The 51,202-nt window shown below is 61.2% G+C and carries 32 protein-coding genes and 8 pseudogenes; 10 read left to right on the forward strand and 30 right to left on the reverse strand.

Annotation, left to right across the window (positions count from 1 at the left end; all coding sequences use genetic code 11):
• Nucleotides 1-100 precede the first annotated feature (100 nt).
• Nucleotides 101-1,153: a phospholipase effector Tle1 domain-containing protein gene (locus QO034_RS19315; protein WP_284487177.1), complete on the reverse strand. Its 1,053-nt coding sequence runs from the start codon at nucleotides 1,151-1,153 to the stop codon at nucleotides 101-103.
• On the opposite strand from QO034_RS19315, the gene QO034_RS19320 reads away from it, so the two are divergent.
• The gene (locus QO034_RS19320) at nucleotides 1,088-1,978 is read left to right on the forward strand and encodes a L,D-transpeptidase family protein (protein ID WP_284487178.1); all 891 of its coding nucleotides are present in this window, start codon (nucleotides 1,088-1,090) and stop codon (nucleotides 1,976-1,978) included. The two genes, QO034_RS19315 and QO034_RS19320, sit on opposite strands and share 66 nt — an antisense overlap.
• 34 nt (nucleotides 1,979-2,012) lie before the next feature.
• Here the strand turns inward: QO034_RS19320 and QO034_RS19325 are convergent.
• Nucleotides 2,013-2,716, reverse strand: a pseudogene (locus QO034_RS19325) (IS6 family transposase).
• A 400-nt stretch (nucleotides 2,717-3,116) separates the two neighbouring features.
• On the opposite strand from QO034_RS19325, the gene QO034_RS19330 reads away from it, so the two are divergent.
• The gene (locus QO034_RS19330) at nucleotides 3,117-5,615 is read left to right on the forward strand and encodes a zinc-dependent metalloprotease (RefSeq protein WP_284487179.1); all 2,499 of its coding nucleotides are present in this window, start codon (nucleotides 3,117-3,119) and stop codon (nucleotides 5,613-5,615) included.
• Between the two features lie 136 nt (nucleotides 5,616-5,751).
• Here the strand turns inward: QO034_RS19330 and QO034_RS19335 are convergent.
• The 8 genes and pseudogenes from QO034_RS19335 to QO034_RS19370 form a co-directional block, all read right to left on the reverse strand.
• Nucleotides 5,752-6,351 (reverse strand): annotated as a pseudogene (locus QO034_RS19335) (IS6 family transposase).
• A gap of 218 nt (nucleotides 6,352-6,569) precedes the next feature.
• Nucleotides 6,570-8,075, reverse strand: a complete 1,506-nt coding sequence (locus tag QO034_RS19340) for a M81 family metallopeptidase (protein WP_284487180.1) — start codon at nucleotides 8,073-8,075, stop codon at nucleotides 6,570-6,572.
• 10 nt (nucleotides 8,076-8,085) lie between these two features.
• Complete coding sequence (locus QO034_RS19345) at nucleotides 8,086-9,030, reverse strand: ABC transporter ATP-binding protein (RefSeq protein ID WP_284487181.1); 945 nt, start codon at nucleotides 9,028-9,030, stop codon at nucleotides 8,086-8,088.
• A complete protein-coding gene (locus QO034_RS19350) occupies nucleotides 9,023-9,988 on the reverse strand; it encodes an ABC transporter ATP-binding protein (protein WP_284487182.1) in 966 nt (321 codons plus the stop codon). Before QO034_RS19350 ends, QO034_RS19345 begins: the two co-directional genes overlap by 8 nt.
• On the reverse strand, nucleotides 9,988-10,851 hold the full coding sequence (locus tag QO034_RS19355) for an ABC transporter permease (RefSeq protein ID WP_284487183.1): 864 nt from the start codon (nucleotides 10,849-10,851) through the stop codon (nucleotides 9,988-9,990). The genes QO034_RS19350 and QO034_RS19355 overlap by 1 nt, the downstream gene beginning before the upstream one ends.
• Complete coding sequence (locus QO034_RS19360; RefSeq protein ID WP_284487184.1) at nucleotides 10,848-11,774, reverse strand: ABC transporter permease; 927 nt, start codon at nucleotides 11,772-11,774, stop codon at nucleotides 10,848-10,850. Before QO034_RS19360 ends, QO034_RS19355 begins: the two co-directional genes overlap by 4 nt.
• 25 nt (nucleotides 11,775-11,799) lie before the next feature.
• Entirely contained in the window at nucleotides 11,800-13,380 is a 1,581-nt protein-coding gene (locus tag QO034_RS19365; protein WP_284487185.1) for an ABC transporter substrate-binding protein, read from the reverse strand.
• A gap of 35 nt (nucleotides 13,381-13,415) precedes the next feature.
• Nucleotides 13,416-14,315, reverse strand: coding sequence for a MurR/RpiR family transcriptional regulator (locus tag QO034_RS19370; RefSeq protein WP_284487186.1), 900 nt, complete (start codon nucleotides 14,313-14,315; stop codon nucleotides 13,416-13,418).
• Nucleotides 14,316-14,442: 127 nt separating this feature from the next.
• On the opposite strand from QO034_RS19370, the gene menC reads away from it, so the two are divergent.
• Complete coding sequence (gene menC, locus QO034_RS19375; RefSeq protein WP_284487187.1) at nucleotides 14,443-15,579, forward strand: o-succinylbenzoate synthase; 1,137 nt, start codon at nucleotides 14,443-14,445, stop codon at nucleotides 15,577-15,579.
• Nucleotides 15,576-16,331: a GNAT family N-acetyltransferase gene (locus tag QO034_RS19380; protein WP_284487188.1), complete on the forward strand. Its 756-nt coding sequence runs from the start codon at nucleotides 15,576-15,578 to the stop codon at nucleotides 16,329-16,331. The genes menC and QO034_RS19380 overlap by 4 nt, the downstream gene beginning before the upstream one ends.
• Nucleotides 16,332-16,441: 110 nt before the next feature.
• Here QO034_RS19380 and tnpA read toward each other — a convergent pair.
• From tnpA to QO034_RS19440, 11 genes and pseudogenes are all read right to left on the reverse strand, one after another.
• Nucleotides 16,442-16,830: pseudogene (tnpA, locus tag QO034_RS19385) on the reverse strand (IS200/IS605 family transposase); the annotation flags it as partial.
• Between the two features lie 75 nt (nucleotides 16,831-16,905).
• Complete coding sequence (locus QO034_RS19395; RefSeq protein WP_284487190.1) at nucleotides 16,906-20,097, reverse strand: efflux RND transporter permease subunit; 3,192 nt, start codon at nucleotides 20,095-20,097, stop codon at nucleotides 16,906-16,908.
• 5 nt (nucleotides 20,098-20,102) lie between these two features.
• Entirely contained in the window at nucleotides 20,103-21,245 is a 1,143-nt protein-coding gene (locus QO034_RS19400; protein WP_284487191.1) for an efflux RND transporter periplasmic adaptor subunit, read from the reverse strand.
• Between the two features lie 701 nt (nucleotides 21,246-21,946).
• Nucleotides 21,947-25,756: an Ig-like domain-containing protein gene (locus QO034_RS19405; protein ID WP_284487192.1), complete on the reverse strand. Its 3,810-nt coding sequence runs from the start codon at nucleotides 25,754-25,756 to the stop codon at nucleotides 21,947-21,949.
• A 127-nt stretch (nucleotides 25,757-25,883) separates the two neighbouring features.
• Nucleotides 25,884-26,435, reverse strand: coding sequence for a hypothetical protein (locus QO034_RS19410; protein WP_284487193.1), 552 nt, complete (start codon nucleotides 26,433-26,435; stop codon nucleotides 25,884-25,886).
• Between the two features lie 21 nt (nucleotides 26,436-26,456).
• On the reverse strand, nucleotides 26,457-27,287 hold the full coding sequence (locus QO034_RS19415) for an SH3 domain-containing protein (protein ID WP_284487194.1): 831 nt from the start codon (nucleotides 27,285-27,287) through the stop codon (nucleotides 26,457-26,459).
• Nucleotides 27,288-27,463: 176 nt separating this feature from the next.
• A complete protein-coding gene (locus QO034_RS19420) occupies nucleotides 27,464-28,438 on the reverse strand; it encodes a hypothetical protein (protein WP_284487195.1) in 975 nt (324 codons plus the stop codon).
• A gap of 107 nt (nucleotides 28,439-28,545) precedes the next feature.
• A complete protein-coding gene (locus tag QO034_RS19425) occupies nucleotides 28,546-29,496 on the reverse strand; it encodes a helix-turn-helix transcriptional regulator (RefSeq protein WP_284487196.1) in 951 nt (316 codons plus the stop codon).
• A gap of 316 nt (nucleotides 29,497-29,812) precedes the next feature.
• Nucleotides 29,813-29,966: pseudogene (locus QO034_RS19430) on the reverse strand (IS6 family transposase); the annotation flags it as partial.
• Nucleotides 29,967-30,039: 73 nt separating this feature from the next.
• Nucleotides 30,040-31,143 carry a phosphatase PAP2 family protein gene (locus QO034_RS19435; protein WP_284487197.1) on the reverse strand — a complete coding sequence of 368 codons (1,104 nt, stop codon included), beginning with the start codon at nucleotides 31,141-31,143 and terminating at the stop codon, nucleotides 30,040-30,042.
• Nucleotides 31,144-31,188: 45 nt separating this feature from the next.
• The gene (locus QO034_RS19440) at nucleotides 31,189-32,739 is read right to left on the reverse strand and encodes a tetratricopeptide repeat protein (RefSeq protein ID WP_284487198.1); all 1,551 of its coding nucleotides are present in this window, start codon (nucleotides 32,737-32,739) and stop codon (nucleotides 31,189-31,191) included.
• Between the two features lie 476 nt (nucleotides 32,740-33,215).
• Here QO034_RS19440 and QO034_RS19445 point away from each other — a divergent pair, with 476 nt between their 5' ends.
• Both QO034_RS19445 and QO034_RS19450 read left to right on the forward strand, forming a co-directional pair.
• Entirely contained in the window at nucleotides 33,216-34,598 is a 1,383-nt protein-coding gene (locus tag QO034_RS19445; RefSeq protein ID WP_284487199.1) for a S8 family serine peptidase, read from the forward strand.
• Nucleotides 34,599-34,941: 343 nt separating this feature from the next.
• Nucleotides 34,942-35,435, forward strand: a pseudogene (locus QO034_RS19450) (IS21 family transposase); the annotation flags it as partial.
• A 129-nt stretch (nucleotides 35,436-35,564) separates the two neighbouring features.
• On the opposite strand, the gene QO034_RS19455 reads toward QO034_RS19450, so the two are convergent.
• A complete protein-coding gene (locus QO034_RS19455) occupies nucleotides 35,565-37,136 on the reverse strand; it encodes a winged helix-turn-helix domain-containing protein (RefSeq protein WP_284487200.1) in 1,572 nt (523 codons plus the stop codon).
• 148 nt (nucleotides 37,137-37,284) lie between these two features.
• Between QO034_RS19455 and QO034_RS19460 the strand changes: the two genes are divergently transcribed.
• The 3 genes and pseudogenes from QO034_RS19460 to QO034_RS19470 form a co-directional block, all read left to right on the forward strand.
• The gene (locus QO034_RS19460) at nucleotides 37,285-38,103 is read left to right on the forward strand and encodes a class I SAM-dependent methyltransferase (protein ID WP_284487201.1); all 819 of its coding nucleotides are present in this window, start codon (nucleotides 37,285-37,287) and stop codon (nucleotides 38,101-38,103) included.
• A 27-nt stretch (nucleotides 38,104-38,130) separates the two neighbouring features.
• Complete coding sequence (locus QO034_RS19465; RefSeq protein ID WP_284487209.1) at nucleotides 38,131-38,412, forward strand: hypothetical protein; 282 nt, start codon at nucleotides 38,131-38,133, stop codon at nucleotides 38,410-38,412.
• Between the two features lie 537 nt (nucleotides 38,413-38,949).
• A pseudogene (locus tag QO034_RS19470) lies at nucleotides 38,950-39,213 on the forward strand (transposase domain-containing protein); the annotation flags it as partial.
• Between the two features lie 188 nt (nucleotides 39,214-39,401).
• On the opposite strand, the pseudogene QO034_RS19475 reads toward QO034_RS19470, so the two are convergent.
• From QO034_RS19475 to QO034_RS19500, 6 genes and pseudogenes are all read right to left on the reverse strand, one after another.
• Nucleotides 39,402-39,614: pseudogene (locus QO034_RS19475) on the reverse strand (transposase); the annotation flags it as partial.
• 68 nt (nucleotides 39,615-39,682) lie between these two features.
• Nucleotides 39,683-39,766, reverse strand: a pseudogene (locus QO034_RS19480) (IS6 family transposase); the annotation flags it as partial.
• Nucleotides 39,767-39,843: 77 nt separating this feature from the next.
• Nucleotides 39,844-40,293 carry a hypothetical protein gene (locus QO034_RS19485; protein WP_284487202.1) on the reverse strand — a complete coding sequence of 150 codons (450 nt, stop codon included), beginning with the start codon at nucleotides 40,291-40,293 and terminating at the stop codon, nucleotides 39,844-39,846.
• Nucleotides 40,294-40,331: 38 nt separating this feature from the next.
• Complete coding sequence (locus QO034_RS19490) at nucleotides 40,332-44,225, reverse strand: hypothetical protein (protein ID WP_284487203.1); 3,894 nt, start codon at nucleotides 44,223-44,225, stop codon at nucleotides 40,332-40,334.
• A 66-nt stretch (nucleotides 44,226-44,291) separates the two neighbouring features.
• Nucleotides 44,292-44,771: a hypothetical protein gene (locus QO034_RS19495; RefSeq protein WP_284487204.1), complete on the reverse strand. Its 480-nt coding sequence runs from the start codon at nucleotides 44,769-44,771 to the stop codon at nucleotides 44,292-44,294.
• 379 nt (nucleotides 44,772-45,150) lie between these two features.
• Entirely contained in the window at nucleotides 45,151-45,387 is a 237-nt protein-coding gene (locus tag QO034_RS19500; protein WP_284487210.1) for a hypothetical protein, read from the reverse strand.
• Nucleotides 45,388-45,521: 134 nt separating this feature from the next.
• On the opposite strand from QO034_RS19500, the gene QO034_RS19505 reads away from it, so the two are divergent.
• Nucleotides 45,522-46,016: a hypothetical protein gene (locus QO034_RS19505; RefSeq protein ID WP_284487205.1), complete on the forward strand. Its 495-nt coding sequence runs from the start codon at nucleotides 45,522-45,524 to the stop codon at nucleotides 46,014-46,016.
• On the opposite strand, the gene QO034_RS19510 is transcribed toward QO034_RS19505, so the two are convergent.
• Together QO034_RS19510 and QO034_RS19515 are read right to left on the reverse strand one after the other, a co-directional pair.
• Complete coding sequence (locus QO034_RS19510) at nucleotides 46,013-48,733, reverse strand: AsmA family protein (RefSeq protein ID WP_284487206.1); 2,721 nt, start codon at nucleotides 48,731-48,733, stop codon at nucleotides 46,013-46,015. The genes QO034_RS19505 and QO034_RS19510 overlap by 4 nt on opposite strands.
• 551 nt (nucleotides 48,734-49,284) lie before the next feature.
• Entirely contained in the window at nucleotides 49,285-50,673 is a 1,389-nt protein-coding gene (locus QO034_RS19515; protein ID WP_284487207.1) for an IS6 family transposase, read from the reverse strand.
• Nucleotides 50,674-51,202: the final 529 nt, after the last annotated feature.

Genomic DNA, 51,202 nt, shown 5'->3' on the forward strand with positions numbered 1-51,202 from the left:
GGCGCGATGATCGCCCACTGCCTGTCCGTCAATGTCCGCCGGCCCAAGATCGCCTCCCGTTTTCGATCTCGAATCAAACCGGAGGCGATTTGGGAATCCCTTAAATGCAGACGCCGCCTAGTGGAAAGGGCACCAATCGCGGGCTTCGCCGCCGCCGCCCGACATCCGTGAGCCCGAGGAGCCAGCAAATGTCGCCGAGATCCGTACCGCGCCAATCTGTTCCGCTGTGCATGTCCTCCAAAAACCAGCCATTCAATTCCATGCCCGCATTTACCGCGGCTTCGACAATCCAGACGAATGGCGGTGCCGAGAGACGGCTCAGGCCGTTTCCTCCCCCGATATCCGTGTGTACGCCCGCGAACCAGCGCTCTTCAAAGGTATTGTCGCCTTCACCGAAGGCCTCCCGCAAATTCTTGAGGTTGTCAAATGTCGAGGGAGGAAACAGTCGACGGGTCTCATCGATCGCGAGGGCATGTCGAAGTGACCGGATCATGCTGGAGGCATGGTGATCGTGAAAATCAATCGAACCCTGTCCGACGAGACGCCGCAGCGTCGGAAGGGCCTTTGGAATACCCATGGCGCTGACGCAGTCCCAGAGCCCGACATACCGGATCGTCAGCAATTCGGCCTCGGGCAGCTTGTTTTCCATTCGCCATTGCTGCTCGAACGGACTCGTGACGCAACGCCGTGAATGCCTGGCGCGAAAGCCCAGGTTCTCCGTGCTGTCCGGGAAGGTTCTCTGGCCTCTCCAGCGAAGGGAAAGGCCATTGTTCACCGCAAGTTTGATTTCATGCAGCTTGTCCCTTTCGACGAGACCCGACGCTCTGAGAACGTCGACCATCCGACGCGCAATGTATGCGCCGCGCGACCAGCCAAAGAAGAAGATTTCACATCCAGCAGAGTAGTTCAGGACGAGATGGCGGTAGGCCTCTTCGACGATATTCTGCATTCCGCTGCCGAGCCCACCGCCAAGGTAGCGATCAATCAAGCGCGCAGTGCGGCCGGTTCCATAGCCCGAACCTACGCCGGGATGATAAAAGACGATCTGGGAGCCGCTGATCCGCGTTCCCGAGCAGAGGCGTAGCACATGACTCGGTTCAGGCGCGTCCGATCCACGCCAGGTTCCGTCGAAGAAGAAAAGAAGTCGTTTCAATATCGCGCGGCCCTCGTCGATGCGTCGGAGATAAGCTCTGAACCGGTCGATTCGACACGTCCCTACTTCAATTTTGGTCCAAGTATGGGCAGGCAATCGGAGCAGAAAGTCATGGGAAATCGTACAGGCAATTGCCGGGGATGGAACCGGCGTCAGACCCTTGCAGGATTGGCCGGCGCAGGCATTGTTGCAGGCCTGCCGCTTGTCGCGACCGAGCACGACAGGATCCTATACGACATCAACAACATGCTGCCGGGGGACTTCACTTGGCACCCCGATCGGTCGCCGGCCGGTGCGGTGGCCATCATAGTCTCGCTGCCGGAGCAACTGGTGCATGTCTACCGGAACGGGATACGTATCGCGGTTTCCACCTGCTCGACTGGGAAGTCGGGGCACGGAACGCCGACGGGGGTCTTCACGATTCTGCAGAAGGACAAGCATCACCGATCCTCCACCTACAACAATGCGCCGATGCCGAACATGAACCGGCTGACCTGGGACGGCGTGGCGCTGCATGCCGGCAACCTGCCGGGATTCCCGGCAAGCGATGGCTGCGTCCGGCTGCCGCTCGAATTTTCCGAGAAGCTCTTCACCGTCACCCATATAGGCACGCCGGTGATTATTGCCGGCGCAAAGAGCGACCCGTGGGAGCTGACCCATCCGGGGCTGGTGCTTGGTGGAAGCGCGGAATCCGAGATGTCCGCCGCGGTGCAGGCGCTCAGCGCCCGGTCGCATCCGTCGGACTGGGACGGTGTGGCCGACTACGCAAGACACCAACCTCTCCGGCCTGCGCCAGGACGCCCGACGGTGTTGTCAGACCGATGAGAACGAGTCTCACGAAAGGCAGGATCGCTGTTCCTTATGCCGCACCAAGCTGACGCCACTCGGCGAGGGCGGCGGCGCGGTTGAGCTTGAAATTCTGTCGGGAGTAGAGGTGGCGTTCCTGGTTGAAATAGTTCGATACGGACGAGTGGACGGCGGCGAACTCTGCAAACTCCGCATCCGCCGGAAGCGTTGCATTGCCCGTTCCCGTCGTCGGAACGGCAGGTGTGAATTCTCTGCGCGATTGTTTGCACAGCGACCGGTTTCCTGCCGGCCCGCGGCACCGATTTCCCTCAGAGCGGCACCATATGAGCGGAGCAAATCGGTCACGAACACATGCGGCCTGCCGTGCAGCTTCATCGTTTTCTTGAGAAATTTCAATGCGGCTTTCTTGTCCCGTGTCTTCGTGACGAAGCTTTCCAGAACCTCGCCCTCGTGATCAACGGCCCGCCAGAGATAGTGCCGTTCGCCATTTACCTTCACGAACATCTCGTCGAGGTGCCATCTCCATCGGCTGGATTGCAGCCTTTCGATCCGGCGCTTGCGGATCTCGGACGCGAACATCGGGCCGAAACGGTGCCACCAGAACCGGACGGTCTCGTGGCTGATTTCGACGCCGCGCTCGTGCAGCAGATCCTCGACGTTGCGTAGCGACAACGGGAACCGAACGTACATCATCACCGCCAGGCGAATGATTTCGGGGCTGCTGTGAAAGCACTTGAACGGGTCAGGTTTTGTCATGAGTGAAAGCTACGAAACCACCCTGCCCGCCTCAACTCAAATCCTTCTGACAAGGCCCTACATTACAATGCGGGAGATTTCGGGGGGCAGGTCACTGCCCCTGACGGCCGGCTTCGAGGGGCCTACCGTCATCTTTCGTGCAGCCCGGCACCCGCATCAATTGCTGGAGCCTCGCGGCGCACTCTCGTCGAGGCGCCGGCGCCAGCGGCTGGATTTCATGCCTGCAATTCTGCGTGTTCGAATCCCAGCGCGGGCATTCGGGCACATCAGTTGCGATGCACCGCCAAGGTTGCAGCTTTGATCCGAATTGTGTTTGATGATTTCATTGCCGACTACTGCCAAGTCTGGAGGGGCTTTTATGTATTCAAGTAAACTTGCAGTATTTCTCGTTGGTTTGTTCTTGAGTGTCACCGTTGCCGTCTCTGCCACCGCCCAGCAACCCGACACCGATACAGCGCCCGTCACCATCGAAAGCTCGCTCGCGGATGCCGAACTCATCGGGGAAGGCGCGGTTTCCGCCTATTCGAAGGCCGGCAAGACCCTGCTGATCTTGCCGAAGGACGCGTTTGAACGGATGTTCCTGTGGTACTCCGAAACCGTCACGGTACCGACGGGCGTCGACAGCCACCTTTGGCTCGGCGGTTCGGTGGTGCGGTTCGAACAGCACGGCGCCTCGGTCTTCATTCGGAACCTGACGGCAAGCCTCGCTAATCGCATCGGCGATCGACAGGCGCCGGAGCCGGGGCAGGAGTCCGGGGCTGAAATCAGCCCGATCGCGATCTCGGTGCGCCGCTCGAACGAGCCGCCTGTCGCCGCCATCCTTCCCGTCATCGCCACCGCGCAGGACGGCCGTGTGCTGGTCGACGTGACCGCGCTCTTCTCGGGCGACATCGATTTCGCGTCGGCCCGGTCGCAGGTTGCCGCGGCGGGGCTCGTGCCAGTGCAGGTTCTGCCGGACGCGTCCTACATCACCAGCGTCCGGGTCTTTCCCGAGAACTTCAACGTCCGGACGCACCTGACATTCGTCGCCAAGGCGAACGACCCGATCGCCCCGCCGCGCAACATCTCAATGCGCATCAGCCATTCGCTCGTCATGCTGCCCGACGAGCCGATGGAGGCGCGCCAGTTCGATCCCAGGGTCGGTTTCTTCCGCACCGGCGCCGGCGTGACCGAAGCAGATTCAGAATTCACCGTTTACGAAGAGTCGGGGCGCCTCGCCCAGGCCCAAAGCCTGATCATGCGCTACCGGCTGGAAAAGAAGGAGCCCGGCGCGGCAGTCAGCGATCCTGTCAAACCGATCGTCTTCTACATCGGCCGCGAGGTGCCCGACCGCTGGCGGCCCTATCTCAAGGCGGCCGTGGAAAGCTGGCAGCCGGTCTTTGAGGCCGCCGGCTTTTCCAACGCCATCGTCGCCCGCGACGCGCCGTCCTTCGCCGACGACCCGGACTGGACACCCGAGGATGTGCGCTACAGCACTGTTCGCTGGCTCGCCCGGCCGACGGAGAACGCCACAGGTCCGCATACTGTCGACCCACGTTCGGGCGAAATCCTGTCGTCGCATGTCGAGGTCTGGCCGGGGGTCATCACGATCTTCAGCCGCTACTACTATGGCGTTCATGCATCGCTCGACAGCAATGTCACGTCGCTCCCGCTCAGCGAGGATTATCAGGGACGCCTGCTTCAATACGCCGTCGCTCACGAAGTGGGCCATGCCATCGGTCTGAGGCATAACCACCTTGCCTCGACTGTCTACTCGGTGGATCAGCTGCGCGACCCGGCATTCGCCAATGCGCTTTCCGGTGCCACGACCTCGCTGATGTCTTACGGGCGTTGGAACCAGGCCGCGCAACCTGGTGACGGGATAACGAAGTTCATGCCAGATCCGGGCCCCTATGATTTCTTTGCCGTCAAATGGGGTTACGGCGAATTCGCCGGCCCCGACGCGCTTGCGGCCTTCACCGACGAAGCGCAGAAGGACCGCCGGCTGCTCTGGGCTGCGGGGGAACTCGGCGGCGAGCTTGAACTCTGGAGTGCCGATCCCCGTGTCCTGATGGAAAGCACGGGTTCGGACCGCGTTGAGGCGACCCGCCTCGGCGTGGCCAATTTCATCCGCTCCGTCGAACGGCTGTCCGATGCGACGAGGGACGACGATGCCGATCTGGCGGGCGCCTACAGCGCGATCCAGAACTTCCACATGCGGTTCCTGAGATCGGTGACGAAGCTCATCGGCGGTGTCGAAGCCTATCCCTGGGCCACGGAAGGACCGCACAAGAAACTCGTCCCCGCCGATCAGCAGCGCGCGGCCATTCAGTATCTCATGGGCGAAGGCGCGCGAAGCCTGAACGTCTACCTGACGCCCGAGCTTGTCGACCGGGTCGCCGTATTCGGCGGCACCGAGGCCATCGCGGACCTGCAGGCATCGCTGGTGGACGAGCTGTTCGAAGTGCTGCCGAACTCGAAATTTCCCGCGGGCATCAAGAAGCTGCCCCTGCTGCAGAACCAGAAGGCCGCCGATCCCGATGCCTACGGACCTCTCGATTTCGCCAGCGACAGCTACGATGCCATATGGGGCGATCTCGAAACGGCTCCGAACTGGCGGCGCAGCCTGCAGCGCGCCTATCTCGACCGCTTGGCCGCGATCCTCGCGGAGGAGAAGGCGATGGACCGGGCCCAAAGGATGAAGCTCCGGCGGGAGTTGGCCGGCGGCTCCGGCCTGAGCTATCCTTTCGCCGCCAGCCTCACCGCGTCGAACGGCGAGACCGTGTTCCCCGCCTGGGCACGCGAGATGCTGCCCAAACTTGCCGAGCGGCTCGACGTCGCGGCAGCCCGCGCGGTCAGCTCGGACGACCGGTATCACTTCCTGTCCATGGCGACCCGCGCACGGCAAGTGGTTCAGTGAAGGCTGGCGGCAACAGCATGGAACGAGCGACCGATTTCGATGGAGGTGTCAGACGAATCCGAACCCGTCTCCGAATGGACAGTGAGCCTGTCCCTTACTCCGCACCTAGCTGACGCCGCTCGGCGAGAGCAGCGGTTCAGTTCTTCTTGAAATTCTGTCGTGAGCAGAGATGGCGTTCCAGGTTGAAGTGGTTCGATACGCATGACTGGACGGCGGCGAACATCTGCAAACTCCGCATGCCCCGGAAGCGCCGCATCGCCCGCTCCCGTCGTCGGAACGGCGGGTGCGAATTCTCTGCGCGATTGTTTGCACAGCGACCGGTTTCCTGCAGGTCTGTTGCACCAATTTCGCTCAGAGCGGCGCCGTAGGATCGAAGCAAGTCGGTAGTGATCGCCTCGGGACGGCCGTAGCCCCGCATCGTTTTCTTCAGGAATTTCAATGCGGTTTTCTTGTCCTGCGTCTTCGTCACGAAGCTTCCCAAGACCCCGCCCTCATGATCCACGGCCCGTCAGAAGTAGCGCCGTTCGCCGTTGATCTTCACGAACATCTCGTCGAGATGCCAGCACCATCGGCTGGATTTCATCCCTTCTATCCGGCGCTTTCGGATTTCGGCGGCGAACATCGGCCCGAACCTGTGCCACCAAAATCGAACGGCTTCATGGCTCACATCGATGCTGCGCTCGTGCAGCAGATCTTCCACGTACCGAAGCGACAGCGGGAACCGGATATACAGCATGACCGCCAGTCCGATGATCTCCGGGCTGGTCTTGAAATAGCGAAACCGGGATCATTTGGTCATGCCGAGAGGCTACGAAACCACCCTGCCCGCCTCACGCTGGTTTCCTTTGACAGTGCCGTCGCGCTTCCTCATGCCAGGACGTTATCCAGCCCCCTGCCCCGCCGCAAGCCGGACTGCTCTGACATTGCCGTCTGGAGCGGTCCCTCCAAGAAACGTCATGGCTGGACATCGGCGTCCAGTGGCCAGATCGGGCGCCTCACGTTCACATAGGGCCGCTTGCTCATCTGCGGTGTGGACAATGCACCGCTGTCGCAGACGATCACCTCTCCGGCGATCGGTTCGAATGCCGCGCGGAAGTGCTGCATCGATTTCAGCGCCACCGTGGATTTCCGCTCCGGTTCGATGCCGAAAGCCTTGAACTGCTGGAGGTCCAGCATCTGGCCACGCTCGGTAACGACCAGGATGTCGATCCCCCGCACCCGCAGGACCGCCGTCGGACCAAAGCTGAAGGGCAGCCCGCCCAGCATCGGCCCGTCGCCGGTCAACCGCCCATCCGAGATGTGCCGGATCTCTCCGGTCACCTCGATCGGGCCGCCGCCGAAGTCCGGGTCGTTCTTGCCTCCCAGGGCAAGCCTCACCTCATCGCCGACCTGGCCGCTACACAGCGCCGCGGCGGCCTCCGGGTCGATCATCGGGGCAAAGGTGGCATTCTCCAGCCCGGCCTTCAGCATCGCGGCCAGCAGGTTCGTGGCATCGCCATAGGCCCCCGAGCCGGGATTGTCGGCATAATCCGCAATCACCAGCGGCCCCTTGTCCGACCGGTAGCTCAGCGCGTGGCGGCAGGCGTCATCCACACTCAGGAAATCGTTGGCCAGGCTGTCACGGGCGTGCCAGATGCCATCGGCCAGCCTCTCGGCGATCTCACGGGCGCGGCCCTCGGCGCCATCGGTGCCGGTATCATATGTCACGAGAACGGTCGGTCCCATGTGAAAGATATCCGCATCGCTGAAGCCCGCATTCAGCGAGACTGCATGAATGCCCGGTTCGGACTCATGTGCCAGCGCATCGGCATAGAGCGGCACCAGCGGGCCGGTATCGGTGCGGCCCCCGTTGGGGTCGTCCAGCATCGGCCGATGCGCGCGCAGGGTCTTGGGGCGGGTTTCGCCCGCCATCGCCGCCTCCAGCAGCTGCCCGGCCTGCACCCCCCGCTCACGCAGGTCGATATGCGGATAGGTCTTGTAGGAAACGATGATATCGGCCAGCTCCGCCATCTGCGGCGTGACGTTGGCGTGCAGGTCCAGCGTCATCGCGACAGGGATGTCCGGCCCGACCACGTCCCGCAGGCGTCGCAGCAATTCGCCCTCGCCGTCCTCGCAGAATTCGGTGACCATGGCACCGTGCAGCGCCAGGAGGATCCCGTCGAGGTTGTCTTTCTGCGCCAGAGCCGCGGCGCAGATCTTGCCTGCGACATGATCGAACGCCTGCCGCGACACCTTCGAGCCCGGCTCGGCATAGGCCGAAATCACATGCCGCATGTCCCAGCCGGCCTCCTCTGCGACATCGGCAAAACCGGAAATGCCGGTATTGCTGTTGCACAGGGTCTTCAACGCCACCTCGCCCTCCAGCAGAACGTCGATCTCGAAGGCGTGAAGATCGGTCACCCCCTTCTTGAAGGTATTGCTTTCATGGATGAACTCGGCGGTGAGAACGCGGTGGGGCATGGGTGTTCCTTCACAGGGGGTAAAAACAGGCGACGGGATGCTCTCCGTCGGACAATTGCGGCACCGTCACGCGGCACCGTTCGGTGACTTTGGGGCAGCGGCCAGCAAAGGCGCAGCCCTTCGGAAGATCGAAGGCGCTGGGCACCTCGTCGGTCAGCTCGGAGAGCTGCTTGCGTTCTGCCGGGTCGGGCGCGAAGGTGCTGGCCAGCAGGGTCGCGGTATAGGGATGGCGCGGCGCCGCCTGCGGATCGGGCAATTCCTCGACCACCGCACCCAGGTACATGACGACGATCCGGGTGCAGAAATACCGCACCAGCCCCAGGTCGTGACTTATGAACAGATAGGTCAGGCCCAGGTCGGCCTGCAAACCCTGGATCAGCGCGATAATCTGCGCCTGGATGGAGACGTCGAGCGAAGCGGTGGGCTCGTCCAGGACGACGAAATCGGGGTTCAGCGCCAGCGCCCGCGCGATTCCCACCCTCTGACGCTGGCCGCCCGACAACTGATGTGGATAGCTGTCGGCCATGGACGCGGGAAGCCCGACCTTGGACAGAAGTTCCGCGATCCGGCCGGCGGGCACGGGAAGCCCCTGCACCGCGAAGGGCTCGGCCACGGCGTCCGCAATGCGGTAGCGCGGATCGAGCGAGGAATAGGGATCCTGAAACACCATCGTCATCCGCTGCCGCATCCGGCGCAGCTCGCGGGCCCGCAAACCGGTCAGGTCGGCCCCGTCAAAAGAGACCGAGCCGCCGGAAGGTTCCAGCAGGCAGAGCGCAAGACGGGCCAGCGTGGACTTGCCGCAACCGCTTTCCCCGACCACGCCGACGACCTCGCCGCGCGCAATCGACAGCGACACGTCCCGCACCGCCAACATGCTGCGCGGCTTTTTCAGAAACCCGTTCGGCGTTTCGAACCGCTTCGAGAGGTTTTGCAGTCTGAGCAGCGGATCAGGCATTTTCGATCCCAGGCAATGGATAATGGCAGGCCACCGCGCCGCCCGCATCCAGCGATCGCAGCTCCGGTACGATATCAGAGCAACCGGCACCGGCATTGGTGCAGCGCGGATGAAATCTACAGCCGGTCGGATAGGAGGCCACCGAGGGCACCGCGCCGGGAATGCCGACCAGCGAACCCGGGGCCATGCCCTCGCGCGGGATACAGCCGATCAGCGCCGCGCTGTACGGATGCGCCGGCCGACCGAACAGCGCGTTCACCTGCCGCTGCTCGGCCAGCCGGCCGGCATACAGCACCACGACCTTGTCGCAGGCCTGCGCCACCACGCCCATGTCATGCGTAATCAGGACCAGCGCCAGACCGCGTTCGCGCACCAGCGTCGTCAGGATCTGGATGATCTGCGCCTGCACGGTGACATCCAGCGCGGTCGTGGGTTCATCCGCGATGATCAGTTCGGGATCGCCCGACAGGGCCATCGCGATCACGATGCGCTGTTTCATGCCCCCAGACAGCTGATGCGGATAGGCATTGCAGATCGTGTCGGCCTGCGGGATCCGCAATTGCGTCAATAGCTCGACCGTGCGCGCCCGCGCTGCCTTGCGGCCCAGCCCCAGGTGGGTGCGCGACACGAAATCGACCTGATCCCCGATGCGCTGCACCGGATCGAGCGCGGTCATCGGGTTCTGCGTGACAAAGGCGATCTTCCTTCCGCGCAACGCGCGCAGCTGCGACCTTGACATCGGCACCATGTCGGCGCCGTCAAAGAGCAGGCGGCCGGTCGGTATCCGCCCGCCGATCAGCGGCAGCAGCCCGGCCAGCGCCAGCGCCGTCAGCGATTTGCCCGACCCGCTTTCCCCGACCAGCCCCAGGATCTCGCCCTTATCGAGATCGAAGTTCACGCCTTCGAGGGGAGTGATCGACCCGATTTGCACCGACAGGTTTTCGACGCGCAGCAGCATCACGCCTCCCGCAATCCGGCGCGGACATCCAGGGCCCGGACCAGGGCATCGCCAAAAAGGTTGATTGCAAAGACGGTCACCGCAACCGCGACACCGGGCAGGATGATGATCCAGGGCGCCTTGAACAGTTGCGCCGTGCCCGAAGACATCAGCGCACCCCAACTGGGCGTCGGCGGCTGCGCACCCAGGCCGAAAAAGCCCAGCGTCGCCTCCAGGATGATGGCATCGCCGGTGGCCAGCATGGCCGCCACGATCACCGGCGTCAGCGCATTGGGCAACAGGTGCCTGAACAGGATATAACCGTGGCCGGCGCCCAGCGACCGCGAAGCCTCGACGAAGGTTTCGGACTTGATCGCCATGATCTGCGCGCGTGTCAGCCGGGTAAACTGGGCCAGATAGGCGACACCGATGGCGATCATCGTTCCCGTGACACCCGGCCCCATGATGGCGACAAGGATCAGCGCCACCAGGATCTCGGGAAACGACCATGTCAAATCGACCGCGACGGTCACCGCCCGGTCGAACCAGCCGCCGAAAAATCCCGCCGCCGCGCCAAGGCACATGCCGCAGAACACGGATATTCCGATCGCGACGCTCGAAACGCTGAGCGAGGTTCGGGCGCCGTACATGATGCGGGTCAGCAGGTCGCGGCCGAATTCGTCCGTACCCAGCCAATGCGCGGCGCTTGGAGGGGCAAAGGCGTTCGGCAGGTTCTGGATGTCGTAGTCGTAGGGCGTCAGGTAGGGCGCAAAGATCGCGACAAACACGACGAGGAACAGCCAGCCGCCGGCGATGACGCCCTTGGGCGTGGCCAGCGCGCGCGCGATCGCGCCGCTGCGGGTATCGAATGTGCCGACCTTCATCCCAGCGCGGCCCGAATACGCGGATCCATCGCCGCCTGTATGACATCGCCGATCAGCGTGCCCAGCATGACCGCCATGGCGAGGATCAGCAGACAGGCCTGCACCACCGGATAATCATGCTGGTTCAGCGATTTGATCAGCAGCGTGCCCAACCCCGGCCGGGCGAAGACGACCTCGACCGTCACCGCACCGCCGAGAATCCACCCGATGCGCAGCGACAGGATCGTGACGACCGGGATCAGCGCATGGCGCAGGACATGGCGCAGGTTGATACGGAGCGGCCGCATCCCCTTGGCGTGCAGCAGCATTACGAAATCGCGCTGTGCCGCCTCGATCATCGCGACCCGCGTGACCCGCGCCACGAGCGCGGTCCCGCCCAACCCGACGGTCACCACCGGCAAGACCAGCGCCGACCATGTGCGCGCTCCCGAAACCGGGAACATGCCCAACCAGACCGAGAACACCAGGATCAGCAGCAGGCCCAGCCAGAAGCCCGGCATCGTCGATCCCAGCAGAACGCCGCCCATGATCGCCTGGTCCGCAAACTTGTCGCGGTTGAGAGCCGCTATCACTCCCAGCACAATGCCGAAAGTGGTCGAAAACGCCAGCGCGCACAGGCCCAGCGTCAGGGAATGCGGCAGCGCCTGTGCAATCAGGTCCGCCACGGGGCGCCGCGCGACGATGGCGGTGCCCAGATCGCCTTGCAGCACGCCGCTCAGCCAGATCCAGTATTGCACCACCAGAGGTTTGTCCAAGCCATACCGCGCGGTTATGATCTCGCGCTGTTCCGGACCCGACCCGATCTTGAGCAGGTTGTCGATCGGGTCGCCCGGAATCAGATGGATGATCGAAAAGATCACCACCGACACCGCCAGAAAGACGGGGACCAGCAGCAACAGCCGTCTGAATATATAGCCCAGCATTCTCTGCCCCCAGCCCCGCCGTCGGCTATTCGGCCGGCGCCATGTCGATCAACACGGTCGAGTTGATGTCCGGCGCGTTGATGCTGTCCGGCAGGCTGACCCGCGTCGTGTTGTAGCCGAGACCAATCACCGGCTGATAGATCGGCGAAACCGGGAATTGCGACAGGACGTACTCATGGTAGGCCGTGAAATTCGCCACCCGCTCGGCCGAGCTTTTCGATCCGGTCATGGCCGCCGCACGCAATTCCTCTGCCTTGGGATCCACGAACATCGAGATGTTCGGGTAGCCCAACCGGTCGGCGCCAAAGAACCAGTCCACGATATCGGCATTGTCCCAGATGTAGGACCGCACCGCCATCTGCTGTTCGCCGGACTTGTACTGGTCGCGGATCATGGCGCTGTCGAACGTGGATATCTGGCCGCTGATCCCGACGGCCTTCAGCTGCGCCTGCACCACCTCGGTCAACCTGCGGAACGTGCTGTCGCTCTGCGTCCAAAGCGCCACTTCCAGCGGCTTGCCATCCTTCATGCGCACGCCGTCCGGGCCCATTTTCCAGCCCGCCTCCTCCAGCAGGGCATTCGCCTTGTCAGGGTCGTAGGAAATACGGTGTTCGTCGGCGATCTTGGCCTCGGGCAGCGCGGAGATCAGGAAAGTGTCCGCCGCCAGCCCGACGCCGTTGTAGATATTGTCGAGAATTTCCTGTTGGTTGATTGCAAGCGCGGCGGCCTGCCGGACATTGATGTCCGTGAACGGCTCCTTGGTCACGTTCATCACCATATAGGTCAGCTCGCGGCCCTGGATCGTCAGCAGCTTGAGATCGTCTTCCTGTTTCACCTCGGGCAGGAAGTCGGACGGGACCGATAGCAGCACATCCACCCCACCTGTCCGCAGTTCCAGGTAGGCGGTGGAATCCTCGGCGATCTCGCGGAAGGTCAGCCGCTCGAACTTGGCCGGGCCGGTGTTTTCCGCCAGCGGGGTGCCCCAGGTGTAATCTTCGTTGCGCACCAGCACGGTTTCCAGGCCGATGTCGAAGCTTTCCATCCGGTAGGGACCGGTGCCGACCGCTTCGGTGACGCCGAAATCATCGCCCAGAGCGACGAAAGCCTTGGGTTCGGGCACGCCCATGAACGCGCTGGCCAGGTTGTAGAGCATGTTCGGATCGGGATGTTTCATCACGAACCTGACGGTGTGCTCGTCGAGCTTCTCGACCTTTTCGATCGCGGCGACGAGATAGGCATTCTCGCTTCCCTCAAACAGCGGGATCCAGTCCACGATGGTCTGCGCGTTGAACGGCTCTCCGTTATGGAAGGTCACGCCCTGCTTGAGCTTGAAAGTCCAGGCCATGCCATCCTCGGCCTCCTCCCAGCTTTCGGCCAGATGCGGATGATACCCGCGCTCGGCGTCCTGGGCGACAAGACGGTCATAGATCATACTGTTGGCGGTGTTCAGCAATGTCCCCTTGATCGGGTTGTACATCGGCTGGCCAACCTCGTTCGATGCCAGTACGATCACCGCCTCTTGGGCAAAAACGGACGGCGCCATGGAAACCATGGCCGCCAGCGAAACGCCGGTGGCCAATAGACAGCCCCTGATTGATCTGTTCATGTTTGTTTCTCCTGTTGGATATTCATTCGTTCTTTTCATCTTGCCCGCGACTCCGGCACGCTGCCGCTATGCCCGACAAAACTGTTGTAACCCGCCGATACTGCCGCCATGCGTTGTTCCACATCGGCACCCAGTTCGTTGAACACGCCGTTCACCAACAGGCTGATCAGGCTGGCCATCGCTGCGGTGTTGTCCCAGAACAGGTTCAGATCGGTCGGGACCGCGAACATGTCATCCGCCAGTTCCGCGCCCCAATCGCAATAGGGGTCGGTGATCAGGGTCACCTTCACACCCCGGTCGCGTGCCGCGCGGGCCAGTTTCTCGGCCATGCGCGAATACTTGCGCCCGTCGATCAGCACCAGGCAAGCGGATTTGGGCTCACTTTGCAACAGTTCGGCGAAGGTGCCCCCCGCCTGATCGGTCAGCCAGACCCCCGGACGCAGGTATTGCAGACCGTGAGCCAGATAGGCTGCATGGCCGCGCTCGGTCTGGAACCCGGCGACAAAGACATGCGGACATTGCGCCAGACGCTTGACCACGCGGGCGAACTGCGTCCCGGCGGCCATTTCATAGACCGCCACCAGAGCTGCGATTTCCAGTTCCAGGGCGCGGGTCAGTTCGGCACCGCCCTTGCGCGACCTGGCGTGAAAGTCACGAAGCCGGTCTCCGATCAGCCAGGCGCTTTCTCCGAAATCCGCCTGCAACCGCGCCTTGAGCCCCTTGAAACTGTCCAATCCGATGCTGCGGCAGTAGCGACCTATACTGGCTTCGGAAACGCCGATCTTCTGCGCCAGGGTGGCCGCCGTCTCGAACGGGAGCGTCTTGAAGTTGGTCAGAAGGTAGCGCGCGATCGCCTTTTCGCCCTTGGTTGCGCCCTCGACGCTGGCCCCGATCAACTGGCGCAATCCGACACTGTCGTAGTCCTGATTCCTCAACCCTCTGCCCCCGGAATGCGCGGCATGTTCGCCGCCACGATGACAGTAAAATTGCAAAATGCCGATCTTGCAAGAAATATTTCTTCGACATAGGCTTGGCAAATCGCATTACCCAAATGGTTCCGACATGCCCGACACCCATAGCGACACCCGCCCGCCCCTGACCATTGACAGCGCCGAATTGCGGCTGGTTCGCCTGCCCCTGCTGACCCCTTTCGTAATCTCGACGGGCACGATGTATGAAAGGGTCTTTCCGCTGTTGATCCTGCGGTCGGGGGCGCATGAAGGTTATGCCGAAGGCGTCATGGATCCCTTTCCCGACTATCTTGGCGAGACCATCCCGGCGGCGATGGCACTGTTGCGCGAATTGTTCCTGCCGATGATCGTCGGGAAAAGCTTCGCGAACCCTGCCGCGCTGCAAGATCTGCTGACGCCCTGGCGCGGCCACCAGATGACCAAGGCTACGGTCGAAATGGCGTTCCGGGATCTGTGGGCCAAATCGCTGAACCTGCCGCTGGGTACGCTGCTGGGCGGGTCGGGTGACAGCGTGGAGGTTGGGGTGTCGCTGGGGATCGGCAGCATCGACGATACCGTCAAACGCGTGGCCGAACACCACGCGCAAGGCTACAAGCGCATCAAGCTGAAGACCCGGCCGGGCCATGACGTTGACCTAGTCGCGGCCGTCCGGGAGGCTTTTCCCGATATCCGGCTCAGCGTCGATGCCAATGCCTGCTATTCGCTGGCCGATACGCCGATGCTGCGGAAACTGGACGCATTCGACCTCGACTACATCGAACAGCCCCTGGCCTGGGACGACATCCAGGACCACGCCACGCTGCAAAAGCGCATCCGCACGCCGATCTGCCTGGACGAATGCATCAACTCGGTTCAAGCCTGCCGACAGGCGCTGCAAGCGGATGCAGCACGTGTCATCAACGTCAAGGTGGCCCGGTCGGGCGGCTATGGCGCGGCCTTGCGGATCCATGACCTCTGTGCCGCCTTCGACGTGCCGGTCTGGTGCGGCGGGATGCTGGAGTCCGGCATCGGCCGGGCGCATAACATCCACCTGTCGACGCTGCCCAACTTCAGCAAGCCCGGCGACACCTCCAGCGCCAGCCGCTATTTCGCGCGCGACATCATCCGCGAAAAGCTGGAAACCCGGGACGGGCGCATGCCGGTCCCCCGGGGCGCCGGGATCGGGGTCCATCTGGATCACGATTTCCTGCCCGAAGCGACAATCTCGACCGAGGCGTTCGCGCCATGACGGTCCCGATCATCCGCGACCTTTCCGGAATGGCCGAATTCAGCATGGCCGAGGCGCTGCAACGCGCGGTCTGGGGAGAAGACGACCTGGCTGACCCCTATGACCTGATGATGGTCATCCAGCAAGAGGGCGGGTTTGCGGCGGGGGCCTTTCTGGATGACGCGTTGATTGGCTATGCGTTCGGGTTTCCGACCCGGGAACCTCACATCCAACATTCGCACCGCCTGGCCGTGTTGCCACGGGCGCAGGGGATGGGGCTGGGGGCAAGGCTGAAATGGTATCAGCGCGACTGGTGCCTTGAACGCGGCATCACCCATGTCCGCTGGACGTTCGATCCCCTGCGCGCGCGCAACGCGGCTCTGAACATCGGCAGGCTGGGTGCCGTGGTCACAACCTATTATCCGGATTACTACGGCAAGATGGTCGGGATCAACGCCGGCACGCCTTCGGACAGGCTGCTGGCGGACTGGTATCTCGACGCGCCCCATGTCGTGGACCGCGCTGCCGGAATGCGACAAATGCCGACATCCGAAGAACGCTACATCGCGATCCCGAAGGACTTTGCCGCATTGCTGGCCAACGACCCCGGGATGGCGATGTCTGAACGTCTGCGGGTGCGTTCGGAAATCCGTGATGCACTAGCCGAAGGGCTAGCACTTACCGGCTTTCGGAGCGAGCTCGAAAGTTATGTGCTGACACCTGCAACGGAACCACCGGCGCAGCAGAGGGGCCTTGCTTCACAAATCGACTGAGGGATTCACCGCATGTATCCAGCATGAGAGCCGGGAGGCATGAGCAGTCGGACCCCCACGAAGCACAAGACCACGAACGGGTCGGCTTGCAATGAAGCGATGAAGCGGCGCGGATCAGCGATGTGATTTTCCCGGTACTGAAATACGATGTCTTCGGCAATGGCGCCGTTGGTGGTCGAAAAGCACCCCCTGCCCCAAAACCGACATCCCCAATAGTGCTTGCGGATGGCAGGAAGCTCGCGCTGCACCTTGAATGACGAACGGCCCTTCATCTTGCGCACAGATCGCTGATCGCCATCTTCGGCGGCACCGGCACGAGCATGTGCGCGTGGTCGCTCGACAGCACCCCGCGCAAGATGTCGATCTCGTTCTCGCGACAGACCTGACGGCAGATGTCGCGCACGCGCAACCGCAAGCCTCCGGTCAGAACCTTGTAACGATTCTTCCACGCCAAAGCGGGTCCGACTGAAAGTCGGAGAGTTTGGACCAAAGAGTGGATACGAAACGACGATCCCTTTCAAAAGCGGCCCGGTGCGAGGAAGTTCGTGCCCGCAGAGGGGCGCGAACAGGAAGCTCACCGAGTGATTGCCTCGCCGTCTGAGTCTGTCGCTATTTCGTTGGCGGGCGCTTCGCCGGACGACCCACCGCCATGGATACCTTCGAACGTTCCCTTGACCATTTCTCGGCCCGACTGAATGGCGATGTAGAGCACTGGCGTCAGGATCACGCCGAGCGTACTTGCGAAAGCCATACCGCCGAAAACGGCGATCCCGATGGCTTGCTGGCTGCCGGCACCTGCGCCCGAGGCCAACATGAGCGGCACAACACCAAGCAGGAAGGAGAGAGCTGTCATCATCACGGCCCGGAAGCGCAGGTTGGCGGCTTTCATCCCGGCCTCGAAGATGGATTCGCCGCTCGCGCGCAGGCCCATGGCGAATTCGACGATCAGGATAGCATTTTTCGCCCCGAGACCGACCAGCATGATCATCCCGATCTGCGTGTAGAGGTTCACATCGCTCCCTGCGATGTTCACCGCCACATAGGCCCCCAGCAGCGCGACCGGCACGGTCAACAAAATCGCCACCGGCATGGACCAGCTTTCGTATTGGGCCACGAGGAAGAGATAGGCAAAGGTGATCGCCAGCGCGAGAATGATGATCACAAGGCCGCCGGCCTCCAGTTCCTGCAGTGCCGAGCCGGTCCATTCGAAGCTGTAGTTTGGCGGCAGGGTTTCGGCGAGCACCTCCTCCATCACCTGGATCGCCTGACCGGTGGAGTATCCGTCTGCCGTGTTGGCCGTAAGCGAGGCGGCGCGGTAGAGGTTGTAGCGCAGCACGTTCATCGGGCCGATCTCGGTGCCAACATTGACGAGCGTTCTGAGCGGAACCATTTCGCCCGTCTGCGAGCGCACATAGAGGTCGCCGATATCGTCCGCCGTGTTACGGAAGCGCCCCTCTGCCTGGATCTTCACCTGGTAGACACGGCCGAAAAGATTGAAGTCGTTGACGTAGATCGAGCCCAGATAAGCCTGCAGCACGCCAAAGACATCGCTGACATTCACCCCGAGCGCCTTGGCCTTCTCCCGGTCGAGATCCACGAAAATCTGGGGCACGTTGGCCCGGTACGTGGAATAGGAACGGGCGATCTCTGGCCGCTGGTTTGCCTCGAACATGACCGAGCGAAGCACGGCATTGAGATCCTGCGGCGTGCCGGCCCCGGTCTGCTGCAACTGAAGCGTCACGCCGGTGCCGCTGCCAAGGCCTGGAATCGGTGACGGGCTAAAGGTGATGATCGAGGCGGACGGCATCCTTTGCAGACGTTGCTCGATCCTGCCCCGGATCGCCTCGGCATGCAGATCGGGATCGCCGCGCTCCTCCCAGGGGTCGAGAACGACCGCGATGAAAGCGCCGTTCGTCGCCGCACCGCCGCTCAGCACGCTGAAGCCGTTGACCGTGACAAACTCGCGGACACCCGGCGTTTCGGCCAGAATACCCTCGATTTCCCTGGATACACGCTCCGTCCGGGCAATGGTCGCGGCATCCGGCAGCTGGATATCGATGGCAAAGGTGCCCTGGTCCTCGTTCGGGATAAAACCGGTCGGCGTGAGCCTGGACAATCCGCCGGTTGTGACGATCACCGCGCCGACCAGCACGAGACCGAGCAAAGAGACCCGCGCAAGCCGAACGACAATCGCAAGATAGCCATTCTTGGCCCGGTCAATGGTCCCGTCGACCAGCGCCAGAAAGCCTCGCGGCGGTCCGCTGCGGGGCTTCAGAACAAGCGTGCACATGGCTGGCGAAAGGGTGAGGGCGTTGAGAGAGGAAATCACCACCGCTGCGGAAATCGTGATGGCGAACTCGCTGTAGAGCCGGCCTGTAATCCCGGGCATGAAAGTCACCGGGACGAAAACCGCGAGCAGCACGAGCGTCGTGGCGATGATCGGCGCGGTCACCTCCTTCATCGCTTGCCGCGTCGCCTCCTTCGGCGCCATCCCCTCGGCGATGTAGCGTTCCACGTTCTCGACGACGACGATGGCGTCATCGACCACGATACCGATGGCCAGCACGAGGCCGAAGAGCGTGATCGTGTTGAGCGACATGCCGAGCGCCGACATCGCCGCGAAGGCTCCGATCAGTGAGACCGGAATGGCCACCGCCGGCACCAGCGTCGCCCTGACATTGCCGAGAAACAGGAACACGACGAGAATGACGAGAGCAAAGGCCATCATCAGCGTGCTGATCACATCGTTGATCGAACTCTCGATGAAATCGGTGTTGTTGTAGGTGATCGCGTATTTCATTCCAGCGGGAAGCGATGCTTCCAGCCGTTCCAGTTCCTTCTCGATCCCCTCAGACACCGCGAGCGCGTTCGCGCCCGGTGCCTGGTAGATCCCGATCACTGACGAAGGCCGCCCGTTGAACGTGCCGGAATACTCGTAGAACTGCGAGCCGAGTTCGACCCGGGCCACGTCCCCCACTGTCACCTGTGCGCCATCGGTCCCTGCGCGCAGCACAATATTCCTGAAATCCTCCGGGTCGTCGAGCAGGCCGCGTGCCTTGACCGTATATTGGAACTGCACGTCTTCGCCGTCCGGCGGCGCGCCGATCTGCCCGGCAGGCACGATCTTGTTCTGGTCCTGGATGGCGGCGATGAAATCGGCCGGGGTCATGCCGAGCGCTGCAAGTTTCTCCGGATCCATCCACACCCGCATGGAGTATTTCAGATTGGTCAGGACACTTGACTGGCCGACGCCCGGCACGCGCGAAAGAACATCGTTGATGTTGATCGAGGCGTAGTTGGACAGGAACAGTTCGTCGTGTTCGTCGTCGTCCGAAAAAAGCGTGATCAGCAGCAGCAGGTTGGTGCTCGACTTTTTCACCGAAACGCCGTTTCGAACGACGTCCGCGGGAAGCTGACCATTGGCCTGGGCAACGCGGTTCTGCACGTTGACCGTCGCAATGTCCGGGTCCGTGCCGACGGCAAAAGTGACGTCCATGGAATAGATGCCGCTGTCGATGCTCGACGAGCTCATGTAAATCATGTCGTCGACGCCGTTGACTTTCTCTTCGAGCGGGGCTGCGACGGACTCTTCCACCGTTTCGGCGCTGGCCCCGGTGAAAGAGGTCGAAACATTGACGACCGGCGGCGTGATGTCGGGAAATTTCTCAACCGGCAGGGTAAGATACGAGATCAGCCCGAAGAGCGTAATCACCAACGAGATGACAAGCGCGAATTTCGGACGTTCGATGAAGAAGGATGGCGACACGCAACTCACTCCTCTTCGGATGTGGGGCGGACGGGTTCGACGGGTTCGCCGATGCGCACGCGTTGCAAGCCTTCGACAATGACGATCTCACCCGGCGCGACGCCGTCGCGCACGGCCACATCGGCGCCAATCATGTCGCCAAGCTGCACGTAGCGCTGCTCGACCTCGTTGTCTTGGTCGACAACAAGCACGTAATCGCCTTTCTGGTCCTTCTGCACGGACGCCTGGGGAATGGTGTTACGGATAGAGGTTTCGGGGTCGCCGATCTCGACATTGACAAAAACACCCGGCACCAGCAGGCCAAGTTCGTTTTCGAATTGCGCGCGCAGCGAGATCGTTCCGGTTCCGGCATCGACCCGGTTGTCCACAAAGACGATGCGACCATTCTCTGGAAGCGCAAAGCCATTGGGCAACGCGACGCTGACAGTCGGGCTGATGTCCGGGTCGATGCCGCTATCGGGGTCACCGATTGCCTGAAGCACGGAGATCAAGTCACGTTCTGCGAGCGAAAAGGTCACATAGATCGGCGACATCCTCGTGAGATTGGCCAGTGGCCCGCTCGCCGGGCCTACGAGTTGTCCCTCGCTCACGGCAATCCGCCCAAGGCGCCCCTCAAAAGGAGCCGTGACCTCGGTGTATCCAAGCCGGATTTCGGCCTGTTGTGCGGCTGCTTCGGAAGCTTGCATCCGGCCCTCCGCAGCGTCCCGATTGGCGTTGGCCAGGTCGAATTCGGACTGTGGAATCGTCCCGCGCGTCAGAAGCTCGCTTTTTCGCGCCAGTTCGATTTCTGTCAGTTTCAAAGCCGCTTCTGCCTGCACGACCTCTGCACGCGCCTGCCGCAAGCCGGCCTCGTAGGGTGCGGGTTCGATGACAAACAGCCGCTCGCCATCCTCGACCGATTGCCCGTCGATCGCATCGCGCGCTTCGAGATACCCGTCAACCCGAGCAAGCAGATTGATGGATTCCATGGCCTCGACGCGACCGATAAAGCGCTCGCTTGTGCGGATCTCGCGCTGACCCACCTCGACCACAACGACGCTCGGAGCGTCTACGGAAGCGGTATCGTCGTTGTCAGAATCTTCATCGCACCCCGCAACCGCCATCAATGCGGCCAGCAAAACCAGAAATCTGCATCTGAAAGCTTGCATGTTTGTCTCTCCAGGCCATTTGAAGATCGGATTTCAAGGCGAGTTGCCCGGAGATCTCGATCCTGTCAGCTAAACGAACCAATAAACCCTTCATGGAGGCTTGATCCAAATCGCGCAACACGGAACCCCTTTGTATTGTCACTCTTCCGGCCCGAACTCTCCGATGCGCTGGAAGGTTTCAGTGGGTATCTCGGTTTCATTCAGGAGCGAATTCGCAGGATGATCGGTCCGTCCAATCTGAAGATGGGCGCTATCTTTTGAAGGCGCACGGGCGGAATTCAAGTCCGCGGCTCGGTGGGACGTTCGGAATGACAAACCCAACAAGGCCAATTGCCAAGACGATCGTCGGTTTCCTGAACGCGCGCGGCAGTAGCCCGATCATTGTTGTCACTGACGACGGCGAAATCTGCGGGCCCGAAAATGACCACGGGACCCTTACGGTCTCATTTTCCAGAGGAGTAAGGCAGCCGGTCTTCCGGTCCACACCTTCCACCGTATGACGATTCTGCTCCATTCAGGAAAAGATGTCTCGCCGGGCGAACCCCGCATTGGCGGGGCCGGGGTTTCGCACACCGGGCCTGTAGTCCCGGCCCTTCGGGCATCAATCCCTTGCGTGGGTGTCGGGGCGGCGGGTCCGCCGTCGAACCTTCTCCACGAGGACACCCGCTCTCGCAGGTTCTGACTTTGAACATGCGCTGCTTTCACAACGATGGGCATTGTCCGGTGAAGGCAAACTCCGAGCGGCTTGGCGCATCTCCTATATGGCCCCGAGCAGTAATTACTTCAGTTTCCGAACGGGATGGCACCCGATCTTCAATAGTCGCCTGGCCTGCGAGTATCACGCCGTTGCTGAGGGTCATTTCGACCGCGAAGGCATTCTCGCCGTCGCGCGTCAGCACAGTTTCGACCCGATCACCGGGGTCCGTCTCGAAATCCAGGACCAGCAGGGAAGGATCGCCATCGTCTTCTGTTTCACAGCGAAGGACGCGCGCAGGGACAGTTATCGTTTTCCCAAATACGAGCGTGATCTCGCCATTCCCGACGGGTTCGGGTTCAGGCGGACTCTTGGAATCTTCCGGGGACTCAGAGCCATCAGCCAGACTTGAGGCGGGGTCGGACGCTGCCCCCCGCCCCGACTGACGCACCGCTTCGGACACGGTCGTCGGCGCGGCTTGTACGCTGAAACTGAACGAAATCTCCTGACCGAGTGATCTGCCGTCTTCCGCGCGAAGCGTTGTCGGCACCGTTACTGTGTAGTCGCCGCCATCGCCGCGGTCGTGCGGAGCGATGGCCAGGACTGTCCCGGATGGATTGAGGGCGACTGTTGCGGGAACCGCCTTGCCGCCGGTTTCCAGCGCAATGTCACCCAGCGTGTTTTGGTCCAGAGGAACGTTGAATGCGATCCTGGCACCGATACCCCCACTCTCTTCCGCCCAAACTGACAACGGCACCAACGGGACGTCGACTTCAACCGGCAGACGGGTGCTGCGCTCGGTCACTCCGTCATAGGCGATGATCTCGAAGGCGGTTCCGAGTCCCGGCATCAACGTTGACGGATGAGGGGCAAACCGAGGTTCGGCCAGCATCACGGCGAGCGTCGTCCAATCCTGCCCATTTGCGGAGTAACGCAGGCTGTATGTGAGCCCGTCCCTTTGCCCGCCATCCCATGCCAGAACCTCGCCCGAGCGATAGGTCGCGCCGGTGGCATGCGATGTGACGACGGGCGCTGCAAGGGACGGATCGGACCGACGTTCCGCCACGACCTTTCCATCGCGCAGCAATGCGATCCGCACCGGATCGCCCGAAACGGCAACCGCCACCGCGAATGGCCAGGGTCCGGGGATCAGCGGGTCCGGCCCGACCGATGCGCGCGCGAGCAACTCGCCCCTGACCCCTTCGACGCGCAGCTCATAAGGCCCATTGGCACCAAGCGGCCTGCGCTCACCGGCCAGGCCAACGGCAGGCAAGAGCGTCGCATCTGTTCCGTCCGCAACCCCCGAAAGCATGATCCATCGCGCATCGGCCAGGTCATGGGCTGCGTCGCTCCGAACCCCATCGTCCGACAACTGCGCAAACCGGACGCGCGAGAAAACCGGGGCCTCGGCCCGGCGCCCGCGCGTATAGCGCAGCATGGCCGGCATCCGTTCGATGAGCCAGTTATACTGGTTCCCATCGATCCAGTAGTCGGCATGTGGCTCATAAATACAAGGAAACATCAGGTTCAACAGTATCTTCCGGGTTTGGGCGTTGCCGTGCTCGCTCGATTTCTGCCAACCGTCTGCTCCGTCCAGCGCGATGCGCATCCCGTCGATACCCGGCGCGGTCGTCTTGTAACCCGCCTGACAAATCTCATGCTTGTGATCGGAATCCCTGGCGTAGGGCGTATGCGGCAGGCCAAAAACATGACCGAATTCGTGCGCGACAAGCGGGCTGGCCAAGGTCCCAGGGCGTGTCACATGGCCGGGCGTGAACGTACTTATGATAATGGTGTTCTGCCCCGTCTGATCGGCATGAAGGCTGTCGAGTGGGGCGGGATCGGGATCCCCGAACCAATAGGGCTCGTCGCCGCTGCGCCGCAGTGCTTCTGACTGCTCGAACGGCGCGCGTGTGGTGCCGGTTCCGCCCATGCTCGGCGGATGATAGGACACGAGTATGTCCGCGTCCGATCCTGCGGCGAGATGTTCATGAAACAGGCGAACAAGGGCGTCCCATTCGTTGTAGTCCGCCGCCTGTCGGGCCGGGTTCCCTTTGTCATCATACAGGGAAAAGCCCTCTCCATCGCAAACCCACCAGCCTGCCCCCGGGATGCCGCATATCCAGTCCCGAAGATTGTAGCTTCCCTGAAAGCGGCCCCTGACCCGCGCCACCGGCAGGATCTGGTTGGCGAACTGCTGATCCTGGCGCGCGGCCTGCACCACCTGGCTCACTTGCCCGGACTCGACCCCCGTCCGCCATTCCGAATGTTCGGCGATATAGTAATCGAACCGGAGTTCCGCGATGTGTTCGGCGGCATAGTCGAGGGTCAGTTCCGCCACGTCAGGCGCAATCTCCACGTCCTCGGGATAATGGTTGTCCGGCCAGATTTCGGCCCTGACCTTTCGGGGATCGCGCTGCCGCGACGGGGTCCAGCCGAATAGGTTCAACGTGTGCTCTCCGAGCCGGCGGTCTTCGTCGGTGAACTGGTCGGGGCGTTCGAGCCGCCGCTGAAGATCGGGGAATACGGCGTTGTCGCGCTCGTCCAGAACCTCGGCACGCACAAGATACTCCAGAACCTGCCAGTCCGGGTGAATATCGTCGAGTTCTTCCCAGTCCACCTGGATGCGGGCGGCGGCGGGTTTTCCATGAACCAAAGGCGCGTTGCGGGTCACCTGATATATGCCGAATTGCAGGTCTTCCGGATCGACCATGGTCGAGACCGTGAAGGTATAGTCCCCCTCCAGAACCTGTCGACCGCGTCCGCGCACGCCAGACTCGCCTCCGGCGATGGAAATCTCGTATATCGTGCCCGAACGCAGCCCTTCGCGCGGTGCGATACGCAGCGACGTGTCATCCTCGATACCGTTCTTGTCCTCGAGCCCGAGTCCGAGATCGACGAAGATTAGCCCGCCATCAGGCCCGCGCGTGGTCATGGTGACCGTGCTGGAATCGAGGCTTCCTTCGGCTATGGCGTCGCTGAACTCGACGAAGAAATCCGCGCCCTCGAGGATCACATTCTCGCGCCCGCTCAACGGCTCGGTCTGAACCACCTCGAAGACTTCCGGCTCTTCGCAGAATGTCATGTTGAATTCTGCCTGCGTTTCCGGGGTATTTTCGAGCGTGAATTCCACGTCAAGGTGAATGCGATCAATATAGCCTTCGCGCTGACGCTCGTAATCGAACGTGTGGTTTCGCACGGGCAAGACCGTCGAAATGAACGGGCCGGAAAGTCGCAATGAAAAGCTCTCGTCAGTCCAGCGGGTCTGAAGATTTGCGGGGTTTTTCAGTTCCGCGCCATACCCCCCTCCCACGCCCACCACCATATCGTCACGACCTGTATCAGCCAGGCGGTTGATGAAGTTGACCGACGCATACGCCCCCGCCGGGGCGTTCCGCATTTCAACCGGGCTTACCGCGCGTATCACCCCATCATTCGGGCCGCATGGAATGTTGCCAATACTGATCTCGGAATAATCCAGCCCGTTGCCAGAGGGGATGCCGCCGATCCCCTTCTCGGAATAATCCAGATCTTTGCGATGGCGCTGGTCGTGCAGGACAAGCGCGAAGACGTTGCGGCCCTCATAGCCGCGCCGCACGAACACCGCCTGGCCGGCCAACTGACGATCGCCCTGCGATATCGAACTTCCGCTGATCGTGCCGTGCCATGTGCCGACCAGCCGACCACGGGTCAGTACGTCGTAGGCGTCCTCATAGGGGGCATTGGGATCGGTTATCTGGGCCGCGACCCGGGGCACGGCGGCGCAGGCCAACAACACGATTGCACAGACGAACGCATAATATCCTGACCACCGCATTCGCGTCCGGCTTGCCATGTATCTTACCTTGTAACTTCCTTGGCCCGAGACCGGCGCAATCAATGCCGTCCTCGGGCGCGCTGGTACCTGAACTCGTTGATCTCCCGGGTCGGCAAACACCGCCCACTCAGCCCGCTTTTCGCAGGGCCGTTTCAAATGTCCCCTCGACCGGCAGGCAATCGCTCTGGTCGGCTTCGGTGAAGAAATCGTCTTTGCGGCAGACGAGCGCCGTGAAGCTGCCCTTGGCCTTGGGTACCCCGTCATCGAAGGAGAGCGCCTCGAATACCACCTGCGTCTGGGTTCCGCTCTCGTCGCTGGAATAGAACGGTTCGTTCATGCCCTTTGGAAAATACGAAACCGTAGCTTCAGTCACGGCCGCCGAGGCGTCACTTCCCATCAGCATTATGTCCAGCGACAATACATTGGACATGATGCTTTCGGCTTGCGGGTCATGCCCTTGGATGCTGACGGTCGTTGCCGGCCCAAGCGCCCGAAATTCCGCCGTCGACGTTCCCTCGGAAGGCACATCGAGCGTCTCGCTTGTGTATGAGATATCGCCGATACGGGCATTGATCGTGCCGACGGGGATGCTCCCAACTTGTCCCAGCACCGGTTGAGAGATGCACAGTGCAAGCCCGGCAATACCCAGAACGCGCCATCTTCCATTCATTTTCATCATAAGTTCCTCTTGTGTATGGGGTTACGGGAACGACCAGCCATCCTGTTCCACGCGGAAGATGCGCAGTGGCGCATCCGGGCGGGCGGTATCACTGCGCAGACGGAAAACGGCCGTATGCGTCCGGCCGAAATTCTCGATCTCGACATTGATCGCGATCATGCCGCGAAACATGGGCTGGTCGGGGTCCGGCTTTGGATCGGATACGCTACCTTGAAAATCCTGTGCGCCGGTAAGCAGATCGGCACCGGGCGGGCGGGACCGCAGCGCCGCGATGAAGTCGCCGGAGAAGAATTCCCCGAGCACGCCCGGATCGAAGGGGCTCTGCCCCCGGGAAGGATCGGCATGGCGATACAGATCGACGACAAGGTTGCGGGCGTCGTCAATCAGGTCGTCGCCAGATCCCGCCTGCGGGCCTGTCGTCGACGCGGGCGGCGTCGCCGGCACATCCGCGGCCAACCAGGCCTCCTCGTCGCCGAAATCGGCAGTCAGATAGCGTTGTGCAACCCAGCCCGCCTTGATCATGTCTGCCGTGCGCATGAGACACCAGCGCGGCGGCAGGGCTGCTATCTCGGCTTCGGTCATGGACATGTAATACGCCGGCGGGATGAATGGCACGCATGTGATTTCTTCCAACCCCCGCTCATTATGGGCGAAGGTGTCGATCACCGGATAGTCCGTGCCGGGCCCCATGCGTACGTTCAGAATATCGTCGGATGCAACGTCCGTCACGCGCCAGGCATCGGGGCCGTGCCCGTCTATCTCGCCCCGGGCAGCGAACACGGGTAGTGAAACCGCAAGGGCGATGGCCGCTGCTCCAGGCCAGCGGGATCGTCCGGTCAGAAAGATTGTCATATCACCTCCAGGATGGCGTGGCCCGAAACCGCCCGCCCGCTGATATCAGGACAAAGGGTTCCATGGCGGCCCGGTTCGGTCGGCATCCTCGGACGCCGGTTGTCGTGACGTCTGCGGCGCGCGCCGGTGACGAGACGGTGAAATCTCCCATGATCAAATTCCCCGTATCGGTCCTGTCACGCCGGTTCGGCACTGGCGGCGGGGTCGGTCCTTTCGCCAAAGGCGCGCGCCTTGAGTGCGCGGAACTTCTTGGACATCTGCTCGAGCCGCGCCTCCCATTCGGGATCGGGCTGTTGACCCTCGATGACCTTGAAATAGACCTGCATCAGGCAGGTGATGGCGAAGGGTTCCAGAACCGCGGCCTTGACGGCCCAGGCGAACAGAAGCGCGAAGACGAACCCGCCGGCCGTCCCGGCGCCCGGCATCAGGTAGACCACCATTGCGGCAGGAGCGAGCATTACCAGGAACACCGCGAAGCTCAGGAGATAGACAAGGATCGCCAGCCAGGCGGCGTTCTTGAGCATGACCTTGTAATTCTGCCCGTAGAGTACAAGCGCATCCTGGGCCGAGCCCCAAGGATTGGTCGAGCCGGTCCTGATGGCGTGGGCAAGGATCACCTCATCGATGAACCCGACCGCGACCTGCAGGAAGGCATGCAGGATGCCGGTCAATTGCCGGGCGCCGGGTATCGGCAAGATGGTCACGATACCCCGGATCAGCCCGGTGACGGCCCGCAACACGCCCTTGATAAGCTGGTCGACGGCGAACAACACGCTGGCCTCAGCGAACCGCTCTTTGACAACCGCCCTGCCATGCTCGACCTGCGAGCGACCTTCGGGCATTGGCTTGCCATCGATCAGTTCGACAAGCACCGCGATATGACCGGCCTTGACGATGTAGAGGATATATTCGCGCGCCCAGTACATGACGGCCCCGACAAGTCCGAAGCCGATCAGACCGCCCCAGAAGGTCGCCCCCGCCTGAAAGCCGGGATCGCCCAGGGCGCCCACGCCAAACCCTATTCCCGCGCCTGCGCCGGTCACGAGGACATAGGCCAGCGTGATCCCGAAATAGACCGCCATCCGCAACACAACGAAGGGCAAGGTCTGCATCATCAGACCCATCGCCCTTGCAGCACTAAAATCCCACATGCATTCTCCGGTTACGCCAGCGCTCGTCCGGCGAGCTTCCGAAAGTATCCCGAGTCGAGCCACGCTTGAGAATAGAGCAATTGCTCTATTGACGGCGAGAAACGGCGCTACTTGCCGCCGGCAAGTGTCGCAAGCTCCGCTTTGCTGGAGACCCCGAGCTTTTCGTAGATGCGCACGACCTGATTGCGCACAGTGGATGGTGACGTGCCCAGGGTGCGCGCCACCTGCTTGTTGGTCATGCCGGATGCGAACAATCCGGCGACTTCGCGTTCGCGTGGAGACAAGCCCGAAAGGGTCGGATGGCGCGACAGGTGAACGAAGTAATTGCTTCCAAACCGGGACATGCGCGCATCGAGCAGTTCCCCGCGCCACCGTTTGCCGCGCTTGAGCACATCCATCACATCAACAGGGAGCCGCGCGCCACCCCCGCGCCACTCTTGCCTGGCCAGATCGTGAAAAAGCCCTTGGGAGCACAGCACCCAGCCCTCCCGGTCCACGAGCGCGATCGCTTCGTGCTCCATCGCCGCACGGCCGATCCACAGTTCACGGTTCATACGCAGCGCCTGGGACAGGTGCGGCATCAGCATCTGCTTGAGCATGCGCTCGGTATCGGAAAACGTCATGGACTTATTATCCGCGCACAGACCCACGAAGCTGACATAGCCGTCAGTCTTCTCCCCGACGATCGTCGCCATCATGTGCGAGGCGTCAAAGCGCCGCCAGTGCTCGTTGAAGGCCAGGCTTGCGCGATAGTCTGGAACGTCATCGAAGCGAGCGGTTGCGCCGAGACGGTCGAGCGTGAGGTCGCAGAAGGCGTCCTCTTGGGCGACAGAGTCCCACTCCCCCAATATCGCCACGCTCTGGTTGAGAACGGTCAGGTCCGTGACCAGACGGCCATCGGCAAAGCCACCGCCCCAAACCCCGAAATCGAAGTGAATGAAACGTTGCAGGTTTTTCAATACGCGGAGACGGAGTTCGTCCGGCGTACATTCAGAGGCATCATGGTAAAGTTCCAGCAGAAAATCGCTGAGTTTCGATGCGTTTTTTGGTTCACCCATAGCGACAGCTCAATCTGAAAGCGTTCCCAAAGTCTCATACCGAGCATCTACGGTACGTAAACTGCCGACAAGCGCTGATAAGATTTCTCTGAATTAATCGGCTCTAGATGTTTGATCCCACGGTTTGATGGTGCGATCTGTTCTTTGGAATGGAAGGAAGCACTATGGGACAGATACGACAAAGCTGCGCTCGTGCAAAAGATCCTTCAAGAATACTCGTCCAGATGCCCTTGCCACTGCGGACCGGAACGCAGCCGCTCGGCGCGTTTCTTGCCGATCTCCGAGGCGAACATCGTGCCAAAGGGCTGCCACCAGAACCGGACGGATTCGTGACTGACATCGATGCCGCGCTCGTGCAACAGATCTTCGACGTTGCGGAGCGAGAGCGGGAAGCGCACATACATCATGACCGCAAGGCGGATGATTTCAGGGCTGCTCTGAAAGCCCTTGAAAAGATCATGTTTGGTCATGGTCCGACGCTACGAGGCTGCCATGCCCGCCTCAACAGGAAGCGTTCTGACAATACCTGCTGGATCGCTTCAATCAGGGACCGATGCCGACATCCGCCCATTCGACCCGGGCCATTTTCATCAGCTTCGTGCCGCTGGCCTCGCCGATCGTTGGGCAGGCCTTAAGGACCGGGAACGCCTTGTAGGCCAGACGCCGGCCCGCCTCGCTGTCGGACGGATAATGCACCCCCAGCACTTCGCGGTTGCGGGCGATCCGGGTGGCCATGTCGAACAGGGCGTTGCGTTTGACACCGTTTGAATGGGTCTTTTCCATCAGCCGAATTGCCCCAACTGTCGTCATCGCCTCGTTCAGGCACAACGCCAGCAGCCAGGCCTCGGTGGCGTGAGCACTCGGGTAGGAGGCATGCTGTGGCACGTCGATGGGCGGCGCGATGCCGGGATGCAGCTGCGACGGGCGCGGACGGTTGAATTTTTTCTTGAAGTGAAAGGCCAGGAATTGCGCCACCGTTACCGCGATATGCGCCAGGTAATAGGTATTGGGGTGCGACAGGTATGTGAACGGTACGATGCCTTGGAAATAGCCGATCACCGTACGGCGCTGCTGCAAAGCCTCCTCGATTACGCCGGGGCGGTATTCGATCAGGCCAATCAGTTCGATCAGTTCGTCCGCACGATTGAATGGTTTTTCGTCGAACCCGAAATCGTCATCTTTTTCGAGTATTGTTTCATCGCTTGCAGCATCGTCTTTCCAGTTCGGCTTCTCCAGCTGCAAACCGGTCCAGTCCGGTTTCCCGGATGCATCGGACGAATTTTCCGCAAATTCCGACAGGAACGCCACCGCCTCGTTGCCGGGCGACCAGTGTTTGAACTTGGCGTTCTTGAAGCTCTCGTAGATCGCGTGCAGGCGCACCGGATCGCCGGTGCCATCCTGCGCCTCGGGGTTGGTGGGCGGCCAGGCATTGCCGGGCCACCAGCGGTCTTCCACCTTGGCGGTGTCATCGCCGTCGCTGATCACATGCGGCGAGATACCGAGTCCGAGATAATTCGGGCTGCCGCCATAGCCGGCGCTGTCCCGTGCATCGCGCGCGTCACGGGCATCGCGCGCATCCCTGGCATCCCTGGCATCACGTGCGTCGCGCGCATCCATGCTTCCAATCGGTCCGGAGGGTCCTGTCATGGCAATGTCCTTTCTCTTGAAACACCGGTCGTCTGAAAATCCATGTCACTCGGGCACGCCGGCCCGCTGCAGCCTCTCGAAAAACAAGTCCGCCTTTTCCGGGTCGCTGTAGAGACGATGCGCTCCGCGGTAGAGCGCCAACGAGAACCCCGGTTCAAGTTCAAGAAGCCGGCCCGCGGCGGCGCTCGCGGCGGCGTGCTCGCCCAAGGCCTCCTGCGCGACGGCGAGTGCGCGCAGACCGCTGGTATAGCGCGGGTTTTCGGCCAGACCCATCGACAGCCACTTGACCGCGCTCTGATAGTCCCCGGCATCGTAATGCACGATGCCCAGAAAGACGTAGTATTGAAACAGCCGCGGATCGAATGGCGACAGGCGCAACGCCCGTTCCGCCGCCGCGATACCCTCTTCGGCACGGCCCAGGCTGGACAACGTCACGCTTGACAGCAGCCAAGCGGTCGAACTGCTGGGATTGGCCTGCCGCGCCCGGTCCAGATAGGTGAGCGCGGTGTCGAAATCGCCGAACATGAAGGCCTGCACGTGCCCGAACGTGGCCAACGCTCGCGCGTCCATATCATCAAGGCGGATCGCTTGCTGGGCCAGGACCGCTGCCCTCTCGGCCTCCCCGGCCGGATCACCGGACCAGCCCTGACCGACGTTAAGACTGTGCCAGCGCGCGGCCCAGGCGAAAGGCGGCGAAAAGGTCGGATCGCCGTCCATCGCGCTTTGCAAATGTATGCGCGCCTCTCGGAAAGGACCGGGTTCCAGACTGCCGATGAGATCCAGCGCACGCAGATAGCTGTCATAGGCGGTGAAGGAGGCCGGCGCCTTGCGCAGCGACCGGCGCCGCTCGGCCGCCCGCAGACCCGGCAGCAGGTGCGAGAGGGCCGCCTCGACGATTTCGTCCTGCACCGCAAAGGTATCGGCGTCGACGAAATCGCGCCGGAGACTGGCCAGCACCTGGCCGTTCTGCGTGTCGAGCAATTCGGCCGACAGCCGATATTGCGGCCCCGCCTGCCTTAGGACCCCGGTGATCAGGTAGCGCACGCCCAGCACCTCGGCGAGCGACTGCGGATTGGCGGGCTGGTTCGCGAATGCCAGAGTCGAGGATCGCGAGATCACCGTCAGATCATTCAGCCGAGACAGCCGCGAAATGATGTCTTCGACGATGCCGGAAGCGAAATAACCATCCGAGTCCTGTCCGTCGCCGCTGAAGAACGGCATCACGGCGATCGATGGCAGGCTTGTCTGCTCCGAAGCGACGATGATCGTCGGGCGACCGTCGGTGACAAGTTCATAGGCGGTGACCGTCTTCTTCATCTTGCGCAGGGCCAGGCTGCCCAGCGGTCGGGTCTCCAGTTCCGGATCGTCGACGATCCACTCGCGGACCGCCTCGGTCAGGATCACACCACCCACCGGCGCATGTTCCTGCAGTCGGGCAGCAATGTTCACGCCGTCCCCCAGCAGATCATTGCCGTCGCGCAGGACGCGACAGTAATTCAACGCCGCACGCAGCATCAGGCCGTGGCGACGGCGACGGGATTCCATCTGGACCTCTCGTACCCAACGTACCGCGTCGACCGGCTTGTCGAAGGTCACGAGAACGCCGTCGCCTGTCGAATTGATCAGGTTTCCGCCATGATTGCGCAGAAGTGGGATCAGCGTCTCGGATCGCAGCGAAATCCACCGATGATAGGTTCCATCCTCGTCGGACTGCATCATCTGCGAGAACCCGACCACATCGACGAAACACACGCAGGTGCTGTGACTGTCGGCGCGAAACTTCGCATCAGGTTCTTCCAGAATCTTCACGCGACTTCCAGCGGCGCTCCTGGCCGGCGGCAACGGGGATCGCGCCTTCACGTTACCCCGCTGTGAATGCGCGGAAGAACAATTCTGCTGAAAATACCTGCGGCGTTGAAACATTGGCTCGCCTTCCCGCGTGCATTATGCGTCGATTCGCGATAAAAGTTAACGACGAGGTATGAATTGCGAATGGGTAACGACCCGGCAGCGCGACGATGGCAAGACATTCGGTGACTTTCGAGCGATAGATCCGTGTGAAAGGTAGCTCGATGCCCGTCAAACTGTTCCTGTTCGAAAAAAACATGGCAACTCTAAACGCCGCTTTGGCCAAACGCGCCGATGAACTTGGCCAAGAATGGCTGAAGTTGGCGAACCTGATAGAGAAATACGCACACGAAAGCTTTGTTCCTGGCGACGAGTACGGTTTCAACAATCCCAGCGACATGAAGGAAATCGACGGCAAGCGTCTCTTTGAAGCCGATGACAGACCGGACCTTGGCTTCGGCGTACCGCTGGTTCTGCCTGATCGCGAAACCGCGCGAAACCTTCTGGAGGTACTGGAACCGGTGCGGTCATCTGAAGGTGGGCAGATCATCAGTTGCGAACTGACGCCGATGACCGCCGAACTGGCGCCCGAGGGGCAGCATTGGTGTGCGGGCAGAGGCCAGGGATACAGCTTTGGTAACCGTGCCGCGGCGCGTCGCCTGATCGGAGCAGATCGCCTGAAAGCCAAGGGACTGCGCGGCAAGGGCGTGCATGTCTTTGTCGTCGATCAGGGTCTAAACCAATCCTATATCGAGCGGCTGGGCGGCAACTTCGCCACCGGGGTTCCCTGGGAAACGGACAATAAGGTCAAGGTGCCTGGCGAGGAAAAGGCGCCGTATCTGCCAGTAGAACGCGGACACGGCGGCATGCTGGTGCGGTCGCTGATCGATCTGGCTCCGGAAAGCAAAATCTACGACTTTCCCCTGATCCCGCGACGCATCACCGGTTCCGATTTTTTTGGCCTGAACGCGACCTATGCCTTCTGGATCATCCGGCTGCTTTGCGACACGCTGGCGGGGCCTTGGGTGATCCTGAATGCTTGGGGGTTGGTCGACCGCTTTGCCGAAACCGTGCGCGGCGGTTACAGCAACAACCGCAATCACTGGCTGAACATCCTGATCGCCAGCATCGGCACGAGACACGATGTCATTTTCGCTGCCGGCAACAACGGTCAGTTCTGCGGTGACCCCCGCGCCACTGGCTACGACCTTGGCCCAGGCCGCAGCATCTTTGGCGCCAACGGATTGCCCGAGGTCTACAGCGCCGGTGCGGTGCGCACCGACGGCACTTGGGTCGGCGCGGCGTCGCAGGGACCCGGACCGTCGGGCTTCGCGGTTTCGACCGGTATTCCGGTGCAAAAACCCGATCTCGCAGCGCCCAGTTGGTTCAACGAGGATCGCGACGCGGCCCTGCGTAGCGGAGGGACTTCCTCGGCCGCTGCGGTTCTCGCCGGGGTAGTTGCTGCCCTGCGGTCACACCCCGAACTCGGCTCTATGACGCCCGCTGCGCTGCGCCAGCACCTGCGGGGCAACAGCAGACCGACCAATGGGCCGGGATGGAGCAGGCGCACTGGCACCGGGATCGTCAACCTCACCGACGTCCTTTGATCGCTTTCCACATTGCGATGCGACAGAGGGAAGCGAACGTAGAACATTGCCCCCAAGGCGGATTATCTCGGGGCTGGTCTTGAAGTACTAGAAAGGCGAAGGCTTGGTCATCGGCAAATTCTACGAAAGCACCCTGCCCGCCTTAAGCCTGTTTAGTCTGACAAGTCCCGTTTCAGCCTTGAGCCTGCCAGTTCCCTGTCTACTCAATTCTGATATGTAAGCGGCGGAGCAATACTTGGCCACGGCAGCGGCGGCATTGTGCGGTCGCGGGCGACGTAAGAGTCGGCCACTTTTGCCTTTCGGTTTTCGGGAGGGCTTGGGGATATACACCGTGGATTTGTAATTGAAGGTGCGTCAGGCTCATTTTCAAGATGGCTTGAGCCGACGCCAGATTGCCTGGGATTTTGGCATCAGCCGGGACAGTGTTGCGAAGAAGTTGGCCTATTCAGAGCCGCTCGGGTGTCGGCGGACGGCCTCGATCAAGCGCCCGAAGCTGGATGCGTTCACCGGCCAGATCGACCAATGGCTTGCCGAAGACAAGGTCCGGCCACGCAAGCAACGCCACACCACAAGGCGTATCTTTGAGCGGCTGCGCGACGAGTGCGGTTTTGGTGGCGGGTACACCATCGTCAAAGGCTACGCCCGGGCCAGGAAGCGCTCCGGCAAGGAGATGTTGTGCTACTGTCGCATCCGGCGGGGCATGCGCAGGCCGATTCTGGTGAAGCGCATGTCGTGATCGGCAGCGTTGAGCAGAAGGCACACTTCTTTGCCCTTGATCTGCCGCACAGCGATGCGTGCTATGTTCGGGCCTATCCCGCCGCGACGACCGAGGCCTTCCCGTTCGTGTATCGCGCAGCATTCTCGGAAGCCGAGTGACAGCAGCACGGGGCGAAGCTGTCGTCGATCCGATCGCTCAATCGCGGATATCGTCGTGCCGGCACATCGCTTCGGCCTTGAAGGCTTGGTTCAGGCGAAACCGAGGCGCTCGAAGCTCGAAAGAAGCTTCTGACGGTATTTCTCGTCCCGAAACGGAAAGGAATGAAAAAAATGTGCTGCGCGAGCATCGTCCCGCAACTGCCTTGTACGCGCCGCCCAACGCTCGGCCGTTGCCGTATTGCCAGCAAGCTCGTTTGCCGCGGCCGCAATCATCGGAATGAAGTAGTGCACGCCGGGTTCCTGATTTGCGCGTTCTGACAGGCGGACCGCCTCCTGGTGGTCGTCACGCAGTATCGCCGACAACGCCAAGGTCGAGAACATCGCATATGCCAACGGATCAAGCGGGCTCAGCCGCAGCGCGGTCTTGCTGGCTTCCGCCCCGTCCTCCGCGTAGCCGCCAAGGACCTGCATCAACCCCAGATTATAGTGCGACTGCGCGAAATTCGGATTGATGGCCAAAGAGCGGCCGAACCAATCCATCCCTTCCTCCAAGGCGCCCTGAAGCCACTTCGCCCGTGCCATGTTGAAGGCGGCGAAGGGTTCCCGCGGGTCGATGGTCAGGGCCTTTTCCGCCGCTGCAATCGCGTCCGAGATCGGTTGCGCGCGGTCTTCCCCAAGCTGCATGAACGCGTTTTGCCAGTGAACGAAGGACTTCGCGGCATGGGCCCGCGCGAATTCGGGGTCGAGCGAGATGGCCGTGTCGAAATGTTCCCCGGCGACAAGATTGCTGCCGGTATCGAAGCGGTAGAGATGCGTGATGCCGAGATGGAAATGCGTCCAGGCATCGAACTGCGCCTTGGACAGTTTCCGGGCCGACAAGGATTCGTGCTTGGGTATCTCCAGTTCGAGCGAGGAGATAATCGCCGAAACGATCTGCGACCGTTGCGTCTGAAGATCCGACAGGTTGCAGGCAAACCGCTCTGCCCAGATCAGACCGAAATCATCCGCGGATTGCAGTTCGACCGAGATCGTCGCCAGTTCTCCCACCGTCTCGACCATGCCGGTCACCAGATAGCGTACGGATAGGGCTGCCGCAATTTCGGCGGGGTCGGCTGTGTCCGGGTCGAACCGAAAAGACGAGCCGCGCGCGATCATGTGCAGCCAGCCAATCCGCGAGAGGCAGGTTATCAATTCAGCCGCAAGGGCAGAGGCGATCTGTGACGCCAATCCCTCGCCGCCTACGCTTTGAAAACGCAGAACCGCGAGGCTGGGCCGGCCGGCGCCCGGTTGGTCGTTGTCCACAGGTGTTTCGCATGGTGTGGCTTCCGGCCCGGTGGCTGCGCGCGTAGGGGTCGGCTGCTCAAGCTCGGCGACAAAGCGAAATCCGCGCCCATGGATCGTTCGGATGGCGTTCTGGGTGCTGCCATCATCGCCTACAGCACGGCGCGCCAGCTTGATCGAGGTCGAGACAGTAGCATCCGAAACATGGCGCCCGTCCCAGACGGCCTCGACCAGCTCGTCTCGTGTGACCACGCGATCGGCATGCGCGATCAGATGCGCGAGCACGGCAAAAGTCTGGCGCTCCACGTGAATCTGGCCGTCCGGCCCGATCAGTTCCGCGGTTCGCAGATCGAGTGTGTAGTCGCCGAAACGCCAGTACATGCACAGAATCCTATGGGATTCCCGGTCAAACGCAAACGAAACTCACGAAAAAACCACACCGACCTCAAGCGGCATATCGCGGCATGGGCGACAAGGGGACCATCGAAACAACTGGCAGGTCGCCGGTTACAGAAAAGGAAACCATCTCATGAATATCCAGACAGACGTGGCCCCCGACTACACCGCCATCAAGGCCAAGCAGAACGGCGCCTGGGCCTCTGGCGACTATGCCGTCGTCGGCACCACGCTGCAGATCGTGGGCGAACGCCTGGCCGAACGCCTCGATCTCGTCCCCGGCGCCTCCGTACTCGACGTTGCCGCTGGCAACGGCAATGCCACCCTCGCCTTCGCGCGCCGCTTTCACGAGGTGACCTCCACCGACTACGTTCAGGATCTCCTCGACAAGGGCGAGGCGCGGGCGCGGGCCGAGGCGACGCGAGTGTCGTTTCAGATCGCCGATGCCGAGGCGCTGCCTTTCGCCGACGAAAGCTTCGATGCGACGGTTTCCACCTTCGGCGTCATGTTCGCCCCTAACCAGCAGGCTGCGGCGCGCGAACTGCTGCGGGTGATCCGCAAGGGCGGACGGATCGGTATGGCCAACTGGACGCCCGCGGGCTTCGTCGGCCAGCTCTTCAAGACGCTGGGCGGGCATGTGGCGCCACCGGCGGGCGTGAAATCTCCGGCGCTCTGGGGCGACGCGGCATGGCTCCACGAGACGTTCGAGGCGGCCGATGCGGTCGAAATCAAGTTGAAAACTTTCAACTTCCGCTACCGCGCCCCGGAACATTTCATCGACGTGTTCCGCACGCTCTATGGCCCCGTTCACAAGGCGTTCCTGGCGCTGGACGACACCGGACGCGCGGCGCTCGAGGCCGACATGCTGGCGCTGATCGATCGCTTCAACGTCGCGAGCGATGGTTCGGTGAAGATTCCCGGCGAATACGCCGAGGTCGCGATCCGGAAGTAAACGACCATGAAAACGCGCCGGTGCCAGATGGTACCGGTGCTGGATTCCCACCGGGAGATTGATATCTGGAGCTGTCATTATGGCGTGTTCAACGGTCGTAAATGGGAGCAGGAAATTTACCCGGTCGTTCGAAACTCGATCTTGGCCATGCATCGAGGTCGAGGTGCAATGTCTGTCCAGACGGTGATCGCTCGGGGCCGGCCACATTTGTGCTTGGATCCTGCGAAAGTTCACGCGCGAAACCGATCCAGACCGACTCCCCGAAGAGCCCTCATTTCTTGGCGTCAGGACCCGTTGATTATTGCTTAGCTGTTCAGTCCCGGCAACTGTTGGACCAGATCGCCAACGAGTCTGTCTGGTTCTGACGTCCGAACTTTGCAAATCTTTTTGTAGGGGCTGGCCGCTGTGAGAATCGCCAGAAGTCATGGCGGAATAGTCCGCACGGATGCATCTGGTCGAACTGGTCCTGACACAATTCTTCTGCTTGCTCGGCAAAGCTGTGCAGGGAGACATGTGGCAGGACGTCGTCACGACCTATGCGTTGTTGGTTGCATCGTCCGTCGCGGAACCATCTTTGACAAACCGGCATCGGCCATGCCGGACGCCGAGCGATGATATCTCCGAACCGTGCAGGCGATGAATTCAAGGGAGAAACCCAACATTCGTATCCGTCCGCTGACGCCGCACTGACGGGCGGAATCCGAGGCTGATAGTGTCCACCATCGATAGTGGACATCATGAGGCACTCCATGGCGGGCAAGAAGGGCCAGAAGAAGCGGTTCTGGGCGGACGAAGAGAAGCGGTCGATCTGCGCGCAGGCTTTGGCCCCTGCCAAAGGCGCGGCCATACCTCGAGAACGGACAGCTGGAATTGGACAACAATATCTGCGAGCGGTCAATCAGACCCCTGACCGTCGGCAGGAAAAATTACCTCTTCATGGGCTCAAAAGGTGGCGGCAAGGCCGCAGCGATCGCCTACACGCTCATCGAAACCGCCCGCATAAACGGCGTCAATCCCGAAGCTTGGCTTACATGGGTTCTCAAGCGTATCGCCGATCACAAGATCAACCGGCTCGACGAACTGCTTCCATGGAACTGGACGCCGCAATAGGCGTCAAGTGCGTAGTCGGACGGATACGGAATATGGCCTCTGACTCAAAGTTGATGCACCTTGGTGGCTAAGATGCCGTGACGAGGCGTGCCCTGAGCAGATCTATGTTGGCGCGGCCATGGCTCCTCCTGGAGCTGTCAGACAGGTGCTGCCAGACTGACCTGCCCCCGAGGGTCCCTCGTTCATAACGAGAGTCTGCGGGTCGGGTTGCCATTCTCGTCTTCCAGCGCCCGTAACTTCGCGACGTCCGACACTTCCATGCCGCCGTACTTCGACTTGAACTTGTAGAACGTACCCTGGCTGAGACCATGCTTGCGGCGCACCTCCGCTGTCGGCATCCCAGCCTCTTGTTCTTTGATCATCCCGATAATCTGGGCTTCCGTCAAACGGCTCTTTCGCATTCGTTTGCTCCTTCAAAAGGTTGAGCAAACTCTACATCACAATGCGGGAGATTTCGGGGGACAGGTCAGGGAAACCGAATGTACAGCATCACCGCCAGGCGAATGATTTCGGGGCTGCTGTGAAAGCCCTTGAACGGGTCAGGTTTTGTCATGAGTGAAAGCTACGAAACTGCCCTGCCCGCCTCAACTCAAATCCTTCTGACAAGGCCCTGACGTCAGACAGCCGGACCTACCCTAGCAAGGGTTCGTAAACCGGAGTGAGTGCTTCACGGTCGTCGAGATTGGCCGTCGCAAAATAAATTGCGCCAAGCTGGCGATTTACGACAAAAAAGGTCAAATTTCCTTCCTTGATTTCAGGAGGCTTGATCGCGCTGAAATCGGGGGCTGCGTAGTTGGACAGTTGGAAGGTACCCTCGACCCAATCGGCGTCAGGATCTTCGGAGGCGAGGCGCTGCTTGTACCAATCGGCAAAGGCCGCAGTGTCTTCAATGATTGCATAGGTTTGCTCATGCGCCAAATGGTTCAGGGCCTTGGCGCACTGATTTGCGCTCGCCGCATCTTTCAGGCCGGGCACCAACTCCAGCAATGCCTTGGGATCCTCGGCTTCGATCCCGTCAACAATAACGACAGGTGCGCCCTCATCATCAAACGAAAGCAATATCTGGGGGGCCTGAGCCATTCTGCGTCCTCTTCCTTACACCGTTTCGTCGCGGTTGATCATTCGGTCTTGTCCCACAGGGTATCGATCCATTTTCGGTCTTCCGGAGTGAGTTCCCCGCCGGGTTCCTTCTTCCGCCAGAGCCTGAGTTCGCCGGTTGTCGGGTCGGGCATTGCAACAAAGAACGTATGGGTTCGTTCGTCGCCCCAGTTGGTATCCGCAACCAGAACCTGCGGGCTCCCCAGATCATTGGCGAGTTCGCTCAGCATTGCATCGTTCGTTGATTTTTCGAAAGCGTCCACCATTTTGGCCAGTTTCTTGCGGAATTCATCGACCGCGGCCAACTGCTCTTCACGAACCTTGTTCTCAAGAGCGGTCGTGGAAACCGTCGCGCCGTTCTTTTCCTGTTCAAGCTTCCATTCATCGGCTTTCTCTTGCGGCGTCTTTTGCGCGGCCTTCCATTTGTCGGCGGCGCGACGCGCCCGCTTCTTGTCAAATTCCTTGGATGCACGCGCGACCGCGGCCAGTATCTCTGCAGGCTTCAGATCGGTCTTGGGGCGTTCGGTTTTCGCGGCCTTGGAAAGCTCGTCACGAAGGGCTTCATCGCTCTCGTTCGCCAGCATTTCCTTGATCTTCTTGTCGTAGAGATGCGCGGCCCGTTCCGCTGACAGGGTCTTGTCGGAAATGGCCTTGCCGGGATCGATGACCTTGGTCTGAATATTCGTCGCCGTTTCAGCGGGTGTCGCTCCATGCAGGTCCTGCATCGTATGTTCCCCCGGACGGCTCTTTGCCGAGGGCAGCGCATTGAAGGAGTGAATGCCACTTGTTCCGATATTGATGAATTGCTCGGTCGAGCCAGAAACCAAGTCCACGAGGCCGGTGAGAACTTCCTTGGTTCGGGCACCTTCGTTGGGCGGTGCGTTCTTGTCGGGTATCGCGCCAACCACCGTTTCAGTTGCCGGTGATCCGCCAAACAGTGCCTTGGTCGGGTCGAGTTCCATACCGCCGGATGTCAACTCCCATGGCTTGTACTTGCCCGGGCAGACCGCGTTGATGAACGCGTCGGACTTGATATGCGCGATGATCGCGAGGCCTTCAGTGGATGTCTTGTCGACAGACAACGCTTTGAGCGCAGATTCGGTCATCTCGGCGATGAACTGCTCTTTGGTCGTGATCGGGTCGCCCTTGGGGGCACCGAACGCATCGACGGGCTGAATCCGATAGCGCCCCGTCGACGACGAACCATCGCTGGAATCGGTGATTTTGGACGTCGGATCGTATTGAAAGTTGAAATCCGAACCAATGGCCATCCTGAGATTCGCCTGCGCGGCCCGCGTTTTGAGCTCGTCGGTGCCAGCCACGGATTCGATGACCTTGCCCAGCCCATTGGGTGTAAACAGGTTCCTGCGGAGCGTATTGCGTTCCCGGCTGCCGGTCTGGGTGGCAGCGGCAGAAGCAACGCTGAATTCCCAGCTTTGGATCAACGGGTTGCCGCCTTCGTTCAGCTTGGTCACCGCCGGAACCTTCAGGCCGGTTGCCGATGTGAAAGTGCCCTTTCCGGCAATTTCGGCAAACCCCTTCAGGGCTTCTTCCGGTTTCTCGTGCCGCAGCCTGCGGGCCGGGGCGGTGGTGAAGCACGAACCCACCGGACCCTGATCCATCGGCGTGAAAAATGCCGAAAGCACAGCCTGGCGGGCGTCGGTGTCGGTCAGGGGCGCCGTGACGCCCATGGTCTTGCAAACGAGGTTGGTTCCTGCCGAGTTCGAGGGGGTCTTGACACCGTTTATCACCGCCTCACAGGCATTTTTGGTCGCCCCGTTCTGAAGCGCCTTCTGGGTCTCAAACGCATGCAGCGCCAGCGAAGGCGTTGCGTTACGCAGGATGTCCGGATTGTACATAAGGTCCGCGATAGCGTTCTTGGCCTTGTCCGAAGTCGGGTCGAACGTGCCATCTTCGGCCAGCATGGCACCGCCAAGCGCTTTGCTTCGTTCCGTGGCCAATTCAGGGAATGTGCCGGCAAGCGGACCAAGCGTGCCGGTCTCGAACTGACGTCCGGATTTGAGATAGCTATCTATCCCAGCGTAGAAATCCGGGCCGATATGGTCACCAGACTTGAGCAGGTTCTCGGCATAGATCCGGGCATTTTCTTCGCTCATTGATTTGCCGCCGGCCTTGAAACCCCGCGCGACCTGATTGCAGATTGGGGCGATCACCTTGGCAATCTGATCCGGGTCTCTTGATCGTTGAGCGAGATCGATCACGCTGTCTGCCAGCAGCGGATCCTTTTGGTAGGCAGCGATCAGTTTCTCGGCCGAACTATCCTTGAAAGGCCTGCCTGCATCGGGAGCAAGAGGCCCAAAGGCCAGCGACTGGGACAGCTTTTCCTTGGCGATAATCGCATTGTTGATCTTGCTTGCGTCTTTCTCTGCCTGGAGAGCCACGCGGTAATCTGCCACTGCGGCCTTGACTGCGAGTTCTTTCGCAGCGATCTGTTCTTCGTTATCTTCCGGCAGGGCCTTGGCCTTGTGCCATTCCGATATAGCCGCTGATTTATCCTCGCGGGCTTGGGTGAGGTTCTCGTTGATCTTGGCGACCAGCTCCGGGGTCACGCCCTCTTCACCGATGATCGCATCGAAGCTCGCCAAGCTCTCGCGGGCCTTGGCAGCGGCCTTGGGGCTCTTGGCGGCAAGGGCGGAGACCTTTTCGGCCGTTCGGATCAGCGTCGCCAGCGCGTCGCAGGCACGCTGCGCCTTGGCAAAGTCTGCCGGGGACGGCCAGTCGCCCGACATGGCGGTTGCCGCCCGGTCGCGTTCCGCTTTCATGCCGTTCTGTTCGGCCTCTGTCGCTCCATCGGGGTTCGTCAGGAGGGCCAGTGCCTCGAGCATCTTGGTCTTGTCATCTGCGATCGCCAGTTTCGCCTGCTCAATCTCGGGTTTCAGGTCATTGAGGGCCTTGATAGCGTCGGCGCTGTCCTTTGCAGTGGTCTTGCTGATCGGATCGTTGGATTTGTCCAGGATCGCCTTTACGCGCGTATCATCGGCCGGCAGCGGCTTGACCGCGTCCTGAAACTCCCGAACCGCGTCGGCAAGTTCCTTGACCATGGTGGCGTCGAGTTTCCTGGCTTCCTCGATCAGTACCGAAAGCGTCACGACCGCTGCCGGCACGTCCTTTGCCTCGGTCGCTTTCAGGGCTGAAGTCGCGCGCGACTCCAGATTTTGCCGTCGGAGATCGGCCGACGGAAGAGCGGACACCGCCTCCTGAAACAGGCGAACCGCTTCGGGATGTTCCTCGATGAGGTCCTTGACCAGAGATCCGGCCTCTTCTGTCAATTCGGTCAAGGTCCTGGTGGCGCTCGCTTGATCCTTCGCGAGCGTGGCGCCAAGCGGGCCTTCCGCGCGCGACGCGAGATGCTGCACGCGGGCTTCCTCGGGGGGCAAGGCCTTCATCGCCTCCTGATAGAGACCGACGGCTGACTTGTGTTCCTCCCCGATTGTGGTTGTGAGTTTTGATGCCTCGGCCTGCAACCCGCTCAGCAGAGCAACCGCACCCTGCTTGTCTTTGGGCGTTTCCGCCGCCAAAGGGGCAGAAGCGCGCGAGCCAATATCAAGCGCCCTAGGATCTTCACCGGGCAACGCGGCGAATGCTTCGTTGAAAACACGAACGGCGTCGGCAAATTCCGTGCCTGTCGCCTCACCAAGTTGCGATGCCCCTTTGAACGAGACTTGCAGAGGTTGCATGCCGGCGGCCGCGCGGATTCGGGCAACCGCCTCAACATGTTTCTTATCGATAGACTTGACAATTCGGATGAGTTCTTTCGCCTCGGCCTCAATGCCGGAATCGCTTCCTCCAGCGGCTGCCAAACGCTGGTGAACGTCGACGAAGTCCTCTTCATAGAACGCGATGTGCGGATTAGCTGCGCATTGTGCGATCCATTTTGCTAATGTGTCCAGCATCTGTCGTTCCTGGTTCTGAAGCAGCCGAGGCTCCACTTGCCCCCGGCGACGCAAGTGAATTCGGCATTAGGCGGTGAGCTTGACTTCGATCTCAGTCAAAGCGTCGGTTATCGCGTTTTCGAAGCGTTGCCCGGACGACAATGTGTTGTCTCGCAAAGCGGCAATCAATTCGCTGGAACTGCACTGATTCCTGGCCGAGGAAATTGCGCCTTTGACAGCCGAATACTTTAGGTCGCCGGCATTAATGGACTTGTCGACTGCGTCCTGAATCTGGTCCAGCATCTCGTCCAAGATCGGGCGTATCGCAGCACTCACGCCACGCCTGATGTCGTCCGGCTTCTCGAAGGGCACATTTTCCGCTATGGCACTGCAAAGCATATCGAGTTCGGTATCGAGTTCCGCGCTGATACTCTGCCAGCGCGTAACGAGGAATGCGCGTTTTTCGACCAACCCGCCTCCTTTGGCGTCCTGATCCTCAGCTTTCAGACGTACGCCAAGATACTCCGCAATAAATCTGAGTTGCTGGTCCGTCAGCTTTGCAGCCATCGATTATTCCTACCTGGACTAACTCGCCTCACCCAGACGATCCCAAATCCCGAGTTGGGCAACCCTGCGGCTAAATCGGGCCGTTCAAGAACCTTGTAATGGCGTTGGCAGAACCCCGCTCCGGTCAACACTCCCGAGCCCCGCAAAACCGTTTCGTCACACAATGTCGTGGGCCATCTTCCCAAGTCTCTGCCCTAAGTGAATGTCTTGTTCTTACACTATGCCGTCCTGGTCGGCCCGTGGCAACGGTTTTGGTTTCGATGGTTAATCTGTGGACCGGCATTCCCCAAACCGATCACATCGGGGCGACGACGATGGCCATTCGGGCCACTTGCCCACATCTCTCGAACGGGAGCTGTCAGACCGATGCGAAGCGGTCTCAGTCGGACGGCAGCCCTGCCCTTTGTTCCGCACCGAACTGACGCCACTCGGCGAGGGCGACGGTTCGGTTCTTCTTGAAATTCTGTCGTGAGCAGAGATGGCGTTCCAGGTTGAAGTGGTTCGATACGCATGAGTGGACGGCGGCGAACTCTGCAAACTTCGCATGCTCCGGAATGCCACCGCCATTGTGGTCCGGATCGAAGCCGTTCCGCGCGCCTTTTACGATAGAGTCCATCCCAATGCTCTGAGTTACAAGATCCGCTTTGTGATCGATGGCGGTCGGGCGCGTGCCATCAGCTCGCCGATCGGATACAGTCCAAATGACTATCTCTCTCCGTTCTGACGTTCCAACCCTTCGAGAACTAGCCTATGACACGCTCTTCAGCCATTTTCGCATTCGTATTTCTTGCGCCAGGTGCCACTGTTGCCGGTGATCTCAAGCCATGGGGGCAGTCCGGTGACTGGTCAATCCTGATCGATGAGGACGCCGGGAACGGCTGCCTGATGCAGAAAGACTTCGATGACGGCATGCGCATCCGGTTTGGCTATCTGCCCGACCGCGACGGCGGTTATTTCGCGGCTCTGAGCCCGGACTGGACCCATATCGAGCCGCAGAGCACGGGAATAGTGAAGTTCCTAACCGATGAGGCCAAGTTCGCCGGCGAAGTCGAAATGATCAAGGAAGACGGTTGGTTCGGGGGACGCGCCTTTTTCAACAATCCGAACCTGACCGAGGAACTGGCTAAGCGCCGTTCGATCACTGTCATCGGGCCGCACGGCGGAACGTTCGAGGTCGATCTCACAGGCTCTTCGCGCGCAATCTCGGTGATGAAGGAATGCCAGTCCAAGCAGCCTAGAGCCTAGCGCGGGCGCGCGGTGTCCGGGCCATCCATCTGCTGCAGTTGGGAGATATCCGGCACGCAGGGCTTGCGCGCGTCCGGTATCGCCAGCGGCACGAGGGCGCGGCGCGACTTTCGCTGGGCAACGCTTATCTTCGGCGACCTGAGGGAGCCTGATACCACGAACGGCCAGGCACTGCGCGAGAGGGGCTGGGCGACCGGCCTCGGCTCGGCCGAGAACAAAATTCTGTCGTTGCGCACGTCGATCGTGCCGGATCCGACGAGTTGCACGCGGCGCGTCTCGAGCACGCTCTGGCGTGTTTCGATTCGGCCGTTGGCGATATCGAGATCGGCTTTCAGGCAGACGATGTCCGCATAGCCCCGTTGCCGTTCCTGGGAGAACAGCCAGGGCAGAACACCGAGACCGGCCAGTTCGATCAGGCCGGTGCTGATGTGCCCGTTTGTCATGTCTATCGTGGCCTTGCCCGACATCGACCTCAGAAACGCCTCTGCCGAGGCATTCCTGCCGGTCAGGTCGAACCGGCCGTTGATCGTTCCGCCCGCACCGAGGTCAACGCCGCCGGCCATCAGTATCTCGCCGAAATCCCAACCGTCGGTCCGCCCGGTCACGCGCAGTCTATGGGGCGCGCCGATCGCGTCCATGGTCGCCGTCATGTCGACGAACCCCTTCCCATAGGCCAATCGGACCGGCCCCAGACGCAGCTTGCCCGACTTCATCTCGGCCTGGCTCTTCAGTCTGGACAGTCCCGCCTGTCCCCGGATGCGGGCGATGTCTATGTCGATTTCGGCGTCTATCAGCCGGGCGAACTGCTCGGGGTCGAGGATGTCGGCGATCGCGAGATCCGCCGGACCGTCCGACAAGACGAGCGGCTGGAAATCGGACAAGTCCTCCGGCGTGTCCGGGGCCAAGTCGGGTTGCGGCAGGACGAGCGGCTGAAACTCGGACAGGTCCTCTTCGGGCGGCCCTGCTTCGGACTCTGACGGCAGCACGAGCGGCTGAAAGCCATCGTCGGGGCCGGCGAGGGCATCGGTCCGGCTGTCGATGTAGACCGACTTGACCCGCGCCAGTTGGATCAGGGCGAGGATCGTGCTCCTCACATCTTCGATCCGTACGTCATCGCTGCGGATCGTGCCGCGAAGCACGGGGCCGCTGCCCGGGATCCGCAAAGACATGCCCGTCTCGATCACCGACTGCCCGGCGGTCAGAACGGCGCGCGTGTCGACGTGATTGGCTTGCCGCGTCGCCGTGACATCGTAGCCCATCCTTCCGATATCCACCGGCTCGAGGCGCAGAGCCTCCAGAAGGGATCTGCCGTCCCGCGTTTGGATACTGGCACGCAGAGTCAGCCGGTCCAAGTCTTCGAGATCGGCGCTTTCTACTTGGAATTCGGCGGACCAGAGATCGGTGTCTTGCGAGCGCAGCTCGAACAGTTGCAGGTTAGGCTCGCCGTTGCTTTCGAGCAACCGCATCTGGCCGGTGAGACGTCCGAACCGCGCCGCGTCCTCCGGGCGCAGGGTCAGCAGGACACGGTCGGCAGGAAGATCGAGTTCGCCGGAAAGCCGATAGTCGCCGAATGTCAGCAGGTTGCCGATGCTGCCCCGGGCAAGCAGGTATGGCGCGTCCCGGGGTCCGATCGATAGCGTAACCCCGTCAAGTTTCAGCTGACCGTCCTCCGAACGGGTAACAGTGGCGACACGGAATGGACCGATGTCGCGGATTTCCTCGTCGAAGGCATTGGTCCGAAGGGCGAACCGATCGACCTCGATATCCCCCCCTCTGGCCAGAACGCGGATTTCGGCGGTCTCGACCCGCATGTCCTTGAGGAAGATCGCAGGCGGGAGTGGAGTCTTGTCGCCCACAAGATCGACCAAGAGCGAGAGATCGAAATCCCTTGCGGACCGCACGTCCGCGAACCGACCGGTCAGGCGGACGGTTGCACCTCCCTCGCCGCGGGCCCGCAGATCGATCTCGTCGAGATCTATGTGCCGACTGCGCCGCGTGACCGCCGCTTTCGCTTCGGCGCCCCCCTTGATCTCGCCGTCGAGACGCAAGAGGTCGAGAAGGTCCTGCAGGTCAGGTGTCTGCAGGCTCAGACGCCCATCAAAGTCGCCGCGCGGTGCGGCCGGAGGTCTTTGCCCCTCCACCGCAAAGGTCAAGGCGCCCATGTGACCTCGTGCGGCGAACGGGGCGCCGTTCGGGAAGTCTCCGGAAAACGCGATGGGCCGACCGTTGATCGTCCCGCCCGACCGCACCTGCGCCGTTACGGCTTCGCCTGAAACCACCTGGTCGATTGCAAGGGACTCGAGATCAAAGTCGAATTCAAAGCCGGTCAATCGGTTCTCGGCGTGCACGCGCATGTCTTCGAAGGCAATCTCTCGTTCGCCAAGGAACGCGATGATGTCGGGTTGTCCCGAGAGGCTTACGTCAGAGCTATCCTTCGTCACGTTCCGGCCGGCCTCGACCCAGGTTGTCGAACCGTCTTCGCCGCGCAAGAGAAGGACGTCGAGGCCTCGTGCCTCAATCTCCGGCAGGTGTATCCCACCGCTGAGCAAGTGGCGCGGCGAAATCGAGAACCTGGAAAAGTCGAGCTTCGCCAGATCCAGATCGGGAAAGTCCTGCGCAGGTAATCTCAAATCCGTCGCGACCACGGCCAGTCGTGGAGCGAATAAAAGGCGGACGTCGCCTTCGATCGCAACCGTCTGCCCCAAAAGGTCGGTCAAGAATCCGGATGCTGCCGCGATGCGGGCGTCCCGGAAGAGGGCGCTGGACAGCAGCAGCCAGATCAGCGCGAGCAACAGTGCAGAAAGGCCGATGACAACGAGTGATATGCGTCTGAGGCGGCACATCGGAGAACCGTGATTCCCGGGCTTGATCAAGTTGGGTGCCAGTCTGGGAATTTTGAGGTGCAATATCAATCGGGCGTGCGCTCCTCCTCCTGGAGCGTTCGGCCGGCGGGGAGCCAGGATCACCCGCGACCATTCGGTAAGACGAGCGCGATTGGCCGCAACAGCCCGAATGGTTGGCCGCCAAGGTGAACGATTTCCACAGAGCGTTTCTCAACCGGGTTGAGACCTCGATGCTGACGAATGGCAGCAGGAGAGAGAAGCAGGCGGCGCTACAGGCCAAGAGGCCACCGAGGTCTGCCCGCCTCAAGCTGGCTTCCTTTGACAGTGCCTTTGGGGAAGCAATTCAGCCCCCTGCCCGACCGCAATCCAGGTTACTCTGAGATCACCTATTCCGGCACAAACTCCGCTTTGACCGCCTCGGCAACCTAGTCGGGCGGCAGCTGGCCGAGCGACAGGATGAAGTTGTTGAACGCTTTCCGATCGAACTTGTCGCCGAGCGCCAGTTTGGTTGCAACCCGGAGTTCCAGAAGCCTTGAACAGCCGTAGAAATAGCTGGCCGCCTGTCCTGGAGCATTGAATGTGTAGCGGTCAAGCTCCTGTTTCACCATTGCATCGGACAAGACCACGTCGTTCGACAGAATTTCGCCGGCATCGTCAACCGAGATCAGGCCGAGGTTCAACATCGGGTCGAGAAAGGCCCGCGCCGCTCGCAACAGCCGATGCTGCATCGCGATCAACTGACCCTCGACGGACTCGTAGGGCACCATCTCGGCCGCGGCGTAAAGCGCCCAGCCTTTGACGTTCACGCTGTTGAAAGCGTATAGTCCCCTCGCGAGCGACACGCCAAGGTCCAGCATGGTGGCGAACCGGAGCTCGTGCCCCGGCCGCGCTTCGTGAGCGCTCAGCGTCCACCTGACGGCGTCGAAGCTGAAATCGTCATAGGCCAGCGCCTTGCCATCCGCTCCTGGCACTGAGACCAGCAGGATGAACTCGCCCTGCTGCCCGACATTGCCGGCAAGCGGGGGCGGCTGCATATGCGGTGCCGCCTGAGCCGCAGCCTCGGCCGTTGTGGAGAGTCGCATCTTCACTGGGTAGTCGGGCAACGTGACGATACCGTGCTCGACAATCTTTGTCTCGATGTCTGCGATCGCGTCCGAATAAACCGCGACCAACTGGTCGTCGGGGATGGTCCGTTGCTTCAACATCCTGATCACGTCCCGGTAGTCGGTGACGTCCAGGTCGAATTTCGTTGCGACGTGCGGGGCGAGGATCTGCATAGCCGACCGGGTTTCGAAAAACTCGACCTTGGCGCGCTTGATCAGTTCCTCGGGCGCGATGTCGATTCCGACCTTTTTAAGCGAGAACGCGTAAAGTTCCGGCGGTTGCCGGAAATCGGTCACGAACACATGCGGCCTGCCGTGCCGCTTCATCGTTTTCTTGAGAAATTTCAATGCAGCTTTCTTGTCCCGTGTCTTCGTAACGAAGCTTTCCAGCACCTCGCCCTCGTGATCAACGGCCCGCCAGAGATAGTGCCGTTCGCCATTTACCTTCACGAACATCTCGTCCAGATGCCACTGCCAATTCGAAAAAGCCCGCATCTGCTGCACGCGTTTTCGGCGGATTTCAGCGGCAAACATCGGGCCAAATCTGTTCCACCAGTACCGCACAGTTTCGTGGCTGATCTCGATCCCGCGCTCGTGCAGCAGGTCCTCGACATTGCAAAGAGAAAGTGGAAACCGAACGTACAGCATCACCGCCAGGCGAATGATTTCGGGGCTGCTGTGAAAGCACTTGAACGGGTCAGGTTTTGTCATGATGATATGCTACGAAACCGGCAAGCGCAGCGCTGTTGTCAGACGAGGGCAACGAACGACACCAGACATCCGCGCCGCTCGCGGCATCCAACGGCGGGGAGCGTCTTGCGCGAAATTGTTGACGCGCGAAATTCATTCTCTTGGGGTGCATGACTTTCTCGTGGATTCTGACGGTTCTGTGTGGTCCAAGACGAGTGATCGCGCGTGTTGTCTTGCCCCGGATGGGTCGACCGCCAGCAAGCGCAAGCGGTCGACTATCTGGAAGTGACGTCAATGCCTAGTTGTCGCTCTTGCTTTCCAGCACGGCACGGTTCCCTTCGCGGTGTGCCCAGGCAGCGCTCATACTGTTCTTGAGGTTTTCCGGCAGGGTCTCGAAGGGCACGACCAGATCGGTCTCGACCGGCCAGTGAGAGGTGGTCGCGAGATTTCGGACCAGTTGCTAAGCTTTAGCGACTGACGAAGGAATACCCCAGATGACGAAGCGGAAACGCTATTCGGCGGAGTTCAAGGCCAAGGTTGCGCTTGAAGC

It is taken from the genome of Sedimentitalea xiamensis, assembly GCF_030164465.1.
Lineage (GTDB): Bacteria > Pseudomonadota > Alphaproteobacteria > Rhodobacterales > Rhodobacteraceae > Sedimentitalea > Sedimentitalea xiamensis.

Coding starts and splice junctions, on each gene's coding strand:
- QO034_RS19320 (WP_284487178.1), top strand. CDS start 1,088: ATGACTCGGTTCAGGCGCGTCCGATCCACGCCAGGTTCCGTCGAAGAA.
- QO034_RS19340 (WP_284487180.1), bottom strand. CDS start 8,075: ATGCCCCACCGCGTTCTCACCGCCGAGTTCATCCATGAAAGCAATACC.
- QO034_RS19345 (WP_284487181.1), bottom strand. CDS start 9,030: ATGCCTGATCCGCTGCTCAGACTGCAAAACCTCTCGAAGCGGTTCGAA.
- QO034_RS19350 (WP_284487182.1), bottom strand. CDS start 9,988: ATGCTGCTGCGCGTCGAAAACCTGTCGGTGCAAATCGGGTCGATCACT.
- QO034_RS19355 (WP_284487183.1), bottom strand. CDS start 10,851: ATGAAGGTCGGCACATTCGATACCCGCAGCGGCGCGATCGCGCGCGCG.
- QO034_RS19360 (WP_284487184.1), bottom strand. CDS start 11,774: ATGCTGGGCTATATATTCAGACGGCTGTTGCTGCTGGTCCCCGTCTTT.
- QO034_RS19365 (WP_284487185.1), bottom strand. CDS start 13,380: ATGAACAGATCAATCAGGGGCTGTCTATTGGCCACCGGCGTTTCGCTG.
- menC (WP_284487187.1), top strand. CDS start 14,443: ATGCCCGACACCCATAGCGACACCCGCCCGCCCCTGACCATTGACAGC.
- QO034_RS19380 (WP_284487188.1), top strand. CDS start 15,576: ATGACGGTCCCGATCATCCGCGACCTTTCCGGAATGGCCGAATTCAGC.
- QO034_RS19400 (WP_284487191.1), bottom strand. CDS start 21,245: ATGCAAGCTTTCAGATGCAGATTTCTGGTTTTGCTGGCCGCATTGATG.
- QO034_RS19405 (WP_284487192.1), bottom strand. CDS start 25,756: ATGCGGTGGTCAGGATATTATGCGTTCGTCTGTGCAATCGTGTTGTTG.
- QO034_RS19410 (WP_284487193.1), bottom strand. CDS start 26,435: ATGATGAAAATGAATGGAAGATGGCGCGTTCTGGGTATTGCCGGGCTT.
- QO034_RS19415 (WP_284487194.1), bottom strand. CDS start 27,287: ATGACAATCTTTCTGACCGGACGATCCCGCTGGCCTGGAGCAGCGGCC.
- QO034_RS19420 (WP_284487195.1), bottom strand. CDS start 28,438: ATGTGGGATTTTAGTGCTGCAAGGGCGATGGGTCTGATGATGCAGACC.
- QO034_RS19425 (WP_284487196.1), bottom strand. CDS start 29,496: ATGGGTGAACCAAAAAACGCATCGAAACTCAGCGATTTTCTGCTGGAA.
- QO034_RS19435 (WP_284487197.1), bottom strand. CDS start 31,143: ATGACAGGACCCTCCGGACCGATTGGAAGCATGGATGCGCGCGACGCA.
- QO034_RS19445 (WP_284487199.1), top strand. CDS start 33,216: ATGCCCGTCAAACTGTTCCTGTTCGAAAAAAACATGGCAACTCTAAAC.
- QO034_RS19455 (WP_284487200.1), bottom strand. CDS start 37,136: ATGTACTGGCGTTTCGGCGACTACACACTCGATCTGCGAACCGCGGAA.
- QO034_RS19460 (WP_284487201.1), top strand. CDS start 37,285: ATGAATATCCAGACAGACGTGGCCCCCGACTACACCGCCATCAAGGCC.
- QO034_RS19465 (WP_284487209.1), top strand. CDS start 38,131: ATGGTACCGGTGCTGGATTCCCACCGGGAGATTGATATCTGGAGCTGT.
- QO034_RS19485 (WP_284487202.1), bottom strand. CDS start 40,293: ATGGCTCAGGCCCCCCAGATATTGCTTTCGTTTGATGATGAGGGCGCA.
- QO034_RS19490 (WP_284487203.1), bottom strand. CDS start 44,225: ATGCTGGACACATTAGCAAAATGGATCGCACAATGCGCAGCTAATCCG.
- QO034_RS19495 (WP_284487204.1), bottom strand. CDS start 44,771: ATGGCTGCAAAGCTGACGGACCAGCAACTCAGATTTATTGCGGAGTAT.
- QO034_RS19500 (WP_284487210.1), bottom strand. CDS start 45,387: ATGGACTCTATCGTAAAAGGCGCGCGGAACGGCTTCGATCCGGACCAC.
- QO034_RS19505 (WP_284487205.1), top strand. CDS start 45,522: ATGACACGCTCTTCAGCCATTTTCGCATTCGTATTTCTTGCGCCAGGT.
- QO034_RS19515 (WP_284487207.1), bottom strand. CDS start 50,673: ATGACAAAACCTGACCCGTTCAAGTGCTTTCACAGCAGCCCCGAAATC.